The 56,467-nt window shown below is 66.4% G+C and carries 53 protein-coding genes and 2 tRNA genes (2 of these 55 cut by a window edge); 37 read left to right on the top strand and 18 right to left on the bottom strand.

Annotation, left to right across the window (positions count from 1 at the left end; translation table 11 throughout):
• The 4 genes from JF290_RS00255 to JF290_RS00270 all read right to left on the bottom strand — a co-directional run.
• Nucleotides 1–1,091 carry the 5' portion of an HlyD family type I secretion periplasmic adaptor subunit gene (locus tag JF290_RS00255; protein WP_199022712.1) on the bottom strand. It extends 286 nt beyond the left edge of the window, so only the first 1,091 of its 1,377 coding nucleotides appear in the window; its start codon is at nt 1,089–1,091; its stop codon lies beyond the left edge, outside the window.
• Nucleotides 1,088–2,839, bottom strand: a complete 1,752-nt coding sequence (locus JF290_RS00260; protein WP_199022713.1) for a type I secretion system permease/ATPase — start codon at nt 2,837–2,839, stop codon at nt 1,088–1,090. Before JF290_RS00260 ends, JF290_RS00255 begins: the two co-directional genes overlap by 4 nt.
• 70 nt (nt 2,840–2,909) lie before the next feature.
• On the bottom strand, nt 2,910–3,377 hold the full coding sequence (locus tag JF290_RS00265; protein ID WP_199022714.1) for a hypothetical protein: 468 nt from the start codon (nt 3,375–3,377) through the stop codon (nt 2,910–2,912).
• Nucleotides 3,374–4,405, bottom strand: coding sequence for a helix-turn-helix transcriptional regulator (locus JF290_RS00270; protein WP_199022715.1), 1,032 nt, complete (start codon nt 4,403–4,405; stop codon nt 3,374–3,376). Before JF290_RS00270 ends, JF290_RS00265 begins: the two co-directional genes overlap by 4 nt.
• Nucleotides 4,406–5,049: 644 nt before the next feature.
• Here JF290_RS00270 and JF290_RS00275 point away from each other — a divergent pair.
• Nucleotides 5,050–5,811: a helix-turn-helix transcriptional regulator gene (locus tag JF290_RS00275; protein ID WP_199022716.1), complete on the top strand. Its 762-nt coding sequence runs from the start codon at nt 5,050–5,052 to the stop codon at nt 5,809–5,811.
• Nucleotides 5,812–6,488: 677 nt separating this feature from the next.
• Here the strand turns inward: JF290_RS00275 and JF290_RS00280 are convergent.
• A tRNA-Tyr gene (locus JF290_RS00280) sits at nt 6,489–6,572 on the bottom strand.
• Nucleotides 6,573–6,694: 122 nt separating this feature from the next.
• Here JF290_RS00280 and rlmB point away from each other — a divergent pair.
• From rlmB to JF290_RS00300, 4 genes are all read left to right on the top strand, one after another.
• A complete protein-coding gene (rlmB, locus tag JF290_RS00285; RefSeq protein ID WP_199022717.1) occupies nt 6,695–7,477 on the top strand; it encodes a 23S rRNA (guanosine(2251)-2'-O)-methyltransferase RlmB in 783 nt (260 codons plus the stop codon).
• A gap of 75 nt (nt 7,478–7,552) precedes the next feature.
• On the top strand, nt 7,553–7,867 hold the full coding sequence (locus tag JF290_RS00290; protein WP_199022718.1) for a hypothetical protein: 315 nt from the start codon (nt 7,553–7,555) through the stop codon (nt 7,865–7,867).
• Nucleotides 7,868–7,911: 44 nt separating this feature from the next.
• The gene (locus JF290_RS00295; protein ID WP_233155073.1) at nt 7,912–8,451 is read left to right on the top strand and encodes a YHS domain-containing (seleno)protein; all 540 of its coding nucleotides are present in this window, start codon (nt 7,912–7,914) and stop codon (nt 8,449–8,451) included.
• A 185-nt stretch (nt 8,452–8,636) separates the two neighbouring features.
• A complete protein-coding gene (locus JF290_RS00300; RefSeq protein WP_199022719.1) occupies nt 8,637–9,107 on the top strand; it encodes a CoA-binding protein in 471 nt (156 codons plus the stop codon).
• Nucleotides 9,108–9,191: 84 nt separating this feature from the next.
• Here JF290_RS00300 and JF290_RS00305 read toward each other — a convergent pair whose 3' ends face one another.
• Nucleotides 9,192–9,509: a phosphoribosyl-ATP diphosphatase gene (locus JF290_RS00305; protein ID WP_199022720.1), complete on the bottom strand. Its 318-nt coding sequence runs from the start codon at nt 9,507–9,509 to the stop codon at nt 9,192–9,194.
• The gene (hisF, locus tag JF290_RS00310) at nt 9,506–10,267 is read right to left on the bottom strand and encodes an imidazole glycerol phosphate synthase subunit HisF (protein ID WP_199022721.1); all 762 of its coding nucleotides are present in this window, start codon (nt 10,265–10,267) and stop codon (nt 9,506–9,508) included. The genes JF290_RS00305 and hisF overlap by 4 nt, the downstream gene beginning before the upstream one ends.
• Nucleotides 10,268–10,345: 78 nt before the next feature.
• Here hisF and JF290_RS00315 point away from each other — a divergent pair, with 78 nt between their 5' ends.
• Entirely contained in the window at nt 10,346–10,837 is a 492-nt protein-coding gene (locus tag JF290_RS00315; protein WP_328701188.1) for a DUF302 domain-containing protein, read from the top strand.
• 1 nt (nt 10,838) lies between these two features.
• Here JF290_RS00315 and hisA read toward each other — a convergent pair whose 3' ends face one another.
• Nucleotides 10,839–11,561, bottom strand: coding sequence for a 1-(5-phosphoribosyl)-5-[(5-phosphoribosylamino)methylideneamino]imidazole-4-carboxamide isomerase (gene hisA, locus JF290_RS00320; protein ID WP_199022722.1), 723 nt, complete (start codon nt 11,559–11,561; stop codon nt 10,839–10,841).
• Between the two features lie 134 nt (nt 11,562–11,695).
• Here hisA and JF290_RS00325 point away from each other — a divergent pair, with 134 nt between their 5' ends.
• Nucleotides 11,696–12,088 carry a DUF2147 domain-containing protein gene (locus JF290_RS00325; RefSeq protein ID WP_199022723.1) on the top strand — a complete coding sequence of 131 codons (393 nt, stop codon included), beginning with the start codon at nt 11,696–11,698 and terminating at the stop codon, nt 12,086–12,088.
• Here the strand turns inward: JF290_RS00325 and hisH are convergent, their stop codons facing one another.
• Nucleotides 12,089–12,727 carry an imidazole glycerol phosphate synthase subunit HisH gene (gene hisH / locus JF290_RS00330; protein WP_199022724.1) on the bottom strand — a complete coding sequence of 213 codons (639 nt, stop codon included), beginning with the start codon at nt 12,725–12,727 and terminating at the stop codon, nt 12,089–12,091.
• Between the two features lie 5 nt (nt 12,728–12,732).
• Nucleotides 12,733–13,320 (bottom strand): imidazoleglycerol-phosphate dehydratase HisB, encoded by a 588-nt coding sequence (hisB, locus tag JF290_RS00335; RefSeq protein ID WP_199022725.1) that lies wholly within the window; start codon nt 13,318–13,320, stop codon nt 12,733–12,735.
• A 160-nt stretch (nt 13,321–13,480) separates the two neighbouring features.
• On the opposite strand from hisB, the gene JF290_RS00340 reads away from it, so the two are divergent.
• Nucleotides 13,481–13,720 (top strand): Lrp/AsnC family transcriptional regulator, encoded by a 240-nt coding sequence (locus JF290_RS00340; protein WP_199022726.1) that lies wholly within the window; start codon nt 13,481–13,483, stop codon nt 13,718–13,720.
• Between the two features lie 8 nt (nt 13,721–13,728).
• Here JF290_RS00340 and JF290_RS00345 read toward each other — a convergent pair whose 3' ends face one another.
• A complete protein-coding gene (locus tag JF290_RS00345) occupies nt 13,729–14,472 on the bottom strand; it encodes a vWA domain-containing protein (protein WP_227363999.1) in 744 nt (247 codons plus the stop codon).
• Between the two features lie 145 nt (nt 14,473–14,617).
• Nucleotides 14,618–14,692, bottom strand: a tRNA-Gly gene (locus JF290_RS00350).
• A gap of 401 nt (nt 14,693–15,093) precedes the next feature.
• Between JF290_RS00350 and JF290_RS00355 the strand changes: the two genes are divergently transcribed.
• On the top strand, nt 15,094–15,630 hold the full coding sequence (locus JF290_RS00355; RefSeq protein ID WP_199022727.1) for a peroxiredoxin-like family protein: 537 nt from the start codon (nt 15,094–15,096) through the stop codon (nt 15,628–15,630).
• Between the two features lie 16 nt (nt 15,631–15,646).
• Here JF290_RS00355 and JF290_RS00360 read toward each other — a convergent pair whose 3' ends face one another.
• Complete coding sequence (locus JF290_RS00360) at nt 15,647–15,943, bottom strand: SH3 domain-containing protein (protein WP_199022728.1); 297 nt, start codon at nt 15,941–15,943, stop codon at nt 15,647–15,649.
• A 168-nt stretch (nt 15,944–16,111) separates the two neighbouring features.
• Here JF290_RS00360 and JF290_RS00365 point away from each other — a divergent pair, with 168 nt between their 5' ends.
• Nucleotides 16,112–17,482 (top strand): GntP family permease, encoded by a 1,371-nt coding sequence (locus tag JF290_RS00365; RefSeq protein WP_199022729.1) that lies wholly within the window; start codon nt 16,112–16,114, stop codon nt 17,480–17,482.
• 92 nt (nt 17,483–17,574) lie between these two features.
• On the opposite strand, the gene JF290_RS00370 is transcribed toward JF290_RS00365, so the two are convergent.
• Nucleotides 17,575–21,015, bottom strand: a complete 3,441-nt coding sequence (locus JF290_RS00370) for a pyruvate carboxylase (protein ID WP_199022730.1) — start codon at nt 21,013–21,015, stop codon at nt 17,575–17,577.
• Between the two features lie 172 nt (nt 21,016–21,187).
• Between JF290_RS00370 and JF290_RS00375 the strand changes: the two genes are divergently transcribed.
• Entirely contained in the window at nt 21,188–21,676 is a 489-nt protein-coding gene (locus tag JF290_RS00375) for a hypothetical protein (RefSeq protein WP_199022731.1), read from the top strand.
• On the opposite strand, the gene JF290_RS00380 is transcribed toward JF290_RS00375, so the two are convergent.
• A complete protein-coding gene (locus JF290_RS00380) occupies nt 21,673–22,815 on the bottom strand; it encodes an alpha-hydroxy acid oxidase (protein WP_199022732.1) in 1,143 nt (380 codons plus the stop codon). The genes JF290_RS00375 and JF290_RS00380 overlap by 4 nt on opposite strands.
• Before the next feature lie 121 nt (nt 22,816–22,936).
• Between JF290_RS00380 and JF290_RS00385 the strand changes: the two genes are divergently transcribed.
• Entirely contained in the window at nt 22,937–23,737 is an 801-nt protein-coding gene (locus JF290_RS00385; protein WP_199022733.1) for a glycoside hydrolase family 19 protein, read from the top strand.
• 60 nt (nt 23,738–23,797) lie between these two features.
• The gene (locus tag JF290_RS00390) at nt 23,798–26,152 is read left to right on the top strand and encodes an ATP-dependent helicase (protein ID WP_199022734.1); all 2,355 of its coding nucleotides are present in this window, start codon (nt 23,798–23,800) and stop codon (nt 26,150–26,152) included.
• A 21-nt stretch (nt 26,153–26,173) separates the two neighbouring features.
• Here JF290_RS00390 and cls read toward each other — a convergent pair whose 3' ends face one another.
• Both cls and JF290_RS00400 read right to left on the bottom strand, forming a co-directional pair.
• Nucleotides 26,174–27,601, bottom strand: coding sequence for a cardiolipin synthase (gene cls / locus JF290_RS00395; RefSeq protein ID WP_199022735.1), 1,428 nt, complete (start codon nt 27,599–27,601; stop codon nt 26,174–26,176).
• Nucleotides 27,602–27,900: 299 nt separating this feature from the next.
• A complete protein-coding gene (locus tag JF290_RS00400) occupies nt 27,901–28,110 on the bottom strand; it encodes a DUF1127 domain-containing protein (protein ID WP_199022736.1) in 210 nt (69 codons plus the stop codon).
• 236 nt (nt 28,111–28,346) lie between these two features.
• Here JF290_RS00400 and JF290_RS00405 point away from each other — a divergent pair, with 236 nt between their 5' ends.
• The 9 genes from JF290_RS00405 (at nt 28,347) to murD (ending at nt 39,191) form a co-directional block, all read left to right on the top strand.
• Complete coding sequence (locus JF290_RS00405) at nt 28,347–29,417, top strand: Mrp/NBP35 family ATP-binding protein (RefSeq protein ID WP_199022737.1); 1,071 nt, start codon at nt 28,347–28,349, stop codon at nt 29,415–29,417.
• A gap of 607 nt (nt 29,418–30,024) precedes the next feature.
• Nucleotides 30,025–30,543, top strand: a complete 519-nt coding sequence (mraZ, locus tag JF290_RS00410; RefSeq protein WP_199022738.1) for a division/cell wall cluster transcriptional repressor MraZ — start codon at nt 30,025–30,027, stop codon at nt 30,541–30,543.
• A gap of 4 nt (nt 30,544–30,547) precedes the next feature.
• Nucleotides 30,548–31,543 carry a 16S rRNA (cytosine(1402)-N(4))-methyltransferase RsmH gene (gene rsmH / locus JF290_RS00415; RefSeq protein WP_199023212.1) on the top strand — a complete coding sequence of 332 codons (996 nt, stop codon included), beginning with the start codon at nt 30,548–30,550 and terminating at the stop codon, nt 31,541–31,543.
• Complete coding sequence (gene ftsL / locus JF290_RS00420) at nt 31,540–31,896, top strand: cell division protein FtsL (protein ID WP_199022739.1); 357 nt, start codon at nt 31,540–31,542, stop codon at nt 31,894–31,896. The genes rsmH and ftsL overlap by 4 nt, the downstream gene beginning before the upstream one ends.
• The gene (locus JF290_RS00425; protein WP_199022740.1) at nt 31,893–33,677 is read left to right on the top strand and encodes a peptidoglycan D,D-transpeptidase FtsI family protein; all 1,785 of its coding nucleotides are present in this window, start codon (nt 31,893–31,895) and stop codon (nt 33,675–33,677) included. Before ftsL ends, JF290_RS00425 begins: the two co-directional genes overlap by 4 nt.
• A 13-nt stretch (nt 33,678–33,690) precedes the next feature.
• Nucleotides 33,691–35,184 (top strand): UDP-N-acetylmuramoyl-L-alanyl-D-glutamate--2,6-diaminopimelate ligase, encoded by a 1,494-nt coding sequence (locus JF290_RS00430; protein WP_199022741.1) that lies wholly within the window; start codon nt 33,691–33,693, stop codon nt 35,182–35,184.
• The gene (locus tag JF290_RS00435) at nt 35,181–36,602 is read left to right on the top strand and encodes a UDP-N-acetylmuramoyl-tripeptide--D-alanyl-D-alanine ligase (RefSeq protein WP_199022742.1); all 1,422 of its coding nucleotides are present in this window, start codon (nt 35,181–35,183) and stop codon (nt 36,600–36,602) included. Before JF290_RS00430 ends, JF290_RS00435 begins: the two co-directional genes overlap by 4 nt.
• An 11-nt stretch (nt 36,603–36,613) precedes the next feature.
• Complete coding sequence (gene mraY / locus JF290_RS00440) at nt 36,614–37,696, top strand: phospho-N-acetylmuramoyl-pentapeptide-transferase (RefSeq protein WP_199022743.1); 1,083 nt, start codon at nt 36,614–36,616, stop codon at nt 37,694–37,696.
• A gap of 94 nt (nt 37,697–37,790) precedes the next feature.
• The gene (gene murD, locus JF290_RS00445; RefSeq protein ID WP_199022744.1) at nt 37,791–39,191 is read left to right on the top strand and encodes a UDP-N-acetylmuramoyl-L-alanine--D-glutamate ligase; all 1,401 of its coding nucleotides are present in this window, start codon (nt 37,791–37,793) and stop codon (nt 39,189–39,191) included.
• A gap of 82 nt (nt 39,192–39,273) precedes the next feature.
• On the opposite strand, the gene JF290_RS00450 is transcribed toward murD, so the two are convergent.
• Nucleotides 39,274–40,452: a BaiN/RdsA family NAD(P)/FAD-dependent oxidoreductase gene (locus JF290_RS00450; RefSeq protein ID WP_199022745.1), complete on the bottom strand. Its 1,179-nt coding sequence runs from the start codon at nt 40,450–40,452 to the stop codon at nt 39,274–39,276.
• Between the two features lie 126 nt (nt 40,453–40,578).
• Between JF290_RS00450 and ftsW the strand changes: the two genes are divergently transcribed.
• The 15 genes from ftsW to JF290_RS00525 all read left to right on the top strand — a co-directional run.
• Entirely contained in the window at nt 40,579–41,745 is a 1,167-nt protein-coding gene (gene ftsW, locus JF290_RS00455) for a putative lipid II flippase FtsW (protein WP_199022746.1), read from the top strand.
• Nucleotides 41,742–42,836: a UDP-N-acetylglucosamine--N-acetylmuramyl-(pentapeptide) pyrophosphoryl-undecaprenol N-acetylglucosamine transferase gene (locus tag JF290_RS00460; protein WP_199022747.1), complete on the top strand. Its 1,095-nt coding sequence runs from the start codon at nt 41,742–41,744 to the stop codon at nt 42,834–42,836. Before ftsW ends, JF290_RS00460 begins: the two co-directional genes overlap by 4 nt.
• 24 nt (nt 42,837–42,860) lie before the next feature.
• Nucleotides 42,861–44,258 (top strand): UDP-N-acetylmuramate--L-alanine ligase, encoded by a 1,398-nt coding sequence (gene murC, locus JF290_RS00465; RefSeq protein WP_199023213.1) that lies wholly within the window; start codon nt 42,861–42,863, stop codon nt 44,256–44,258.
• A 6-nt stretch (nt 44,259–44,264) separates the two neighbouring features.
• On the top strand, nt 44,265–45,452 hold the full coding sequence (locus tag JF290_RS00470; RefSeq protein WP_199022748.1) for an APC family permease: 1,188 nt from the start codon (nt 44,265–44,267) through the stop codon (nt 45,450–45,452).
• Between the two features lie 34 nt (nt 45,453–45,486).
• Nucleotides 45,487–45,753: a DUF2484 family protein gene (locus JF290_RS00475; protein ID WP_199022749.1), complete on the top strand. Its 267-nt coding sequence runs from the start codon at nt 45,487–45,489 to the stop codon at nt 45,751–45,753.
• Nucleotides 45,754–45,781: 28 nt separating this feature from the next.
• Nucleotides 45,782–46,078 carry a hypothetical protein gene (locus tag JF290_RS00480; RefSeq protein ID WP_199022750.1) on the top strand — a complete coding sequence of 99 codons (297 nt, stop codon included), beginning with the start codon at nt 45,782–45,784 and terminating at the stop codon, nt 46,076–46,078.
• Entirely contained in the window at nt 46,075–47,013 is a 939-nt protein-coding gene (gene murB / locus JF290_RS00485; protein WP_199022751.1) for a UDP-N-acetylmuramate dehydrogenase, read from the top strand. Before JF290_RS00480 ends, murB begins: the two co-directional genes overlap by 4 nt.
• A 108-nt stretch (nt 47,014–47,121) precedes the next feature.
• Nucleotides 47,122–48,042 (top strand): D-alanine--D-alanine ligase, encoded by a 921-nt coding sequence (locus JF290_RS00490; RefSeq protein ID WP_199022752.1) that lies wholly within the window; start codon nt 47,122–47,124, stop codon nt 48,040–48,042.
• Nucleotides 48,043–48,086: 44 nt separating this feature from the next.
• Nucleotides 48,087–48,902: a cell division protein FtsQ/DivIB gene (locus JF290_RS00495; RefSeq protein WP_199023214.1), complete on the top strand. Its 816-nt coding sequence runs from the start codon at nt 48,087–48,089 to the stop codon at nt 48,900–48,902.
• Nucleotide 48,903: 1 nt separating this feature from the next.
• Nucleotides 48,904–50,238 (top strand): cell division protein FtsA, encoded by a 1,335-nt coding sequence (ftsA, locus tag JF290_RS00500; protein WP_199022753.1) that lies wholly within the window; start codon nt 48,904–48,906, stop codon nt 50,236–50,238.
• Between the two features lie 365 nt (nt 50,239–50,603).
• On the top strand, nt 50,604–52,223 hold the full coding sequence (gene ftsZ / locus JF290_RS00505; RefSeq protein WP_199022754.1) for a cell division protein FtsZ: 1,620 nt from the start codon (nt 50,604–50,606) through the stop codon (nt 52,221–52,223).
• Between the two features lie 209 nt (nt 52,224–52,432).
• On the top strand, nt 52,433–53,353 hold the full coding sequence (lpxC, locus tag JF290_RS00510; RefSeq protein WP_199022755.1) for a UDP-3-O-acyl-N-acetylglucosamine deacetylase: 921 nt from the start codon (nt 52,433–52,435) through the stop codon (nt 53,351–53,353).
• Nucleotides 53,354–53,474: 121 nt separating this feature from the next.
• On the top strand, nt 53,475–54,317 hold the full coding sequence (locus tag JF290_RS00515) for an outer membrane protein assembly factor BamD (protein WP_199022756.1): 843 nt from the start codon (nt 53,475–53,477) through the stop codon (nt 54,315–54,317).
• Between the two features lie 39 nt (nt 54,318–54,356).
• On the top strand, nt 54,357–56,006 hold the full coding sequence (gene recN, locus JF290_RS00520; RefSeq protein ID WP_199022757.1) for a DNA repair protein RecN: 1,650 nt from the start codon (nt 54,357–54,359) through the stop codon (nt 56,004–56,006).
• Nucleotides 56,007–56,199: 193 nt separating this feature from the next.
• Nucleotides 56,200–56,467 carry the start of a chloride channel protein gene (locus tag JF290_RS00525; protein WP_199022758.1) on the top strand. Its footprint extends 1,421 nt past the window's final position, so only the first 268 of its 1,689 coding nucleotides appear in the window; the start codon lies at nt 56,200–56,202; its stop codon lies off the right edge, out of view.

A 56,467-nucleotide genomic window follows, 5' to 3' on the forward strand; every position in this document is an offset into this window, starting at 1 on the left:
TGCATGCCTTCGCTGACCTGGTCGACATCGGCCGGCCGAACCCGACCCTCGGCAATGATCACGGCATCGCTCGGCACGATCTGCATAAGCCGCTGACCTTCGCCAATGACCTCTCCCGGCGAGTTGACCTTGAGTCCGATCACCCGACCCGCGACTGGAGCTCGGACCAGAGCGCGCTCGCGCACGTCGTCATTCGCGATCAGTCGCTGGCGGATGTCGAATATCCCTTGTTTGATCGCCTGCCGTTCCGCGGAAATTCGCATGGCCCGTTCCCGGCGGACCTGGAGGATACGTTCACTGGTTTCGGAAATCCGTTGATGCACGGCCTCGATCTGGCTGTCGACCACGCTCAGGTCGCCCAGCAGCGCGACCTCGTTCTCGCGCCGCGCGGTATAGCGCGTCTTTGTGACCAAACCCTTGTCGAGAAGCCCCTTCAGGTCGTGCAAATCGGTCTGGACGATCTCCAGCCTTTGCTGCAGCGCATCGCGCCGGGCAATCTGCCCCTGAAGCTGTTGCTGAAGTTCGTTCCAACGCTCCTGCAGAATGGCGGCTTGCCCCTTCCACATCTCGGTGTTGGTAACAAACAGATCGCGTTGAGTTTCCGCGAGTTCTGCGAAGGGTGCGTAGTTGTCGACCAGCAATTGCAGCTCCGGACTGTACGTCATGGCTTCGTGATCGCGCATTTCCGCTTCCAGCCTGGCATCCACCGCCAGGCTGTTCACCAGTTCGTTCATCAGGATCCTGTCCTGAGCGGTGGATACCACGGTTTCCAGTTCCAAGAGCACCTGGCCCTTGTGTACATGATCGCCATCGGCGACGCGCAGTTTCCGGACCAGCCCGCCTTCCAGATGCTGTACCGCGGGCAGGTTGCCATCGACCTTGAAACTGCCAACCGCGATCACCGCGCTCTGCAGTGGCGCTGTCGCCGCCCAGATTCCAAGCCCGCCCCAAAGGCCCGAGCACAGGAGGATCAGGAGGAAGATCAGGAACCCTATCCGCGTCGGTGGCGCGGCAACTATGGCCTCGGTTTGCGGCAGTTTGTCGGGAAGCGCCGGATCGGTTGTGCGCCGGGGGATCAGTTCGTCGCTCATTGCGCCGTCTCCATAAGTTTCTTGGCCGCAGACTCTTCCTTGCGATTGAGAACATAGACATTCGGCTTTTCGTTCGCATCGCTGACCCGTGCAGCCATCGGCTTGGCCTCGTCGTTCAGAATGATGCTCGATTTGCCAAACCGCACCAGCCGTCCGTTTTCCATCAATCCGGCGTGGTTGACAGCCTTCAGCAGGCTCATCCGGTGGGTAATGACGACAACAACAGCGCCTGCATCCGTCGCGCTGCGGATACCTTCGGCCAGCGCCTCTTCACCCTCTGGATCGAGATTGGCATTGGGTTCATCGAGGACGATCAGTTTCGGATTGCCGAAAAACGCCCGCGCCAGGCCGATGCGCTGTCGCTGCCCAGCAGACAGAAGGTTGCCTTGCGGTCCGACTTGCGCATTGTAACCACCGGGCATCGACAAGATCAGGTGGTGCACGTTGGCGCGCTTTGCTGCCTCGACAATCCCGGACGGTTTCGCTTCCGGATCCATCAGCGCGATGTTCTCGGCAATCGTTCCGGCAAAGAGGTCGACCCGTTGCGGCAGGAACCCCACGTTGCGCCCGAGTTGCTCGGCGGGCCAGTCGGTCAGCGCTGCATCGTCAATTCGCACATAGCCGCGCGTCAGCGGCTGCAGTCCGACGAGTGCGCGTGCCAACGTGGTTTTTCCGGCGCCCGACGGACCGATCAGGCCGAGGCTGTCACCCGGTTTCAATTTGAAACTGACATCCATGACCAACGGATCCTGACGGTTGGGGGTGACGACCGTGGCGTTTTCGACCGACAGGAAGCCTTCGGGGTCCGGCAGTTCCATGCGGTCGGCCTCGACCTCGGTCTGCGCAAGCAGGTCGTTCAGGCGGTGCAGCGCCAGGCGTGCCGACAGAAGCGCCCGCCAGCCGGCGATGGATTGTTCGACCGGAGCCGCCGCGCGGGCCAGAAGGATGGAGGCGGCGATCATCATGCCCGGACCGAGCTGTCCCTGCAGAACCAGAACGACACCGGTGCCCATGATGCCGATCTGCAGCATCATACGGACCGTCTTGGCCAGCGAGGTCATCGTGGCGATCCGGTCGTTGGCACGGGTCCCGAACAGGATCGAGGCAAAGGACAGATTCTGCCAACGCCGCACCAACGTAGGGGTCTTGCCCATGGCGCGGACGATCTCGGAGTTCCGCAGGATTTCGTCGGCGTGGGTGTTGGCCTCCCGCACACTTCCCGAGGCAGCCTTGGCCGGATCGCGTCCGGTCAGTTCGCTGATGATCCCGAGCACCAGCAAGATCAGCAAGCCGATGGTTGCGACAATGCCCAACAAGGGGTGGAACACGTAGATCAAGGTTACGAACAGAATGGACCAAGGCGCATCCAGCAGGGCCGTGAAAGACGGCGACACCACGAAACCCCGCACTTCATGCAGATCGCGCACCGGCTGGGTGTCGGATACACCTCCGGTACCGCGCACGACTGCACCAAGGATCAGGGGGCCGAGGTCGGCCTCCAACCGATTTCCCAGCCGTGACACCAGACGCTGGCGCAGCGCATCAAACAGCGCGAAGAACAGCAAGGCGATACCGGCACCTATGGTCAGGAACAGCAGCGTCGAATAGCTGCCCGAGGACAGGACGCGGGTGAAGACCTGCAACATGTAAAGCGGCGCGGTCAGGACAAGCAGGTTCAGGCAGAGACTGGCAACAAAGATTGCCATGATCAGACTGCGCTGACCGTCGAAGACGCGTCTTCTTTTCATTGGATATTCCCCTAACAAACGGCCAGAGGCGAACCAGAGACTACGCGGGTTCGGCCCGGTGCCGAAAAACTCAGAACGACAGGTAGCCAGGTAGGCGGGTCAAAATTTCCATAATCGGCGCGTGATAGATCGCCCCCAAAATCAGCCCACCACCCGCGAACAGCAGCACAAGCAGAAACTTCAGAAAGACGCCGCGCCGCCGCGGAGCGGCCTGTTGCGTCGTTTCGGTGATGGTCCGCGTCAGCAGCGGCGGTAGTTCGATCCTCAGAGCCGCTTCGAGACTGTTCAGAGACGTCTCCAGTGCGTCGATCCGTGCGAGAACGGACTCGCGGTGATCCTGACCCAGCGCAAAAATTTCAGGCGGCAGTTTTTCAAATTTCTCGCCGATGCGCTTGTGCAGCTCGACGATATCGCCCTGTCGCGCAAATCCCGAGAGGCCCTGTCCGAGAGATTTGTGCATCAATGCGATATCCGCCTCGCTCAGGGTCGCGGGTCGCGGAGTGGAGGTGGGTTCGGTGTTTGAAACGTTCACGTTCATAACGGGCGCTCCAGAGTTGCTTGCCAGGTGAGCATCTGTGCCATTTCGGAGCGGCACTTGACGTTCATCTTGGACATGGCTCGCTTTGCATAAGTATTGAAGGTTTCAGTCTTGAGACCGGCGATTTCGGCGGCTTTCTTGTTGGAATGACCTTCGCGGATCAAGGCGGCGACGCGCGCCTCAGACGGCGTCAGTCCCATTCGACGCGCCAGCCCTTCGATCCGCTCGAGATTGGGGGGCCTTGGCAGCATCAGAAGGATCAGCTTCTGCCCGGTTTCCACCTGAACGTAGGTCGACAGAGACACCGGTATGTGGGCTGTCCCGGACCTGCTTCGCAACAGCAGGACGAACTCATGCTGGCCTGTGTTTCCGGATTCGAAGCTTTCTCGCACGGCGGCCCGCAATGCCTGTGTTGCCTGGCGATTGGCGCAGACAAGTCCGGCTGGCCCGATACGCAGCAACCTCCCCTCGGACAGGATTTCCTCGGCGGCTGCATTGGCTTTGAGAACCCGGCTGTGCTCATCGATCGCAAGGATGGCCGCATTCACTTTCTGATTGATGACCCAGAGCATCGCATCGTCCGAGAGATCCGACCCGCGATGGGAACCCGCATCCGAACAGGTTCGGCGCAACGCAGGCCAGACCGCCTTTAAGAGAGCCATGGCCTCGCCGGTGTTCGACACATCATGGAGCGCCAGAATATCCTTGGTGCCATTGGAAAACCTGCAGCAGAACGCTTGCCATCTTCCAGGATGTGCTGACTCCGCGCTGAACTCTAAAAGCGTGGATAGGTCAGATGCACCCAGCTCCACCTCGGTCACATTCAGCGACCCTTCCGTTATCGGACCAAGGCGCGAGCATGCGTTTTCTGCGATGCCCCAAGAAGGTTCTGACGTGTACACTTGGCGACCACCATCGCAGTCCATACTCGCAACCGCCCGATCCGCAACGGAAGCAAGAAAGTCAGACAGCAAGCCACTATAAATCATTTCTGCCGCGAAAAAATAGCGGCCTTCAATCGTACTCATAAACGTCCCCCCCGGAAGCTTCTTTAAAAAGGTACGTAGAAAAATCATATTAGCCCAAGGCTACGGCGTTTTCGCTCCTATTCAATATTCTTATTCGATGTTCCCGAAGTGCTTTAACCATACTAGTGCACAATATTCAAAAATAGTACTGCTTCGAAAGGTTAATAAAAATATCGACGCTGCTCTTGCAAGAAAGCGATGACTGCCAGATATCGAGTCAATCGGTTATAGACTTTCGAATATGGTGATGCGACTTTAGGGGTAGGTCATTCTGCCTTCGAAGTAAGTAGCCTGAAGGTCAAATACACCTTTTAGGTAGTCCGTACCGGCATTTCCTTTGGCGCCAACTGGTTATGTCCGAATTCTCTTCGGATAGCGGCGAATCGGCTTTTTCATACAAGCATAGTGATTCTGCAATCTATGGTTTGCTCGCATCTCGATTGGCTTTCGCGCTGGTTGCAGTGCAATCCGCTCACATGAATTTTTTTGCAATCCAATCAATGTCCTAAAGTTTTTTTCACCCTTTGAGGTAGCCAATAACAATTCCGTGTTATCGTTGTCTTGGGAGGAGTGTCTTGAAAGCAACGCGCTTGGGACGTTTCACGTAATTTATTGTTTCGAGGCTTTGCATTGACCATTTTTCAATGGGTATTTTTGTTGTTTCAAAATTGGATTTATATCGGGAATTGATCGCATCCCATTGTATGGGTGAGGGGATAGCTGTCATTGATCTCTACTCGTCACTGTCAGAGATACCGGGTGAATCGGCAGACGGTTCAGAGCATCCGATGAATATCGTGCTTTACGTCACAAGCGATTCAGATCCTGCATCGCTTGGTATCACGGCGTTCAAATCACGCTTTCCCGAGTCCAGCATTGTAGCTCTGGTTTCCTCGGTCTTGCCGGGTAGCATGATTTGCGAAATAGCCGCCTGCGTCGATGCGGCGATTCCGGATGATCGGTCCCTGAAAACGCTCTCAAGCTGTCTCATGGTTGTTCAGGAGGGCTTCCGCATTCACCCGGCCGATCGAGGGCCGGTGCCGATGGGTGACCGACTTGTGGCTGACCACAATCTACGTTCTGGTCCATCTGGACCGGCGAACGACATCACCGTGTCGACGCATTCGCCTGTCGCGAGTTCAAGTTTCGACAAGGCAATCCAGAGAGAATTGTCAATAAATCGCGGCGAGCACGCAATGGCCGAGACCGCGCGTGTCAAGCTCTCGGTGCGCGAACAGGAAGTCCTTCGCCTGGTTCGCGACGGCAAGTCCAACAAGGACATCGCCAAATGCCTGGACATAGTGGAAAGCACGGTGAAAGTTCATCTAAGGGGATGCCTTCGAAAAATAGGGCTTCAGAATCGAACGCAAGCCGCTGTCTGGGCTATGCAAAATCTATCCGAATGAGGGCATCACAACAGCTGCCGGATAAATTGACCTAAAGGTGGAAGTTTGATGCAAAGATCAGGTCTTATGGCCATTCGATGACGCTTGCGGCGGGCGAGATTTCGGATCGGTACACCTGCGAATCCAAATCATTGGATGTGACCACGCGTTGCCAGTCCGTCTATCTGCCGAACATGATCTCGGCGCGGTTGTGAGGCGTGTATCGGCACTTGTCATGATTGACGGTGTTTTCGCTTCTTTCGATCGGCGATGAAGGCGTTCAACGCCGTGTCTTACAAGGCGTTTCTGAACCAACTAGCGTCATGTCCGCGATCTGCCGGAAGCCACTCAACGTGCGGCAGGCTGCTCAGTAACGCTTCCGCGCTGATGTATCCACCGACCTGACGCGTGGCGACGAACAAACTGATTGGGCCAGCACGGCTGTTGCAGACGGCATGTAATTTGACCCCCATCGGTCCTTCTAGTTCAGAAATACTGTGTCGAGCGGTGGTACGTAGCCGCTTTCGGCGGGGCAATCAGGCGTCCGCGGCCTCTATTTGTCTTTTTCGTTGCCGCGGTGCGGTGCGCCCATAGATCTGTCGCGTCGATCATGACCGTGTTCTTTTCGCCGCTGAGTTTTTTGCTGTGAACGCTGCCTTTCGACTTAAATCGATAGGTCCATAGACCCGAGCGCGGAATGGTGGGCGACCCTGGAATCGAACCAGGCGTGCGTCTCCGCGAGGGAGTTACAGTCCCCTGCCACACCTTGCGGCCTGTCGCCCACTGTCCGGCGCGCATTGCGCCAGACGCGAAGGCGTGATTACAAGCGGGTCATTGGGGCGTCAACAGGAAAATCCGGGGAAGTCGCGTCCCCACAATCGATAGCAGAGCGGGGGTCTCACCGATGAAAAAACCCAAATGGGTGGTCGAGAAGGAGCAGGCCCGCAAGGCGGAGGCGGCTGAGACCGTCTGGCTGTTCGGCTTGCACGCGGTGCGGGACGCACTGCTCAATCCTAGGCGCGAGAAATTGCGCCTGATCACGACGCTCAATGCCCAGGCGAAGCTGGCTGATGCGATCGCGGAAGCCGGGATCGAGCCCGAAGTGGTGGATGCGCGCAAGTTCGTCGCGCCGATTGATCCGGGCTCGGTACACCAGGGCGCGGTACTGGAAGTCAAACCTCTGTCCTGGGGGAGTCTGGAGGAGGTGTGCATCGGGAAAGAGGCGCCGCGCGTCGTGATGCTGGACCGGGTGACGGACCCCCACAACGTGGGTGCAATCCTGCGTAGCGCCGAGGTTTTGGGCGCGTCTGCGGTGATCGGAACACGGCACCATTCCGCACCCGAAACCGGGGCGCTGGCGAAGACGGCGAGCGGAGCGCTCGAACGTCAGCCCTACCTGAGGGTGCGCAATCTTTCGGATACGATCGTCGCCTTGCAAGGCATGGGCTACATCGTACTCGGCCTAGACGGAGAGGCGCGTGAGACCATTGAGAGCAGTCTCGCCGGGCGGTTCGATCGGCCGGTGGCGCTGGTGCTTGGCGCCGAAGGCCCCGGCCTGCGCCAGAAGACGCGCGAAACCGTGGACATGCTGGTCAGGATACCTGCTGCGGGGGCCTTCGGATCGCTCAACGTATCCAACGCGGCGGCCGTGGCGCTTTATGCGTCGCGGGCGGATCGGTCGAACTGAGGCTGCCGGTCGGTTGCAAATTGGATCTTGCGACCCGATATCAGACGGCAGAATCATTTTGAAACCGGAAATGAAATGCCCCACGGAACCAAGATCGCCACATGTTGCTATTGCGGAACCCGGGCCGCTCTGGTGTTGAAAGGTTCGGTGCGGCATGAACTGGCCTGCTCGGCCTGCGGGGCGCCATTGCATCACCTCAAGATGCTGCGTAGCGATACGGTCGGAGAGCGGGAGTTGCGGCCACGTCCCAAGCCCGCACGCCCGATGCAGGCGGCCTATTCGGACAGGCCGGTGAAACCGAAAAAAAACAAACCGCGCAAGCGCCGAAAGGGTCTTGTCGCGAAGATCTTCGAAGAGGCGTTCGACGTGATCGAGGATATCTTCGACTGACTCCGGGACCGGCGGGATTGAAGCACCGTTCACGGGCGGGAAGCGTGGATTTCACAAAGACGTATGAGTGGTTTTCAAGTCGCCACCAAAGCGCCATTCTTCCCCGCATGGCCAAGACTCACCTCATCGCGTTCCTGCATCGTGTGATCGTTCTTTCGGTCCTCGCACTTGGTGTGGGGCTTGCCCAAACGGTGCGGGCGGATGCGCCGATGTTCCAGTCCAGCGGCGGGATCGCGCTCGGTGGGGTCGACGCAGTCAGCTATTTCACGGAGGGTGCCCCCCGGTTGGGGTCGCCGGCCCACTCGGTGATGTGGAAAGGCGCAGTTTGGCAATTTGCCTCGCGCTCCAACCGGGAGCGGTTCGAGGCGAATCCCTGGGCCTATGCGCCGCAATATGGTGGCTATTGCGCCTACGGCGTTTCACGCGGCAAGACCGTCAAGGCCGACCCGACAGTTTGGGAGTTGCGTGACGGCAAGCTCTATCTGATCCGCGACCGGACTGTCCGGGTGCTTTGGGAGAACGAACTTCCCGAAAACATCAGGGCTGCCGACGCGGCCTGGCCTGCTGTCCTGATTAACGAGTGAACGGCAGCACCAGCAATCACGGAATTGCGAGCCGGTCTTTTCAACATCGCATTCGATCTTATCTGAATGGTGTCCACGAACCGGAACTTCGTGGTTCATTTTACTGTCCCTCGTTCCGTACTTTGCGCTCACGGTTCTTGCCGTGGGCGCTTTTTTCTTTTTCCGGCGCGGGCTAGGGTGGCGATATGACACTGTATTCCGACGACCTTCTGAAAACGGTACTGAAGAGAACCAAGGTGATCGCCGTGGTCGGGGTGTCGATGAATCCGGTCCGACCCAGCTATTACGTCGCGCGTTATCTCGGGCTCAAGGGCTTCACCGTGATCCCGGTCAATCCGCTGCACGCGGGGGAGATCCTGTTCGGGCGCAAGGTCGTCGAGTCGCTGTCGGCGATCGAAGAGCCGGTGGACATGGTCGACATCTTTCGCCGCTCGGAGGCGGTCCCGCCGATCGTCGAGGAGGCGCTGGAGCGGCTTCCGGACCTGCGGACGATCTGGATGCAGATCGGGGTTCAGCACGCGGAGGCCGCGGCAATGGCCGAGGCCCGTGGTGTAACGGTGATCCAGAACCGCTGCCCGAAGATCGAGTATCAACGTCTGTTCGGCGAGTTGCGAATGGGGGGCTTCGCGACCGGGATCATCTCTTCGAAGCTCTGAAAGACGCGTAGGCGGTCAACCCCTGAGGGGGTGCAGCGGTATCATCTCTCAAAATGGTTCGAAGCAAGAAACACTCGGTCAGGCTCAGGCGGGCGGGCGCGCCGCCTTTTCGGCGAGGCCGCTGGTGCCGTCGCGGCGTTGCAATTCTTCAAGAACATCAGCGAGCGTCACGTCGCGTGCGGCGAGCATGACGAGGAGGTGATAAACTACGTCCGCGGCTTCGCGGGTGAGGGCGTCGCGGTCGTTCTGCGCCGCCGCAATGATGGCCTCGATCGCTTCTTCACCGAATTTCTCGGCACATTTCTCGGGGCCCTTGGCGAGCAGTTGCGCTGTCCAGCTGCTGTCGGGATCAGCGGACTTCCTTGCCATGATGGTGGCGGCGAGCGTTTCGAGCGTGGTCATGTGAGCCTCATCGGAATGCCTGCGGCGGCCATGTGCGCCTTGGCCTCGCGGATGGTGAAATCGCCGAAATGGAAGATCGAGGCGGCGAGCACGGCACTGGCGCCGCCCAGGGTCACGCCTTCGACCAGGTGATCGAGCGTGCCGACACCTCCGCTGGCGATCACCGGTACGTCCACTGCATCGGAGATCGCGCGGGTGAGTGGCAGGTTGAAGCCGGCGCGGGTGCCGTCGCGGTCCATGCTGGTCAGAAGAATCTCGCCCGCACCCCTTTCGGTCACGAGGCGGGCGAACTCGACCGCGTCGATGCCGGTTGGCTTGCGGCCTCCGTGGGTGAAGATCTCCCACTTCCCAGGGCTGACGGTCTTGGCATCGATGGCCACGACGATGCACTGGCTGCCGAACTGGTCGGCGGCTTCGGCCACCACGTCGGGGCGGGCGACGGCGGCCGAGTTGAAGCTGACCTTGTCGGCGCCGGCCAGCAGCAGGTCGCGCACGTCTTCGCGGCTGCGCACACCGCCGCCGACGGTGAGTGGAATATAGCATTGCTCGGCGGTGCGCTGCACCACGTCGAACATGGTGCCGCGGTTCTCGTGGGTGGCATGGATGTCGAGGAAACAGAGCTCATCGGCACCGGCCTCGTCATAGGCCTTGGCGCTTTCGACGGGATCGCCGGCATCGACCAGGTCGACGAAATTGACGCCCTTGACCACGCGGCCATCGGCCACGTCGAGGCAGGGGATGATGCGGGTCTTGAGCATGGCGGATCCTTTCCGCCCACCTCCTAATGGCAAAACCGTGCCGATACCAGAGATGTGACTGGACGGTTGCTTCGGACCATGACGACACTCGGACACATGCAGAAATGGAAAGGTATCGACATGCGCAAACACATCATTCTGGCCGCGGCACTTGCAGTGGTGGGCGCGGGACAGGCACTGGCGGACGACCTGATGCGGGTCAAGACCGACAAGTCGGTCGGCGCGGCGATGGACGCGCTGCAGGCGGCGGTCGAGGGTGCCGGGGCGACCGTGTTCGCGCGTATCGATCACGGGGCCGGGGCGAAAACGGTCGACATGGATATTGGCGACATGCAGCTGCTGATCTTCGGCAACCCGCAGATGGGCTCACCGATCATGAGCGCCGATCCGCTGGCCGGGCTGTTCCTGCCGCTCAAGGTTCTGGCCTATGCGGATGCGGACGGGCAGGTCTGGCTGGTCTATGAGGACCCGGACGAGACATTGGACGACCTGAAGGTCGATGACGATCATCCGGTGATCGGCAAGATGCAAGGGGCGTTGAAAAACCTGACCGCAGCAGCGGCCGAATAGCCTAGCCGCGCAGGGCTGCCAACGCCTGTTTCAGGTCGAGCGCACCGTCATAGAGCGCCCGGCCTGAAATCGCGCCATCCAGTGGGGCGCCGCAATCGCGCAGGGCGATGAGATCCGCCAGGGAAGAGACGCCGCCCGAGGCGATGACCGGGATCGACACCGCGCGTGCCAGCGCCGCGGTGGCGGAGATGTTGGGGCCCTGCATCGCGCCGTCGCGGTCGATGTCGGTATAGATGATCGCGGCGACTCCCGCGTCCTGGAAGGACCGGGCGAGATCGGTTGCGTCGACATCGGTGGTTTCGGCCCAGCCCTTGGTGGCGACCCGACCGTCACGGGCGTCGATGCCGACCGCGACCTGGCCGGGGAAGGCGCGGGCGGCCTCGCGCACCAGCGTCGGGTTCTCGACCGCGACCGTGCCGAGGATCACCCGCGCAAGGCCGGCGTCGAGCCAGCGTTCGATCGTCGCCATGTCGCGGATGCCACCGCCAAGCTGGGCCGGTACCGGGCAGGCCGCAAGAATTGCGCGGACCGGGTCGGCGTTGACCGGCTTGCCGGCGAAGGCGCCGTTCAGATCGACCAGGTGCAGCCATTCGCAACCCGCATCGACGAAGGCGCGGGCCTGGGCGGCGGGGTCGTCGTTGAAGACGGTGGCTTTCTCCATCTCGCCGCGCAGCAGGCGCACGGCCTGACCGTCCTTGAGGTCGATGGCGGGGTAGAGGATCATGGGCGGCCCTTTCCGACTGGCTGACGGGTGCGATATGGCACAGGGCGCCGAGGGATTGCAACGCGCCGCGAGGTCACGCTTGCCAGATCGTCCGCGGCCGGGCCAGATGGGCGGAGACAGGGGGAGACACCATCATGAACACACGCATACTCGGCATTCTCGCCGCCTTGGTTGTGGCCGGTGCGGCGCAGGCCGATCCGGTTCACGGCGATTGGCGCACCACCGCTGACGACAACGGAAACACCGGGATCATCCGGGTCGCGGCCTGTGGCGACAAGATCTGCGGTACGCTGGTCAAGGCGCTGGACGGATCGGGGCAGGAGATCGCGTCCGACAACGTCGGCAAGCGGATCATCTGGGACATGGAGGCGCAGGGCGGCGGGGCCTATGCAAAGGGCAAGGTCTGGTCGCCCGACCGCGACAAGACCTACAACTCCAAGATGCAGCTGACCGGCGACAAGCTGGCGATCTCGGGCTGCGTCCTGGTGGTTTGCCGGGATGGCGGCACCTGGACGCGGGTCAACTGATCACGGCGTCCAGCGCAGGAAATTGGCGATCAGGCGCAGCCCGGTCGCCTGGCTTTTCTCGGGGTGAAACTGCATGCCCAGCATGGTGCCGCGCCCGATCACGGCGGTGACATCGCCGCCGTAGTCCACATGCGCCAGCCGGTCGCCAGGATCAGCCGTGTGAAACTGGTAGGAATGCACGAAATAGGCGTGATCCCCAGAGGTTATGCCGTCGAAAACCGGGTGCGGCTGGTCCAGGACCAGGTCGTTCCAACCCATGTGCGGCACTTTCAGCGCCGGATCGTTCGGGGTGATCCGCACTACTTCTCCGTCGACCCAGCCCAGCCCTGGGGTGTCCTCGTATTCGCGGCCCCAACTCGCCATCAGCTGCATGCCGACGCAGATGCCGAGGAAGGGGCGACCACGGGTCTCGACCGCCTCGCGCAGGGCGTCGAACAGGCCCGAGTGACCCCGCAGGGCTGCGGCACAGGCCGGAAACGCCCCGTCGCCGGGCAGCACCACCCGGTCGGCCCGCGCGACCACGTCGGCGTCCCCGGTCACGACCACGCTGCCGGCATCGACCTCGCGCGCCATGCGTTGGAACGCCTTTTCGGCGGAGTGGAGGTTCCCGCTCTCGTAGTCGATGATCGCGGTCAGCATGGCGCTCACAGCGCGCCCTTGGTCGAGGGCACGGCGTCGGACTTGCGCGGGTCGGTCTCGACGGCGTCGCGCAGGGCGCGGGCAACGGATTTGAAGGCGGCCTCGGAGATGTGATGACTGTTCAGCCCGTGCAGACGGTCGACATGCAGCGTGATCCCGCCATTGGTCGCGAAGGCCTGGAAGAATTCGCGCACCAGTTCGGTGTCGAACGTGCCGATCTTGGCGGTCGGCATCTCGACATTCCAGACCAGGAAGGGCCGGGCCGACAGGTCGAGCGCGGCGCGCACCAGCGCGTCGTCCATCGGCAGCAGGCAGGCGCCATAGCGGCGGATTCCGCGTTTGTCGCCAAGGGCCTGGGTCAGGGCCTGTCCCAGCGCGATGCCCACGTCCTCGACCGTGTGATGATCGTCGATATGCAGATCTCCCGTGGCACGGATCGTCATGTCGATCAGCGAGTGGCGGGCCAGCTGGTCGAGCATGTGATCGAAGAATCCGACGCCCGTCAGGTTGTCATAGGCACCGCTGCCGTCGAGATTGATCTGCACCGAGATGTCGGTCTCGGCGGTCTTGCGAGAGATGGTCGCGCTGCGCATGTCGGTTGTCCTGTCTGATCGGCCCGCTTATAGGCGCAGCGGTCCGCACTTCCAAGCCATCCCGGCATCGCGCGGGTGCGGTTGTGTCCGTCGCGCCGCGGGGGATTGCACCCTTGCTTCCGCCGTGCCAGCGTGTCGCAACCCTGAGACGAGGCCCGCCATGACCACCTGCGTATACATCCAGATCCGCTGCAAGCCCGGCACGACCTACAAGGTCGCCGAGGACATCGCGCTGCGCGAGATCCATTCCGAGCTTTACTCGACCAGCGGCGAATACGACCTGCTGATGAAGCTCTACGTGCCGGCGGAGGCGGATGTGGGCAAGTATATCAACGAGAATCTGCTGGTGATCGACGGGATCGAACGGTCTTTGACCACGATCACCTTCAAGGCGTTCTGAGGCGCTGTTCAGCCGAAGCGGCGCCACCACGGGGCCGCGCCGAAGAGCGGGCAGCCCAGCGTGTCCTGCAGTGCCTTGACCAGGTCTTCGGTGGTCTCCGTCGACACGTATTGACCCCCGGTCCGGTCGGCGAGGCAGCGGGCGACGGTGCGCCCGTCGTCCATCCCGGCGGTGGGCGAATCCTTCCAGGCGAAGAAGCTGCCGCGGACGCGGAAGCCGATGACGTGGACGGTGAGGCCGGGGCCGGTGGCGGCGAGGTCGGCGGCGAGCTGGCAGGGGGCGCCGCCGCAGGTTTCCTTGCCGTCGGTCACGAGGACGATGGCACCGCTGCGATGGCGGTAGTCGAGCGCCACGGCGGCATCGTGCACCGCTTGCGTCAGGGGCGTGTCGCCGTCGGGGCTGAGCGCATCGACGGCGGTGAGGATCGGACCGGTGGCATCGGGGCGGGGCAGGAAGCGCAGATCGACGTTGCTGCAGGCGTCGCGCGGGCCCGGACCATAGACCAGAAGGCCGAGGCGGCGGTGCGGGGTGATGCCGGGCAGGGCGTCGCGCAGGGCCGCGCGGGCGTCCACGATCCGTGGGGCGTCGAGCCCGTTATAGCCCATTTCCGCCATCGAGCCCGAGGCGTCGAAAACCAGCATCGCGTCGTCGGTGCAGTCGCCGCCGTCCTGGGCGGTGCCGCCGGAAGCCCATGAAAACAAGGCACATGCGAGCAGAGCCGCGCCTGTCCGTGCTGCTCTCGCTGGGGCCATGATGAGGTCCAAAACCGGTTGCGGGACGCGCCCTGCATGGGGTGCGGGCGCGCGGCCAGTCTGGCATCGCGAAACGCGCCTGTCCATCGCGGCGGGAGCGGCGGCGCTCCACCTTCGCTGGTCTGTCGAGTGTCCGGCTGAAAAATGGAGCGGGCGATGAGATTCGAACTCACGACCCTAACCTTGGCAAGGTTATGCTCTACCCCTGAGCTACGCCCGCGTCCTTGGGTGAGGCGTGAGATATAAACAACCGTCCGGCGCTGCAAGGGGAAAAATGGACCGGATGGCAAAAATTCTCGCCCGTCGGCGCGGCTTTGCGCAACACTCGGGAGCGGAAATGGCGCGGATCGCGCCAAACCGGGTTAACGCCCTTGTTTTGCGGGCCATGGCGGGTGTGCAGCCCGTGCAGACCGCGTGCATACCGCGTGCATACGCGATGTGCCTTTCCGGCGTCCCGGCCCGGGTTAACGCGGCGTGCGGGCGAAAGGGTGAAGAAACCGTGACCGCGCGCGGCGGGATCGCCGGGTCTGACCATTTCGTGAGGCGTCTCGAAACCGGGTGCGGCGTGCGGGCAAGCTGCTAGGGATCGCCGCATCGTTTCATGATCACGAAAGGCCCGACATGCTGAGTCCCCGCAAGAAAACCCCCGACCTGAACCTGCCGACGCTGGATCACGGTGCGTTCGACCTGTCCGCGGACGGATCGGAGCGCGGCACCGTGATCTGTTTCTATCGCGGCCTGCATTGCCCGATCTGCGCCACCTACCTGACCGAGTTCCAGAAGCATGTGGCCGATTTCGCCGACCGCGGGGTCAAGGCCGTGGCGGTCAGTTCGGACGGGGAGGACCGCGCCCGGCAGATGGCCGAGAAGATCGGCGCCGACACCTTGCGGATCGCCTATGACCTGCCGCTGAGCGTGGCGCGGGACTGGGGGCTCTACATCTCGACCTCGCGGGGCAAGACGTCGCTGGGGATCGAGGAACCGGCGCTGTTCTCGGAGCCGGGCCTGTTCATGGTGACGCCGGAACAGACGCTGTATTACGGATCGGTGCAGACCATGCCCTTCGTGCGGCCGCATTTCTCGGAGCTGGTCGGCGCGCTGGATTTCGCCATCGCCAAGGACTATCCGGCGCGCGGCGAATACACCGGCGCGGTGTAGGTCTGCGCAGCCGGGGTCACTTGCGGCGCAGGTAGCCTGCCGAGACGTAGCCCTTGACCGCGCGGGATTCGCGCAGCGACACGAGGCACCAGCGGGTGCCGCCGGTCTGCTGGCAATCGTGCAGGCGCAGTTCGGTGCCATTGGGCAGGCCGAGCAGGATGCGGTAGCCGGTGCCCGGACCGGCCCGCATCTTGAGCATGTCGTCGGTATCGACCCCGGCCACCTCGTGCAGGCCGGCGGCCTGCGCCCCGGCGGGGGCCAGCATGGTGGCCGCAATGAGCGCGGCCAGCGCGGCGGGTAACGCTCGGCGCATGGTGTTCTCCTGTTGTCTGCCTCGCGCGCAGTCTAGGGCAAGGTGGCACGGGCGGGCAATCGCCGAAGTTCATCCGACCCCGGCGCGGATCGGCGCCCGTGGTCGCCATGCTGCGCCGCGGCATTGTGTGCCGTTCTCGCCGGGCGGGGACGGGGATAGGTTGCGGGAATGGTCGCGACGTTCACCCTTCTCTTGCCGCTCGGTCTGCTCATCTGGTCGGTCTATCGCGGCTGGCCGGTTCTGGTGGCCGCGCCGGTGATGGCGCTGTTTGCCGCGGCGCTTGCCGCGGACCCGCTGCTGGCGACGCTGACCCAGCGCTTCATGCCGGCCACGGGCGGCTTCGTCGTGTCCTTTTTCCCGCTGTTCCTGCTGGGGGCGGTGTTCGGGAAACTGATGGAAACCTCGGGTGCGGCGTTGGCCCTGGCCCGGGCGATCGTCGGGCGCATGGGCACAAGGCACGCGATGTCCGCGGTGGTGCTGTCCTGTGCCGCGCTGACCTATGGCGGGGTGTCGCTGTTCGTCGTGGCCTTCGCCATCTATCCCCTGGCGATCGCGCTGTTCACGGCCGCCGGGCTGCCCCATCGCCTGATCCCGGCCGCGATCGCTCTGGGCGCCTTCACCTTTACCATGAGCGCCCTGCCGGGGTCGCCGTCGATCCAGAACGCGATCCCGATGCCGTATTTCGGCACGACCATCTTCGCCGCGCCGGGGCTGGGCCTGATCGCGGGGGCCATCATGGCGTTCGGCGGGCTGTTCTATCTGTCGCGGGTCGCCGGGCCGGTCATGGAGTCCGCAGCGCCGGGGCCCATGCCCGACGCGGAGGTCGACGCCGCCGATCTGCCATCGGTCTGGTTGGCGCTGGCGCCGATCCTGACGGTCTTCGTGTCGAACCTGGTTCTTGCGGAGCTTGCGCTGCCGCGTCTCGATCTGGGCTTTCTCGCCGACCCCGCGTGGGGGGGCGTGATGCCGTCGCAGGTGATCGGGGTCTGGGCGCTGATCGGTGCGCTGACGATGGCGATCCTTCTTCTGCTGGTGCTGAGCTGGCGGCGATTGCAGGCCCCGCGCCGGACGCTGGCCGAGGGGGCGGAGGCCGCGCTGGTTCCCCTGTTCAACACCGCGACGCTGGTCGGGTTCGGCGCGGTCGTGGCGGCCCTGCCGGCCTTTTCGGCGCTGAGCGCGATGCTGGAAGACATCCCCGGTGGCGCGCTGACGGGGCTTGCGGCCTCGGCGAGCCTGTTGGCGGGGATCACGGGGTCGGCCTCGGGCGGGATGTCGATCGCGTTGGACGCGATGGGGGCGCATTACCTGGACATGGCCGTGGCGGACGGCACGGACCCGGAGGCGTTGCATCGGATCGTGGTGCTGGCGACAGGGGGGCTGGATGCCTTGCCGCATAACGGGGCGGTGGTGACGCTTCTGGGGATCGCCGGGCTGAGCCATCGCGAGGCCTATGGCCCGATCTTCGTCGTCGCGGTGGCCATTCCGGTCGCGGCCCTGGCGGCGGCGCTGGTGCTGGCGTCGTGGGGCGGCGGCTTCTAGCCGCCGCGACGGCGCCCGCATTGGCCGCCGGGCCCGGGACGGCCCGGCACCCGACCCGCCGATCGCCGGGCAGATCGCCGGTCAGGCCCGCATCACTCCAGTTCGATCAACAGGTCCTTGGCGTCGATCTGGCCGCCGGGCTGGACGTGGACGGCCTTGACCGTCGCGTCGTGGTCGGCGTGCAGGCCGGTTTCCATCTTCATCGCCTCGATGGTGAGCAAGAGGTCGCCCTGCTTGACGGCGGCGCCGGGCTGGACCGCGACCGAGGCGACCACGCCCGGCATCGGCGCGCCGACATGGTGGCTGTTGGTCGGGTCGGCCTTGGGGCGCTGGGCGGTCGAGGCCTTGACCTTGCGGTCGGGCACGCGGATCACGCGGGGCTGGCCGTTGAGTTCGAAGAACACCTTGACCTCGCCGTCCTCGCTGGTTTCGCTGATCGCCTGCATGCGGATTTCCAGCGTCTTGCCGGGGTCGATCTCGGCGCTGATCTCGTCGCCGGGCTGCATGCCGTAGAAGAAGGTCGTCGTGGGCAGGGTGCGCACGGGCCCGTATTGGCGGTGGCGGCCCATGTAGTCGAGGAACACCTTGGGATACATGAGGTAGCCGTTCAGGTCCTCGTCATCGACCTCCTTGCCCTCCATCTCGGCGCTGACCGCGGCGCGGGTCGCTTCGAGGTCGACGGGGGGCAGGTGTTTGCCGGGACGTTCCATGTTGGGGCTTTCGCCCTTGAGCACCTTGGCGACGATCGCCTCGGGGAAGCCGCCGGGCGGGTGGCCCATGTCGCCGCGCATCAGCGCGATGACGCTGTCGGGGAAGGAAACCTCGACATCGGGGTCCTCGACCTCGGCGCGGGTCAGGCCCTGGGAGACCATCATCAGGGCCATGTCGCCGACCACCTTTGACGATGGCGTGACCTTGGGGATGTCGCCGAACATCTGGTTCACGTCAGCATAGGTCTGGGCGACCTCGTGCCAGCGGTCTTCCAGCCCGAGGCTGCGGGCCTGGGCCTTGAGGTTGGTGAACTGCCCGCCGGGCATCTCGTGCAGGTAGACCTCGGAATTGGGCGCCTGCAGGCCCGACTCAAAAGCGGTGTATTGCGCGCGCACCTGTTCCCAGTAGTCGCTGATCTCGCGGATCGCGCTGATATCCAGCCCGGTGTCCCGGTCGGTGCGGCGCAGCGCCTCGACCACCGAGCCGAGCGTCGGTTGCGAGGTGTTGCCCGAGAGCGCGTCCATCGCGCAGTCGACCGCGTCCACCCCGGCCTCGCTCGCGGCGAGGATGGTGGCGCAGCCGACGCCGGCGGTGTCATGGGTGTGGAAGTGGATCGGCAGGCCGACCTCTTCCTTCAGCGCCTTGACGAGCGCCTTGGCGGCGGTGGGTTTCAGAAGGCCGCCCATGTCCTTGAGGCCGAGGATGTGGGCGCCGGCGTCGCGCAGCTCCTTGCCGGCCTTGACGTAGTATTTCAGGTCGTACTTGGCGCGGTCGGGATCGTTGATGTCGCCGGTATAGCAGACCGAGCCCTCGCAGAGCTTGCCCGCCTCGAGCACGGCGTCCATCGCCACGCGCATGTTCTCGACCCAGTTCAGCGCATCGAAGACGCGGAACAGGTCGACGCCGGTTTCGGCCGCCTGGCGGACGAATTCCTGCACAACGTTGTCGGGATAGTTGGTGTAGCCGACGCCGTTGCTGCCGCGCAGCAGCATCTGGGTCATCACGTTGGGCATCGCGGCGCGCAGGTCGCGCAGGCGTTGCCAGGGGCATTCCTGCAGGAAGCGATAGGCCACGTCGAACGTCGCCCCGCCCCAGCATTCGACCGAGAAGAGGCCGGGCAGGTTGGTGGCGTAGGCGGGCGCGACGCGGATCATGTCGATGCTGCGCATCCGGGTGGCCAGGAGGCTCTGGTGGCTGTCGCGCATGGTGGTGTCGGTGATCAGCAGCTGGCGCTGTGCCTTCATCCAGTCGGCAACGGCCTGCGGGCCTTGCTGTTCGAGCAGGTTGCGTGTGCCCATCATCGGTTCGGCGTGTTGCCGGGGCGGTTTGGGCAGGCGCAGGTCGAGCGGCGGGCGCGGGCGGTCCTTGACGTCGGGATGCCCGTTCACGGTGATGTCGGCGATGTAGGTCAGGACCTTGGTGCCGCGATCGCGCCGCTTGGTGAACTGGAACAGCTCGGGCGTCTCGTCGATGAAGCGGGTGGTGTAGGTGTTGTTCAGGAAGGTCGGGTGCTTGAGCAGGTTCTCGACGAAGGCGATGTTGGTGGACACGCCGCGCACGCGGAATTCGCGCAGGGCGCGGTCCATACGGGCGATCGCCATCTCGGGCGTCGGGGCCTTGGCGGTGACCTTGGTCAGCAGGCTGTCATAGAACCGGGTGATCACCCCGCCGGCATAGGCGGTGCCGCCGTCGAGCCGGATACCGAGGCCGGTGGCGCTGCGATAGGCGGTGATGCGGCCATAGTCCGGGATGAAGTTGTTCTGCGGGTCCTCGGTGGTCACCCGCGTCTGCAGGGCGTGGCCGTTCAGCGTCACGTCGGCCTGGGTCGGCTTGCCGGTCGCTTCGGCGATGGTCTTGCCCTCGGCGATCAGGATCTGGGCGCGGACGATGTCGATGCCGGTGACCTCCTCGGTCACGGTGTGTTCGACCTGAACGCGGGGATTGACCTCGATGAAGTAGAACTGGCCGTCATCCATATCCATCAGGAATTCGACGGTGCCGGCGCATTCGTAGTTCACGTGCTTGCAGATCTTGTAGCCCAGCTCGCAGAGCTCGGCGCGCTGGGCGTCGTCGAGATAGGGGGCGGGCGCGCGTTCCACGACCTTCTGGTTGCGGCGCTGCACCGAGCAGTCGCGCTCGAACAGGTGATACATGCCGCCATGCTTGTCGCCGAGGATCTGAACCTCGACATGGCGGGCGCGCTGGATCATCTTTTCCAGGTAGCCCTCGCCGTTGCCGAAGGCGGCCTCGGCCTCGCGCCGGCCCTCGCGGACCTTCTCGGCCAGGTCTTCGGGGCCCTGGATCGGGCGCATGCCGCGCCCGCCGCCGCCCCAGGACGCCTTGAGCATCAGCGGGTAGCCGATCTTGTCGGCGTCGGCGCGGATCGTGTCCATGTCGTCACCGAGCACCTCGGTGGCGGGAATCACCGGCACGCCGGCCTCGATCGCCACCCGGCGGGCGCTGGCCTTGTCGCCGAGCGCGCGCATGGTTTCGGCGCGCGGACCGATGAAGGTGATGCCGGCAGCGTCGCAGGCCTCGACGAAATCGGGGTTTTCCGACAGCAGGCCGTAGCCCGGGTGGATCGCGTCGGCGCCGCTCTGCTTGGCGACGCGGATCATCTCGTCGATGGAGAGATAGGCCGCGACCGGCCCCAGGTCTTCGCCGATGCGATAGGCTTCGTCGGCCTTGAAGCGGTGCAGGCCGAGCTTGTCCTCCTCGGCGTAGACGGCGACGGTCTTCTTGCCCATCTCGTTGGCGGCACGCATCACCCGGATGGCGATCTCGCCACGGTTCGCGATCAGGATCTTGGAGAAATCGGTCATTGCTGGTCCTCGGAGCAGACGGTTGGCCAAGGTCTATTCAGTTTGACGCCGTGTCACAACCGAAGACAGCGGCCGCGGCGTCACGGCCGCCCAAAAGCGGGGTTTAATCAAATTTTAACGGCATCGTCGCTAGCTTGGCAGGCACTTTGGATGCAGGACAGGGGGATACGTCATGCAGGCTCTCATTCTGGACGACCGGTACGAACGGCAGGCCCGCCTGACGGCGGCGCTGAGGAAGACCGGTATCCGCACCTTCGCGACCAGCATCGCGCAGGTTGCGGAGACCGCGATCCGCGGCGCCCTGTTCGATTTCATGATCGCGCCGGAACGGGTCAACGGCAAGCTGACCCATTCGCTGTTCCTGCTGGCGGAGTATCGCAACCCGGTGGTGTCCTCGATCATGCTGACCGACCGGTCGGACCCGGACACCGAGGAACTGTTCCTTTTGATCCCGTCGCTGCATTGCCTGCTGGCGCCGGACAGTTCTCCCGAGTTGATCCGCAAGCTGGCCGTGGCGTCGATGGCGGGCGTGACCGACGGGCGGGGGGCGATGGTGCTGCGCCCGTCGATGCGGATCACCGGGGGCGAGACGGCCCGGCCGCGATTCGCGACGCGCCGAGCGGTTGCGCCGGTGCGCGCGGCCTGTCCGGCGGTCGCCTAGGGCGCGAGCGTCACCGGCGCGGGCAGCTGCGCCAGGTCATGGGCGCCGAGCTGGCCCATGTTGGCCTGCATGTCCTTTTTCAGAACGTCGATCACATGCGCCGGGCCGCGCGCGCCGAGGGCGGCGAGCGCGAAGTGGAAGGCGCGGCCGAGCATGACGAAATCGGCGCCCGAGGCGAGGGCGCGCAGGATGTCGAGGCCGCTTTCCACGCCGCTGTCGAAGATCAGCGGCAGTGTCGTGGCGGCGCGCAGGGCGGGCAGGGTCTCGATCGTGGCGGGGCTGCCGTCGAACTGCCGCCCGGCGTGGTTGGAGATCCAGAGCGCATCGACGCCGATCCGTTCCAGCGCCTCGGTATCTTCGGGGCGCATCACGCCCTTGACCAGGAATGGCCCGTCCCAGTGGTCGCGCAGCCATTGCACGTAGCCGAGGTCGGGCGACGTGCGCAGGATATAGCCGATATGGGCGGTCGGGGGCAGGTTGGCCTGCGCGCCCTCGATATACTTGTCGAGGGTGCGCATCCGGGGCATTCCGCCCGTCGCCATGCCCATCGCCCAGGCCGGACGCAGGGCGATCTGCGCCAGCAGGCGCGGCGTCAGGCGCGGCGGCTGGGTGAGGCCCGAGCGGGTCTGCCGCTCGCGGCGGGACGCCATCGGCACGTCGACCGTCAGCACGAGGGTGGAGAACCCGGCGGCGCGGGCGCGCTCGAGCAGGTCGCGGCGGATCTCCTCCTTCTTGGGCGGATACATCTGGAACCAGGCGTGCGGGCCGAGCCACGGGGCCATGTCCTCGGGGCTCTGGCTGGCGACGGTGGAGAGGGTGTAGGGCATCCCCGCCTTGCCCGCCGCCTTGGCCAGCAGCTTTTCGGCATCGGGCCAGATCAGGCCCGACATGCCGATCGGCGCGATGCCGAAGGGCTGCGCGTAGGACTGTCCGAGAAAGGTGGTGGTGAGGTCCGGGTCGATCGCGCCGTGCAGGATCGAGGGCATGAACCCGATCCGGTCCAGCGCCGCGCGGTTGCGCGCCTTGGTGGCCTCGACCCCGGTGCCGCTGTCGAGATACTCCCACACGAATGTCGGCAGGCGCCGTTTGGCGCGCCATTTCAGGTCCATGACGCCGGGGTATGTGCTGTGCAGATCCATGCGTCTTTTGTGGGTCGGGACCGCGCGCGACGCAAGCGCGATTCGGACGGTGCTTTGACGGGTGCCGTGCGCGTGCTAGGCTCGTCGTCATTGCAGACAGATCATTCCCGGGAGTGTTTTCATGAGCATCCAGTCCGCCATTCTCGCCTGTGCGTCCTCGTCGGTGACGGCCAGCGCCGCCTTCGCCGCCTGGCAATCGGTCGCCGACCGGCTGGAGGCGATCGGCATCGACAACGACCTGCGCCGCGCCGCGCTGATCGGGCAATGCGCGCATGAGAGCGCCAGGTTCCGCACCCGGTTCGAGAACCTGAACTATTCCGCCGCCGGCCTCTGGAAGATCTTTCGCAGCCATTTCGCCAACGAGGCCGAGACCCGCCAGTTCGCCGGCCAGCCCGAGAAGATCGCCAACCGGGTCTATGCCGATCGCATGGACAATGGCGGCCCGGCCTCGGGCGATGGCTGGCGCTATCGCGGGCGGGGCTACATCCAGCTGACCGGCAAGTACAACTACCGGATCTATGGCGATTTGCTGGGCGAGGACCTGCTGAACAATCCGGACCGCGCCGCCGACCCGGACATGTGCTGGCTGATCGCCGCGAGCTACATGGCGCGCACGCGGCGGTCGGGCAGGACGCTGCTGGAATGGGCCGATGCCGACGATATCGTGATGGTGACCAAGGGCATCAACGGCGGCATCCACGGGTTGGCCGATCGCGAGTTGCAGACCGGCAAGGCGCTGTCGGCGCTGACCGGCACCGCGAGCACGGCCGAGTGGCAGGCGCTGTTGCTGAACGCGGGGTTCAACCCGGGGCCGATCGACGGGCTGATGGGCGCCAAGACCCGCGCCGCGCAGGAGGCCGCCGCCGCGCATTTCGGCGTGCAGGGCGAGGCCTTGCTGCAGGTTCTGCGCGACGTCGAGTGACTCCGGAACAAGCGGCGAACATCCCTTTTCCTGCGGCGCGGTCTGGTCTAGATTGCGCCCATGAGCAGTTTTGACGAGATGGACGCCTTCGAGGGCGCATCGCTGTCGGCGCGCGCGATGCAGGCGCGGCCGCAGCCCTATCTGGATGGCCTGAACCCGGCGCAGCGCGAGGCGGTCGAGCAGTTGAACGGCCCGGTGCTGATGCTGGCCGGGGCGGGCACCGGCAAGACCCGCGCCCTGACCGCACGCATCGTGCATCTGTTGAACACCGGCACCGCGCGCCCGAACGAGATCCTGGCCGTGACCTTCACCAACAAGGCCGCGCGCGAGATGAAGAACCGCGTCGGCGGGATGCTGGGGCAGGCGATCGAGGGGATGCCGTGGCTGGGCACGTTCCATTCGATCTGCGTCAAGCTGCTGCGCCGCCACGCCGAACTGGCCGGGCTGAAGAGCAATTTCACGATTCTGGACACCGATGACCAGCTGCGCCTGCTCAAACAGCTGGTGGCGGCGGCGGGGATCGACGACAAGCGCTGGCCGGCACGGCAACTGGCGGGGGTCATCGACAACTGGAAGAACCGCGCCCTGACGCCCGACAAGGTGCCCGCCGCCGATGCGGGGGCCTACAACCACAAGGGTGTCGAGCTGTATGCGCAGTACCAGACCCGCCTGCGCGAGCTGAACGCGGTCGATTTCGGCGACCTGCTGCTGCACGTTGTGACGATCTTCCAGCAGCACGAGGACGTTCTGGCGCAATACCGGCGCTGGTTCCGCTATATCCTGGTGGACGAATACCAGGACACCAACGTGGCCCAGTACCTGTGGCTGCGCCTGCTGGCGGGCGGGCACAAGAACATCTGCTGCGTCGGCGATGACGACCAGTCGATCTATGGCTGGCGCGGCGCCGAGGTGGGCAACATCCTGCGCTTCGAGAAGGATTTTCCCGGCGCGCACGTGGTGCGGCTGGAGCAGAACTATCGCAGCACGCCGCATATCCTGTCGGCTGCCTCGAACGTGATCCGCGGCAACGAGAGCCGGCTGGGCAAGGAGCTGTGGACCGAGGCCGAAGACGGCGAGAAGGTGCGCCTGATCGGCCATTGGGACGGCGAGGAGGAGGCGCGCTGGATCGGCGAGGAGATCGAATCGATGCAGCGCGGCACCCGCGGCCTGCGGCCCTTCGATCTGGACGAGATGGCGATCCTTGTCCGCGCATCCCACCAGATGCGTGCCTTCGAGGACCGGTTCCTGACCATCGGGCTGCCCTACCGGGTGATCGGCGGACCGCGCTTTTACGAGCGCATGGAGATCCGCGACGCGATGGCCTATTTCCGCCTCGTCGTCAGCCCCGAGGACGACCTGGCCTTCGAGCGCATCGTCAACACGCCCAAGCGCGGGCTGGGCGACAAGGCGCAGCAGACGATCCAGCAGACCGCCCGCGCCAACGGGGTGAGCCTCCTGGAGGGCGCGCGGCTGGCGGTGCAGGGCGGGCTGATCAAGGGCAAGGGCGGCGCGGCGCTGGGCGAACTGGTGTCGGGGCTGGCGCGCTGGGGCCGGATGACCGGCGATGCCGACATGACCCACATGGAACTGGCCGAGGTGATCCTCGACGAGAGCGGCTATACCGCGATGTGGCAGAACGACAAGACGCCCGAGGCGCCGGGACGGCTGGAGAACCTCAAGGAACTGGTCAAGGCGCTGGAGGGGTTCGAGAACCTGCAGGGGTTCCTCGAGCATGTCAGCCTGATCATGGACAACGAGCAGGAGGGCGACGGCGCGAAGGTCAGCATCATGACGCTGCACGCCGCCAAGGGGCTGGAGTTTCCTGCCGTGTTCCTGCCGGGCTGGGAGGACGGGCTGTTCCCGTCCCAGCGCAGCATGGACGAGAGCGGGATCAAGGGCTTGGAGGAAGAGCGGCGGCTGGCCTATGTCGGCATCACCCGCGCCGAGGAAGTGTGCACGATCTCCTTTGCCGGCAACCGGCGGGTGTTCGGCCAGTGGCAGTCGCAGATGCCGTCGCGCTTTGTCGATGAACTGCCCGAGGCGCATGTGGAGGTGCTGACGCCGCCAGGGCTCTATGGCGGCGGGTATGGCGCGGCGGCGCCCGCGACCGGGGTGCGGTCGGACCTGGCGGAGAAGGCCGCGCGGGCGGATGGCTACAATTCGCCGGGCTGGAAGCGGCTGCAGGCGCGGGCCGGGCAGCGCGGGTTGTCCCAACCCGCCGAGTCGCGCCACACGGTGATCGACATGAACGCGGTCAGCAGTTTCACGTTGGGCGAGCGGGTGTTTCACCAGAAATTCGGCTATGGCGCGATTATCGGCATCGAGGGCGACAAGCTGGAGATCGCTTTCGAAAAGGCCGGGACCAAGAAGGTGGTCGCGCGTTTCGTGTCGGCCAGCGACGACATTCCGTTCTAGCGGGTCCCGGCGCGTGGCGCGTCAGAGCACCGGGCCGATCGTGGCGACCGCGTTGTTCCACATCCGCTGGTAGAGCGGCCAGGCGTGCACGTCGGCGATCTTCACCGGGTCGGACTGGGCGATGTAGTCTTCCTGCCGCGCGATGATCTGGCCGGTCAGGTCATGGTCGTGCAGCAGCAGGTTGCTTTCGTAGTTCAGGTCGAAGCTGCGCAGGTCGAGATTGGACGAGCCGAGGAAGCTGACCTGGCCGTCGATCGTGACGGTTTTCGCATGGAGCAGCCCGCCCTTGAATTCGTGGATCCGGACCCCGGCTTCGAGCAGGCGGCGATAGTTCGAGCGGCTGGCGGCGGCGACGATCTTGGAATCGTTGACCTTGGGCAGGATCAGCCGCACCGCGACGCCCCGGAAGGCGGCGGCGCAGAGCGCCTCGGCGACGATGGAATCGGGCACGAAATAGGGAGTCGTGATCGTCACGCTGTGTTCGGCGGTGGCCATCAGGATCGAGAACAGGTGCGGCGTGGCCTGGCGTCGCTCGGTCGGCCCGTCGCCCATGATCTGCGCCACGAAGCCCGGATCGTGCACCTCCGGCGCCACCCGGAAATCCTCGAGCGTGCCGCCGCAATGGGCGATCCAGTCGCTGGCGAAGAGCAGCTGGTTCTGCGCCACGACGGGGCCCGAGACGCGCAGCATGATGTCGACCCAGGGGGCGTACCTGGCCTTGACCCGGAACTCGGGGTCGGCGCAGTTCTGGCTGCCGCAATAGGTGATGCGTCCGTCGATGATGGTGATCTTGCGGTGGTTGCGCAGGTCGAGCCGGCTTTTCAGCACCGTCATCACCGGGTTGCCGATGGGCAGGGCGATGGCGACCTGCACCCCGGCGTCGCGCATCTCGTTCCAGAGCGGCGAGCCGACGAAGGCGCGCGAGCCCAGCCCGTCGGCCATCACCCGGCAGGTGACGCCGCGCTGCGCCGCGCGCATCAGGGCGCGGGCGGTGTTGGTGCCGGTCTCGTCGTCCAGCCAGATGTAGTAGAGGACGTGGACGTGATGCTCGGCGGCGTCGATATCTTCGATAATCCGCGCCCGCGCGGTGGCCGCGTCGGGCATCAGTTCGGCGGCGTTGCCGGAGAGGGCGGCGAAACCGTTGATCGAGCTGCTGTAGGTGAAGGCCTGGCGATAGCGGTGCGGCACCGCGTGCAACCCGTCGCTGACCTCGCGCATCAGCGCGTCCCGGTGCGCCTGGATGCGCCTCGAGACGGCCGCGATCCGGTCGCTGGCGGTCTCGCCGATGTTGATCTCGCCGAAGAGGAAATAGATCAGCACGCCGGCGAAGGGCAGAACCGCGATCACCAGGAGCCAGGCCAGGCGCGTCGGCGCGGCGAGATCGTCGCGCAGCAGGACACGCACCATCAGGGCGAAGACGATGAGGATATGCAGGGAGAGTGTGAGCATCGGGTCGGTCGGGTGTCCTTGGCCGGGAGCCTGTCCGGGCAGAAAAGATCATTTTCGGATCGGGGACAACCGCAAGCGTACGGGATGCGGAATTCGAAAACGGCGACACCCGGGAGGAGGATAGGTGCCGCCGTTCTCTTCAAACACCGGAACGCAGGGAGGAGGAGAGCGCCCGGTGCATCTTGTCCGGCTTGGGGACCGGTGAAAAAGGCGGCGACATCAGGGAGGAGGAAGATGCCGCCGCGAGCAACAGATCGCCAGGGAGGAGGAGAGGCGACCTGATCTCTGTTGTTCGTTCGTCAGGCCGCGTCGTAGGCGGCCTGGTAGGCGACGCGCTTCAGCATGGACCGGGTCAGGCCCAGGTCGTCGAGCTGCCGTGCGTCCAGTGCCGACAGCTCGTTGTAGGTCTGCCGGTAGAGCCGGTAGCGGTTGAACCGCGTCATGATGTCGGTCAGCCAGGGCGCGGAATGGTGCGCCGTGGCCGGGTTGGTCAGGGTAAACGTTCCCATGATCATATGCCTTCTTTGTCACGCAGCGCCTGTTAGCGCCTCAACTTGAGACTGAAGATAGGCCATTGCTGCAGATGCACAATAGCCCGTGTCTTCAATGCTGCTATGCAGCAATTGCATGGGTGAAGTGGCGCGTTATCAGGCACTTGCCGGTATATTGAACATTTGGGAGTCGCATTTCCGGGCAGTCTGAAATAGGACGCTACGTAATGTGCAAGGCTGCGGGAGAGAACGGCATGGCTGTGACACGGGACCAGATCGAGAGCTGCCTTTCGCGGCTCGTTTTGCCGGATGGCGGCGACCTCGTGGGGCGCGACATGATTCGTGCCCTGACGATCGAGAACGGCGCTGTCCGCTTCGTGATCGAGGCGCCATCGCCCGCGATCGCGCAGCAGATGGAGCCCTTGCGCCGCGCCGCCGAGGCGGCCGTGGCGGCGCTGGACGGGGTGACGTCGGTCAGCGTGGCGTTGACGGCCCATGGCCCGGCGGCGAAACCGGCCGCGCCCAGCCTGAAGATCGGCGGCCACCCGAAGCCGCAGGACGGTCCGACGCGCCCCAGTGGGGTGGATCGCATCCTCGCCATCGGCTCGGGCAAGGGCGGTGTCGGAAAATCGACCGTGTCGGCGAACCTGGCGGTGGCGCTGGCGCGGGCCGGGCGCAAGGTCGGGCTGCTGGACGCGGATATATATGGTCCGAGCCAGCCGCGCATGATGGGCGCGTCCGGGCGTCCGGCCTCTCCGGACGGCAAGACGATCATTCCGCTCAAGGCGCATGGGGTCACGCTGATGTCGATCGGCTTCATGATCGAGGAGGGCAAGGCGGTGGTCTGGCGCGGCCCGATGCTGATGGGTGCGTTGCAGCAGATGCTGGGACAGGTCGAATGGGGCGAACTGGACGTTCTGATCGTCGATCTGCCGCCCGGAACCGGCGACGTGCAACTGACGCTCTGCACCAAGTCGCAGCTCACTGGCGCGATCGTGGTCAGCACGCCGCAGGACGTCGCCTTGATCGATGCCCGCAAGGCGCTGGACATGTTCAAGACGCTGAAGACGCCGGTTCTGGGGTTGATCGAGAACATGTCGATGTTCGTCTGCCCCGATTGCGGCGCGCAGCACGCGATCTTCGGGCAGGGCGGGGTCGCGGCCGAAGCCGAGGCGCTGGGCGTGCCGCTGCTGGGGGCGTTGCCGATCGATCTGGAGACCCGGCTGTCGGGAGACAGCGGGATGCCGGTCGCCCTGGGCGGTGGCGCGATGTCCGAGGCCTATGCCCGGATCGCCGAGCGGCTGATCAAGGGCGGCATGGCCTGAGGGCCACCCACGGGAAATGATGGGACGGGTTGGGCGCCACGGGGTCCTCGAATCGGGATTCCCCGTGATTCCCGGCTGCTTGCAGGGTCTGGGTGCGGAACAAATCAGAAACATATTGACAGCCCGCGCGCCAGAGGCAATAAAATCGGGAAATCGTGGGAAAATTCGGCTTCCCTCTAATCCTACCATATCTAGTGTTGTATGGTGTTGATGTCCGCTAATTATTCCGCTTCTGACCGCTGAATCGTCCCCAGATCTTGTTTTCTTAACGCATCAGAAGCAAGATTTAGGGAGTCGTTAACTAAAAATCCCTTGCCAGACCATGAATTCCCACGGTATCCCTATATCCATCGGATGAGGAAGACAGCAGGGGCAGCAAACGACCCCAAGCCAACGATAAGCAGGTTTCATACAGGCTTCGACTTCATCAGACCAAGAGATCCGGCGCGCGAGCGAGCAGACATCCCCCCAGGTGGCGCGCGCGACTGGACACCCCGCACAGCGGGACGAGGGCGGCGGGTTGATCGGTGGCAGCGGATCAACCCGCCGTTTCCACATCCGGGGGACGGAAAAACGAACGCGGAGCGCGTAATAAGGGGCGAGGCAGTTGGGCCGCAGGTTCAGAGGCGAAAGCCACCACAAGGTGGATGCGAAGGGCAGGGTGTCTATCCCGGCCTCTTTCCGCCGCGTGCTGGAAGCCGGCGACCCGAACTGGCAATCCGGCCTGAACCCCGAACTGGTCATCGTCTATGGCGATCACCGCCGCAAGTTCCTGGAATGCTACACGATGGAGGCGATCGACGAGGTCGATAGCAAGATCGATGCGCTGCCGCGCGGCTCGATGCAGCGCAAGGCGCTTCAGCGCATGTTCCATGGCCAGTCCTTTCCCACCACGGTGGATGAAACCGGGCGGCTGGTGCTGCCCGCCAAGCTGCGCGCCAAGATCGGGCTGGAGGGCGAGGCCTTCTTCATCGCGGCCGGCGACACGTTCCAGATCTGGAAACCCGAGACCTACGAAACCGAAGAATTGGCCAAGGCCGAGGCCTGGTTGGATGAGCAGCCCGATGACTTTGATCCGATGGAATTTCTGGACGACGCCGGAACCGGTGCCGCGTCCGGTGCGTGAGCCGATGGCCGGCGGGGTCAAGCCCGAGGACGCCGGCCCCCATGTTCCCGTTCTGCTGCGCCCCCTGCTGGAGGCGGTCGCGCCGGTCACCGGGACCTGGCTGGACGGCACGTTCGGTGCGGGCGGCTACACGCGCGGCCTGCTCGCGGCGGGCGCGGAGCGGGTGATCGCGGTTGACCGCGATCCTCTGGCCTTCGAGATGGCGGCCGACTGGGCCGAAGCGTTCGGCGACCGGATCGTGATGCAGCAGGGCGTGTTTTCGCAGATGGACGCCTATGCGCAGGATCTCGACGGGGTCGTGCTCGACCTTGGCGTGTCGTCGATGCAGCTGGACCGGGCCGAGCGCGGTTTTTCCTTCATGAAGGACGGTCCTCTGGACATGCGGATGTCCCAGAGCGGGCCGTCGGCGGCGGACCTGGTCAACGAGGCGGACGAGGCGGCGCTGGCCGACATCCTGTTTCACTATGGCGAGGAACGCGCCAGCCGCCGCATCGCCCGTGCCATCGTGCGCGAGCGGACCGTGGCGCCGATCACCTCGACGCTGCAGTTGGTCGGGATCATCGAAACCTGCCTGCCGCGCCCCAAGCCGGGCCAGAGCCACCCGGCGACGCGCAGTTTCCAAGCGCTGCGGATCGCGGTGAACGCCGAGTATGACGAGCTGTTCCGCGGGCTGATGGCGGCGGAGCGCGCCCTGCGTCCGGGCGGCAAGCTGGCGGTCGTGACCTTTCATTCGGTCGAGGACCGCATGGTCAAGCGTTTCCTGACGGCGCGGGCCGGGCAGGGCGGCCGCGCCAACCGCTATGCGCCCGATATCGCGCAGGACGCGCCGCAATTCGCGGTGGCGAGCCGCAAGGCGATCGGGCCGGATGCCGAGGAACTGGCCGTGAACCCGCGCGCGCGCTCGGCCAAGCTGCGCGTGGCGGTGCGCACCGACGCGCCCGCCGGCGAGATCGATGCCCGCAGCATCGGGATGCCGCAGCTGAAGGAGGCGCGCCCATGAGGAGCCTCGCCTTCGTTCTCGCGGCGCTCGCGGTGTTCGGCCTCGCCTTCTGGGCCTATCGGGAAAACTATGCCACGCAGCGCGCGCTGTCGGAGGCCCGCAACCTGCAGCGGCAGATCGGCGAGGCGCAGGAGCGGCTGAGCGTGCTGCGCGCGGAATGGGCCTATCTGAACCGGCCCGACCGCCTGTCGGAACTGGCCGAGATCAATTTCGACCGGCTGGGTCTGCTGCCGCTGCGGCCCGACCAGTTCGGCCGCGTCGACGAGGTGAGCTTTCCGAACCTCTTGCTGTTGCCGCTGATCGGTCCGGTCGACGTGTCCTCGGCCGCCGCCGGTGAGGAGGAGCCGCTGTGATCCGCACGCCGCTGCGCCCGCTGGCCCGCATCCTGTCCGCCCGCGCCAAGGGCGAGAACCCCGACAGCATCGAACGCGAGAACATCCGCCGCCGTCACGAGGACATGCAGGACCGCTCGCGCGCGCGCGCGGAGGGGCGACTGCTGGTGCTGGGGCTGTTCTTCTTCTGCGCCTTCGCGGTGGTCGGCGCGCGGATGGGGCTGCTGGCCACCTCCGAGGCGGTCGAACCGCAGGCCAGCGCCGGGGGCACCGCCATCGCCACCCAGCGGGCGGATATCGTGGACCGGGACGGGCGCATCCTCGCGACGAATTTCGAAACCCACTCTCTCTATGCCCAGCCGCCGCTGATGGTCGATCCGGTCGCCGCGGCCAAGGGGCTGGCCGAGATCTTTCCGGATCTGGACGAAGAGCGGCTGGTGCGCGATTTCACCGGCAAGCGGAAATTTATCTGGATCAAGCGCAAGATCAGCCCCGAGCAGAAACAGGCGGTGCATGACCTGGGCGATCCGGGCCTGCTGTTCGGTCCGCGCGAGATGCGGCTTTACCCGAATGGCCGGCTGGCGGCCCACGTTCTGGGCGGTGCGAGTTTCGGCAAGGAGGGCGTGAGCGCCGCCGAGGTGATCGGTGTCGCCGGTGTCGAAAAGCAGTTCGACACCTATCTGCGCGACCCGGCCAACGGCGCCAAGCCGCTGCAGCTGTCGCTGGACCTGACCGTGCAGGCCGCCGCCGAGGAGGTGCTTCACGGCGGCATGCGGCTGATGAACGCCAAGGGGGCGACCTCGATCCTGATGGATGTGCATACCGGCGAGGTCGTGTCGGTGGTGTCGCTGCCGGATTTCGACCCGAACGACCGCCCGCGCCCGCCGGCGAGCGGCGACGACCCCTCGGTCAGCCCGCTGTTCAACCGGGCGGTCCAGGGGGTCTATGAGCTTGGCTCGACCTTCAAGATCTTTGCCACCGCGCAGGCGATCGACCTGGGGCTGGTCAGCCCGGAAACGGTGGTCGACATCCGCGGCCCGCTGCGCTGGGGAAAATTCCGCATCCGGGATTTCCGTAATTACGGCAACGAGTTGTCGGTGACCAAGATCATCGTCAAGTCCTCCAACATCGGCACCGCGCGGCTGGCCCAGCAGATCGGCGTCAAGCGCCAGAAGGAGTTCATGGCCGCGCTCGGGATGCTCGAAGCGACGCCGTTCGAGATCGTCGAGGCCGCGGGCGGGGCCCCGCTGCTGCCGGCCAACTGGTCCGAGCTGAGCGCGATGACGATTTCCTATGGCCACGGGCTGTCGACCAGCCCGATGCACCTGGCCGCGGGCTATGCGGCGATCGCCAATGGCGGCCACTATGTCGCGCCGACGATTCTCAAGAAGGACGGGCCGCAGTACGGGCCGCGCGTGATGTCCTCGCAGGCGGCGGCGGCCTCGCGGCGGATGCTGCGCCAGGTGGTGACCGACGGCACGGCGAGCCTGGGCGAGGTGCCCGGCTATGCGGTGGGCGGCAAGACCGGCACCGCCGACAAGCCGCGTCCGCGCGGCGGCTACTACGAGAACAAGGTGATCGCCACCTTCGCCACCATGTTCCCGGCACATGATCCGAAATACGTGCTGGTGGTGACGCTGGACGAACCGTCGGAAAACTCCGGCACCGAGCCGCGCCGCACCGCCGGCTGGACCGCCGTGCCGGTCGCCGCCGAGATGATCGGGCGCGTCGCACCGCTGCTGGGACTGAGACCGGATGTTGAACCCGCGACACTGGCTGGTATAACCCTGACCTCGAATTGACGGGGATGGTCACATGAGCAGCGCTGATTCTCCGGTGGCCAAGTCACTCAGCCAGCTTGCATTGACCGCGCGTGGCGGTGCCGACCCGGTGATCACCGGGATCGCGGTGGACAGCCGCGACGTGCGCGAGGGATTTCTCTTCGCCGCGCTGCCGGGCAGCAAGGTACACGGCGGCGAGTTCATCCAGTACGCCCTGCGCATGGGCGCGGCCGCGATCCTGACCGACGAGGAAGGCGCCGCCTTGGCGGAAGCCGAACTGGTGGCCTCGGACGCGGCTCTGGTCGTGAGCGAGACGCCGCGCCAGGCGCTGGCCTTCACCGCGGCGCTGTGGTTCGGCGCGCAGCCCGCCATCATGGCGGCGGTCACCGGCACCAACGGCAAGACCTCGATCGCCAGTTTCCTGCGCCAGATCTGGATCGAACTGGGCCATGCGGCGGTCAATCTGGGCACCACCGGGGTCGAGGGTGCCTGGGCCGCACCGCTGGCCCATACCACGCCCGAGCCGATCACCCTGCATCGCACCCTGGCGCGGGCGGCGGCGCATGGCATCACCCACGCGGCGATGGAAGCGTCGAGCCATGGGCTCGACCAGTGCCGCCTCGACGGTGTCCACCTGACCGCGGCCGGCTTCAGCAATTTCTCGCAGGATCACCTCGACTATCACGACACGTTCGAAGCCTATTTCGCGGCCAAGGCCGGGCTGTTCCGCCGCGTGCTCCCGCCGGAGGGCACCGCGGTCATCAACCTCGACGATGCGCGCGGCCCCGAGATGCGCGCTATCGCCGCCGCACGCGGCCAGCGGGTGATCACCATCGGGCGCGGGCTTGGCGACATCAGCCTGATGGCGCAGCGCTTCGATGCCACGGGACAGGATCTGCGCTTCGTGCATGACGAGCGCGCCTACCAGGCGCGGTTGAACCTGATCGGGGGCTTTCAGGCCGAGAACGTGCTGTTGGCCTGCGGCCTCGCCATTGCCTGCGGCGACGCGCCCGAGGCGGTGTTCGAGACCCTGCCCGATCTCGTCACCGTGCGCGGGCGGATGCAGCTGGCGGCCACGCGCGCCAATGGCGCGGCGGTCTTCGTCGATTTCGCCCACACGCCCGACGCCATTGCCACCGCGCTGGCCGCTTTGCGCCCGCATGTGATGGGCCGCCTGATCGCGGTGATCGGCGCCGGGGGCGACCGGGATGCGAAAAAGCGCCCGCTGATGGGGCGGGCCGCGGCCGAGAACGCCGACCTGGTGATTGTGACCGACGACAACCCGCGCAGCGAGAACCCGGCCCTGATCCGCGCCGCCGTGCGCGAGGGCGCACCGGACGCGACCGAAGTCGGCGACCGGGCCGAGGCGATCCTGCGCGGCGTCGATGCGCTCGGCCCCGGAGACGCGCTGCTGATCGCGGGCAAGGGACACGAGACCGGCCAGATCGTCGGCGACGACATCCTGCCGTTCGACGATGTGGAACAGGCCAGCGTGGCCGTCGCCGCGCTCGACGGGAGGTTCGCATGACGCTCTGGACCGCGGCCGAGGCCGAAAAGGCCACCGGCGGGCGCAGCACGGGCGACTGGAGTGCGACCGGCGTGTCGATCGACACCCGCACCCTGCAGCCCGGCGACCTGTTCGTGGCGCTGACGGCCGCGCGCGATGGTCATGAGTTCGTCGCCGGCGCGCTTCGGACGGGTGCGGCGGCCGCGCTCGTCAGCCGCGTCCCCGAGGGCCTGCCGGCCGATGCGCCGCTGCTGCTGGTGCCCGACGTGCAGGCCGCGCTCGAAGCGCTCGGCCGGGCCGGACGCGCCCGCACCGGCGCCCGCGTGGTCGCCGTCACCGGCAGTGTCGGCAAGACCTCGACCAAGGAAATGCTGGCCCGGATGCTGGGCGATCAGGGCAGCGCCCATGCCAGTGTCGCCAGTTACAACAACCATTGGGGCGTGCCGCTGACGCTGGCCCGGATGCCGCAGGAGACCGATTTCGCGGTGATCGAGATCGGCATGAACCACCCGGGCGAGATCGCGCCGCTGGCCCGGATGGCGCGCCCGCACGTGGCGATGATCACCACCGTCGCCGCCGCCCATCTCGAGGCCTTCGAGTCGATCGAGGGAATCGCCGTCGAAAAGGCGTCGATCCTGGACGGTCTGGAAGCCGGCGGCACCGCGATCCTCAACGCCGATATCGCGCAAAGCACGATCCTGTTCGACAAGGCCCGCGCGGTCGGCGCCAAAGCCATCGGCTTCGGACGCAAGGCGCGCGACTACCGGCTGCGCGACGTGACCGTCCGGGGCGACGCCACCGTCGCCCGCGCCGAGGTCGACGGGCAGGAGGTGATCTTCAAGATCGCGACCGCCGGGCAGCATTTCGCGATGAACGGGCTCGGCGCGCTGGCCGCCTGTGCGGCGCTGGGCGCAGACCCGGCGCTGGCCGCGATCAGCCTCGGGCGCTGGTCGCCCTACAAGGGGCGCGGGGTGCGCGAGCGAATCGTGCTCGATCCCGTCGTCGGCCTCGCGCTGACGCTGCTGGATGATTCCTACAACGCCAACCCGACCTCGATGTCCGCCGCGCTCGACGTGCTGGCCGCGACCCCGGTCGAGTCCGGCCGCCGGATTGCGATCCTCGGCGACATGAAGGAACTGGGCCCCGATGCCGAAGCGCTGCACGCCGCCCTGGCCGAACTGCCGGCGATGGACGCGATAGACCGCGTCTATTGTGTCGGGCCGCTGATGCGGGCGCTTCACGCGGCCCTGCCGGCGGACAAGCGCGCCGGCTGGCACGCCCAAAGCGACGATGTGCCGGCCGCGCTGCGCGGCCGCCTGCATGGCGGCGACGCGGTTCTGGTCAAGGCCTCGCTCAGCATGAACCTCGGCCCGGTCGTTGACGCGATCCGCAAAATGGGCCATGCCGAACACGAACCCGTGACACAAGATGATGAGTAGGACCCGCTGACATGCTCTACTGGTTGACGGCGCTGTCGGACGGGGGGGATGTGTTCAACCTCTTCCGCTATATCACCTTCCGCGCCGGGGGCGCCTTCCTGACCGCCCTGATCTTCGGCTTCCTGTTCGGCAAGCCGCTGATCGAGGTGCTGCGCCGGCGGCAGGGAAAAGGCCAGCCGATCCGCGACGACGGGCCCGAGGGGCACTTCGTCAAGGCCGGAACGCCGACGATGGGCGGATTGCTGATCGTCGGGGCGCTGGTCACCGCGACCCTGCTCTGGGCGCGACTCGACAATCCCTTCGTCTGGCTGGTGCTGTTCGTCACGCTCAGCTTCGCGATCATCGGCTTCGCCGACGATTACGCCAAGGTCAGCAAGCAGAACACGTCGGGCGTGCCCGGCAAGCTGCGCCTGGCGCTCGGGATCCTGATCGCCGTGATCGCGGCCTACTGGGCGGCGGAGTTTCACCCGCCGGAGCTGCAGGGCCAACTCGCGCTGCCGGTGTTCAAGGACACGCTGATCAATCTCGGCTATTTCTACATCCCGTTCTCGGTCTGCGTGATCGTCGGCGCCGCCAACGCGGTGAACCTCACGGACGGGCTCGACGGGCTGGCGATCATGCCGGTGATGATCGCGGCGTCCACCCTCGGTGTCATCGCCTACGCGGTCGGGCGGGTCGACTTCACCGAATATCTCGACGTCCACTACGTGCCGGGAACCGGGGAAATCCTGATCTTCACCGCCGCGCTGTTCGGCGGCGGCCTCGGGTTTCTCTGGTACAATGCGCCGCCCGCGGCCGTCTTCATGGGCGACACCGGCAGCCTCGCGCTCGGCGGCGCGCTCGGGGCCATCGCCATCGTCACCAAGCACGAACTGGTGCTGGCCATCGTCGGGGGACTCTTCGTCGTCGAAGCCCTCAGCGTGATCGTCCAGGTGCTCTATTTCAAATCGACGGGAAAACGCGTCTTCCTGATGGCCCCGATCCACCACCACTACGAAAAGAAGGGCTGGGCCGAGCCGACCATCGTCATCCGCTTCTGGATCATCTCGCTGATCCTCGCGATGATCGGTCTGGCGACGCTCAAGGTGCGCTGATGGCGCCGGCGCTCCCGCCGTTTCATCTTCGGAGAAATACTCCGGGGGAGTCCGCCGTAGGCGGACGGGGGCAGCGCCCCCGCCGGGTCCGGCCATGATTCCGGCGCGCGGGGTCGACGGCGCCCGCGTCGCCCTGCTGGGTCTGGGCCGCTCGGGCCTCGCCGCGGCGCGCAGCCTGCGCGCGGGCGGGGCGGACCCGCTCTGCTGGGACGACAACCCCGACGCCCGCACCCGCGCCGAGGCCGAGGGCTTCGCCTGCACCGACCTGCGCCGCGATGGCGCCTTTGACGAGGTCGCCTTCCTGCTGCTGTCGCCGGGGATCCCGCACCTCTATCCCGCGCCCAACCCGGTGGTTACGGCGGCCCTGGCCGCCGGGGTGCCCGTCGACAACGATATCGGGCTCTTCTTCCGCTCCTTCGCGACGGCCGATTGGGACGGGTTCGACACGACGCCCCGGATCGTCGCGGTGACCGGGTCCAACGGCAAGTCCACGACCTCGGCCTTGATTCATCACATCCTCACCTGCGCGCATCGCCCGGCGCAACTGGCGGGCAATATCGGGCGCGGGGTGCTGGATATCGAGCCGGCCGTCGACGGCGAGGTGGTGGTGCTGGAGCTCAGCAGCTACCAGACCGAACTGGCCCGAGCGTTGACTCCGGACATCGCGGTCTTCACCAACCTGTCGCCCGACCACCTGGACCGGCATGGCGGCATGGGCGGTTATTTCGCGGCCAAGCGGCGTCTCTTCTCCGAGGGCGGTCCCGACCGCGCGGTGATCGGGGTGGACGAACCCGAGGGCCGCTTCCTGGCCGGTCAGATGGCCGAGGGGCCGGCCGACGACCGGGTGATCCGGGTCTCGGTCGCGGGCAAGCTCACCGGCCCGGGCTGGTCGGTGGTCGCGCGCAAGGGGTTTCTCGTCGAGATGCGCAAGGGGCGGCAGGCGGCGTCGATCGATCTGCGCCCGATCACCGGGTTGCCCGGCGTGCACAATCACCAGAACGCCTGCTGCGCCTATGCGACCTGCCGCGCGCTCGGCCTCGCGCCCCGCGTGATCGAGGCGGGGTTCAGGAGCTATCCCGGGCTGCCGCATCGCAGCCAGATCGTCGCGCAGGCGGGCGGGGTGCTCTACGTCAACGACAGCAAGGCGACAAATGTCGACAGTGCCGCCAAGGCGCTGAGCGCTTTTCCGAACATCCGCTGGATCTGCGGCGGGTTGGAAAAGGAGGGCGGGCTGGCCGGGCTCGCGGCGGCGACAGGATCGGTTCTGAAAGCCTATGTGATCGGGCGCGAGGCAGCCGGCTTCGCGGTCCAGCTGAACGTACCGACAGAGATCTGCGGCACGATGGACGAAGCCGTGGCCCGGGCGATGAGCGAGGCCGCGCCGGGCGACACGGTGCTGCTGGCTCCGGCGGCGGCGAGTTTCGACCAGTATGACAATTTCGAGCAGCGCGGCGACGATTTCACCGCGCGGGTCAGGCAGCGGCTGGACAGATAGGGGGCGCTGCCCCCGTCCGCCTGCGGCGGACTCCCCCGGAGTATTGTGGCGAAGATGAAGCGGTGGTGGTCTCGGCGCGGAGTCATCGGCTGGCGAGTTCGGTGCCCGCGGCGTGGCCCGAGGACCAGGCCCATTGGAAGTTGTAGCCGCCGAGCCAGCCGGTCACGTCGACGGCTTCGCCGATCGCGAAGAGGCCGGGGATCTGGCGTGCCTCCATCGAGCGCGAGGAGAGGGCGGCGGTGTCGATGCCGCCGAGGGTGACTTCGGCGGTGCGGTAGCCCTCGCTGCCCGAGGGGGTGAGGGACCAGGCCGAGAGCGTCTCGGCCAGTGCTTCGAGGACCGCGTCGGGTTGATCGGCGAGGCGGCCGGAGAGATCGAGCGTGTCCGAGAGGTGATCGACCAGGCGGGCAGGCAGGTGGCGGGCGAGTTCGGTCGAAAGCCGGCGGCGGCCTTCGCGCTGGCGTTGCGCGCGCAAGGACCGGGCCAGCGGCAAGCCGGGCGTCAGGTCGACCGTGATGTCCTCGCCTTCGCGCCAGTAGGAGGAAAGCTGCAGCACCGCGGGACCGGAGAGGCCGCGATGGGTGAACAGCAGCGCCTCCTCGAAGCTTGCGCGGGTGTTGGACAGGCGGACCGGAAGCGACAGGCCGGAGAGCGCGGCGAAGCGGCCTTCGGGGAAGGTGAGGGGCACCAGCGCCGGGCGGGTTTCGGTGAGCGCGAGGCCGAAGCGTTCCGCGATCTCGTAGGCGAGGCCGGTGGCGCCCATCTTCGGGATCGACTTGCCGCCGGTGGCGAGCACGAGATTGCGGCAGCTTGCGGTCACACGCCGGCCTTCGCGGTCGAGTTCGAGCGAGAAGCCGCTGTCGGTCTTGCGAAAATCGCGCAGCGTCGTCTGCAGCCACAGGTCGGCGCCGGCGCGGTCGATCTCGGCCAACAGCATAGAGACGACCTGTTTCGCCGAGCCGTCGCAGAACAGCTGCCCCAGGGTCTTTTCGTGCCAGGCGATGCGGTGGCGGTCGACGAGGTCGATGAAATCCCATTGCGTATAGCGGGCGAGCGCCGATTTCGCGAAATGCGGGTTTCCCGAGAGAAAATTCTCGGGCCCCGCGTGAAGGTTGGTGAAGTTGCAGCGCCCGCCGCCCGAGATGCGGATCTTTTCGCCCGGGGCGCGGGCATGGTCGATCACCAGCGTGCCCGGCCCGGCATGGGCGGCGCACATCAGGCCGGCGGCCCCGGCACCGAGGATGATCGTGCGATACTCCATTGCGTCCGGGTGGCGCGGATTGCGGCCGAACGCAAGTCAAAGACGCTGGCCTGAGCGCGGTTTTTGCTGTAGCCTCGCATCACAGACCCCGCAAAGGGGCGAGCAGAGGCAAAACGGCGGTAAACCATGACTGAAATGGTGTATGGCGCGGTCCCGGAACGGGGCGGCGAACCTATTCTTCCCAAATGGTGGCGCACGCTCGACAAGTGGTCGATGTCCTGCGTTCTGATGCTCTTCGTCATCGGCCTCCTGCTGGGGTTGGCGGCGAGCCCGCCGCTGGCGGCGCGCAACGGGCTGGAACCGTTCCACTACGTCACGCGGCAGGCGGTTTTCGGCACCGCGGCGCTGATGGCCATGCTGGTGACCTCGATGATGTCGCCGACGCTGGTGCGCCGCCTGTCGGTGCTGGGCTTTCTGGGCGCGTTCGTCGCGATGGCCTTTCTGCCGGTCTTCGGGACCGATTTCGGCAAGGGCGCCGTGCGCTGGTATTCGCTGGGCTTCGCCTCGGTGCAGCCGTCGGAATTCCTCAAGCCCGGCTTCATCGTGGTCTCGGCTTGGCTGATGGCCGCGAGCCAGGAGATCAACGGTCCGCCGGGGCGGACCTGGTCATTCGCGCTGTGCATGGCGATCGTGGCGATGCTGGTGCTGCAGCCGGATTTCGGGCAGGCCTGCCTGATCCTGTTCGGCTGGGGCGTGATGTATTTCGTCGCGGGCGCGCCGATGGTGCTGCTGGTCGGAATGGCCGGGCTGGTGGTGCTGGGCGGCACGCTGGCCTATTCCAACTCGGAGCATTTCGCGCGCCGCATCGACGGGTTCCTGTCGCCGGATGTCGATCCGACGACGCAGCTTGGCTATGCCACCAACGCGATCCGCGAGGGTGGGCTGTTCGGCGTCGGTGTCGGCGAGGGGCAGGTCAAGTGGTCGCTGCCCGATGCGCACACGGATTTCATCGTCGCCGTGGCGGCCGAGGAATACGGGCTGGTCCTCGTTCTCATCATCATCGCGCTTTATGCGAGCATCGTGGTGCGGTCGCTGTTCCGTCTTATGCGCGAGCGAGATCCGTTCATCCGTCTTGCGGGCACCGGGCTGGCCTGCATCTTCGGGGTCCAGGCGATGATCAACATGGGCGTCGCCGTGCGGCTGTTGCCGGCCAAGGGCATGACCTTGCCGTTCGTCAGCTATGGCGGCTCGTCCCTCATCGCCGGGGGCATCGCGGTCGGGATGCTGCTGGCGATGACCCGCAGCCGCCCGCAGGGTGAATTCGCCGACCTGTTGAGGGGCCGCGGGCGATGAACCAGCCGCTGTTGCTGATGGCCGCGGGCGGCACCGGGGGGCACATGTTCCCGGCCCAGGCGCTGGCCGAGGCGATGCTGCACGAGGGCTGGCGGGTGCGCCTCTCGACGGATGCGCGCGGGGCGCGCTATACCGGTGGCTTTCCCCATTCGACCGAGATCACCGAGGTGTCGAGCGCGACATTCGCGCGCGGCGGGCTGGTGTCCAAGGCGATGGTCGCCCCGCGCATCGCCGCGGGCGTTCTGGGAATGGCGCGCCAGATGCGGCGCGACCGGCCCGCGGTGGTTGTTGGATTCGGGGGCTATCCGTCGATTCCGGCGCTTGGCGCGGCGGTGTTGCTGAAACACCCGCGGATGATCCACGAACAGAACGGCGTGTTGGGCCGGGTCAACCAGCTGTTCGCGCCGCGCGTCGCCTGCGTCGCCTGCGGCGTCTGGCCCACCGATCTGCCCGAGGACGCCAATGGCATCCACGTCGGAAACCCGGTGCGCGCCGCGGTTCTGGACCGGGCCGGGGCCTCGTACATTCCGCCGGGCGACTACCCGATGTCGCTGCTGGTGATGGGCGGCAGCCAGGGCGCGCGCATCCTGTCGGACGTGGTGCCGGCCGCCGTCGCGGCCTTGCCCGACGCGATCCGCATCCACCTGCGGGTCAGCCACCAGGCCCGCCCCGAGGACATGGACCGCGTCTCCGAGTCCTATGCCGCGGCGGGCATCTCGGCGGAGGTTCAACCCTTCTTTCACGACGTGCCGCGCCGGATGAGCGAAGCGCAGCTGGTCATCAGCCGCGCCGGCGCCAGTTCGATCGCCGATCTCACCGTGATCGGGCGTCCGTCGATCCTGATCCCCTATGCCGCCGCCGCCGGCGATCACCAGACCGCCAATGCGCGCGGTCTGGTCGAGGCCGGCGCGGCGATCCTCGTTCCGGAAAAAGCGCTTGACGTGTCCGCCCTCGCGGCGCAAATGGCCGCCGTCCTCGGCAATCCGGACGCGGCCCAGCAGATGAGCGCCGCCGCGCTGTCCGCGGGTATCCCCGACGCGACACAGCGTCTTGTTGCCCTTGTCAAGGAATTGGCCGAAAGGACCGACTGACCCATGATGGATGGAAGCCCCCTTATGAATGCCGCGACAAAACTGCCCCTGGATGTGGGCCCGATCCATTTCGTCGGAATCGGCGGCATCGGCATGTCGGGCATCGCCGAAGTGCTGATCAACCACGGCTATACCGTGCAGGGCAGCGACCTGAAGGCCAGCAAGATCACCGAGCGCCTGGCCCATCTGGGGGCCGAGATCTTCGTCGGGCAGGCCGCCGAAAACCTGGGCGCGGCCGAGGTCGTGGTGATTTCCTCGGCCATCAAGTGCGGCAACCCGGAGCTGGACGAGGCGCGCAAGCGTGGCCTGCCGGTCGTGCGCCGGGCCGAGATGCTGGCCGAGCTGATGCGGCTGAAGTCCAACATCGCGGTGGCGGGAACCCACGGCAAGACCACGACGACGACGATGATGGCGGAGTTGATGGTGGCGGGGCATTTCGACCCGACCGTGATCAACGGCGGCATCATCCATGCCTACGGCTCGAACGCGCGCATGGGGCAGGGCGAATGGATGGTGGTCGAGGCGGACGAGAGCGACGGCACCTTCAACCGGCTGCCCGCGACCATCGCCATCGTGACCAATATCGACCCCGAGCACATGGAACATTGGGGCGATTTCGAGAAACTGCGCGCGGGCTTCCACGATTTCGTCAGCAACATCCCGTTCTACGGGCTGGCCGTCTGCTGCACCGATCACCCCGAGGTGCAGGCGCTGGTCGGGCGCATCACCGACCGCCGCGTCGTCACCTACGGCTTCAACGCCCAGGCCGATGTGCGCGCGGTGAACCTGACCTACAGCAAGGGGGTCGCGCATTTCGACATCCAGTTGCAGGCCGAGGACAAGGTGATCGAGGGCTGCAGCCTGCCGATGCCCGGCGATCACAACGTCTCCAACGCCCTGTCGGCCGTCGCGGTGGCGCGGCACCTGGGCATGAAGACCGACGAGATCCGCACCGCGCTGGCCAATTTCGGTGGCGTCAACCGGCGCTTCACCAAGGTGGGCGAGGTCGATGGCGTCACCATCATCGACGATTACGGCCACCACCCCGTGGAAATCGCCGCCGTGCTCAAGGCGGCGCGGCAGGCCTCCGAGGGCCGCGTGATCGCGGTGCACCAGCCGCATCGCTACACCCGCCTGCACAGCCTGTTCGATGATTTCTGCGCCTGCTTCAACGATGCCGACGTGGTCGCCATCGCCGAGGTCTTCTCTGCCGGCGAGGACCCGATCGAGGGGGCCACGCGCGACGACCTGGTGGCAGGGCTGATCCGCCACGGTCACCGCCATGCCCGCGCCATCATGTCCGAGGACGATCTCGAACGGCTGGTGCGCGAACAGGCCAAGCCCGGCGACATGGTGGTCTGCCTCGGCGCCGGCACCATCAGCGCCTGGGCGAACGCCCTGCCGGAGCGGCTGAGGGGCTGATACCTGATGGCAGAGCGGCTCAAGCGACGCATCGGCCCGGCTCTGCTCACCGCGTATGGGGTCGGTGTCATGGTCGGGGCCGGCATCTACGTGCTGGTCGGGGCCGTGGTCGGCGATGCGGGGGTCCATGCCCCGCTGTCCTTCCTGCTGGCGGGTCTGATCGCCGCGCCGACCGCGCTGAGCTATGCCGAATATTCGACACGCCTGCCCGAAGCGGCGGGCGAGGCCGCCTTTGTGGGGCAGGGCCTGAACAGCCAGGCCATGGCGCTGATCGTCGGGCTCGCCATCGTCGCCGCCGGCACGCTGTCGGCGGGCGCGGTGCTGCGCGGCGGGGTCGGCTATCTGACCCATGCCATCGCGATCGATCCGACGCTGGCGATCCTTGTCCTCGGCGCCGCGTTGACGGCGGTCGCGGTGTTCGGCGTTCTCGAAAGCCTCGCCCTGGTCGCGGTGTTCACCGTGATCGAACTCTCGGGCCTCGTGCTGGTGATCTGGGCGGGCCTGGGGGCCGCGCCGAGTCCCGACTGGGCCGCCCCGACCGGGATCGTGTGGAGCGGTGTCACGCTCGGCGCCGTGCTGGCCTTCTTCGCCTTCATCGGGTTCGAGGACATCGTCAACATGGCCGAGGAGACCAGCCGCCCGTCCCGCACCCTGCCGCTGGCCATCCTGCTCTCGCTGGCGATCACCACGGTGATCTATGCGCTGGTCGCGCTGGCGGCGGTGCGCGCCGTGCCGCTGGGCCAGCTCGTGGCGAGCGAAAGCCCCCTGGCGCTGGTCTGGAGCACCGCGCGCGGCGGCAACGGGGCCTTCCTGTCGGCCATCGCGGTCTTCGCCGCGCTGAACGGGGTTCTGGCACAGATCGTCATGGCCAGCCGGGTTCTCTTCGGCCTCGGCCGCCGCACCCCCGCGCTGGCGGTGTTTCACCACGCCAGCCCGCGGTTCGGAACCCCGGTGCTGGCCACGCTGCTGCTGGGGGCCGCGGTGGTGCTGGGCGCGCTCTTCGTGCCTTTCGCGACGCTGGCCGAGACCACGTCCTCGATCCTGCTCGGCGTGTTCGTGCTGGTGAACCTCGCGTTGATCCTGCAGAAACGGCGCGCGCCCGATGCCCCTTTCCGGGTGCCCATGAGCGTGCCGGTCGCCGGGCTGGTGCTGTCCCTGGCGGCCCTGTCCGTCGCGTTGGCGGGGCTGGCCTGATGCGGTGCGCCCCCGTTGCTTCCAAGGAGACTCCATGTCGCTGTCGCTGATCCTCGCCGCGCTCTGGGCGCTGATCGCCAACCTGCTCGCGATGCTGCCCAGCCGGGACAACCACTGGCGCCGCGCCTATGCGCTGATCGTCGTCGGTATTCCAATTCTGGGCTATGTCACCTATGAGAACGGACCGTGGATCGGGCTGGCGGCCCTGCTGGCCGGAATGTCGGTGCTGCGCTGGCCGCTGATCTACCTCGGCCGCTGGACAAAGCGCCAGTTGCAGGACAAGACCACGGCGCGGGACTGATCCCCGCCATCAGACATTGGAGACCCGAATGGACGTCGCCGGAACCATCGCCTACCTGCCTCTCACCGCCATGATCCTGGGCGCCATTGCCGGCCTTCTGGCCGGGCGGTTCCTGACCGGTCGCTGGCTCTGGGCACTGCCGATCCTGCTGTGCCTGGCCGCGCTGGTGCTGATCGTGCGCCTTGCCGCGATTCCCGAGGCCGAGGCCGAATCGGCCTTCGGTCCCTTTGTCTGGCTGACGGGCGGCATCTTCCCGGCGCTCTTCACCGTTGTCATGGGCACGCTGGGCGGGCGCGCCCTGCGCGGCCGGGCGCAGCGGCCGTGAGCGGTGCGCCCGGAACGCTTGCCGTGCGCGGCCGGCTGAGCCCGGGCAAGCCCTTGTCGGAACTGACCTGGCTGCGCGTCGGCGGACCGGCGGACTGGCTCTTTCAGCCCGCCGATGCCGAGGACCTGGCGCAGGCGCTGGTCGCGCTTTCCCCGGAGGTCGCGGTCTTTCCGATCGGCGTGGGGTCCAACCTGATCGTCCGCGACGGGGGGCTGCGCGGTGTCGTGATCCGTCTGGGGCGCGGGTTCAACGCGATCGACATCGCGGGCGATACCGTCACCGCCGGCGCCGCCGCGCTGGATGCCCATGTGGCGCGCAAGGCAGCCGATGCGGGGATCGACCTGACCTTTCTGCGCACCATTCCCGGCAGCATCGGCGGCGCGGTGCGGATGAACGCGGGCTGCTACGGCACCTATCTCGCCGATGTGCTGGTCTCGGCCCGCGCGGTCACGCGGCGGGGCGAGATCGTGACCCTGACACCGGCTGATCTGAACCTGCGCTATCGCCAGTCCGACCTGCCCGAGGGCGCGGTGCTGATCGAGGCGACGCTGCGCGGCCCGGCGGGCGATCCGGCGGAGCTGCACGCCCGGATGGACGCGCAACTGCGCCGCCGCGACGAGACCCAGCCGACCAGGGACCGCAGCGCCGGATCGACCTTCCGCAACCCGGCCGGGTTTTCCAGCACCGGGCGGGCCGATGACGTGCACGATCTCAAGGCCTGGAAACTGATCGACGAGGCCGGCCTGCGCGGGGCGCGCCGGGGTGGCGCGCAGATGAGCGAGAAGCACAGCAACTTCCTCATCAACGCGGGCGGCGCGACGGCCGCCGATCTCGAAGGTCTGGGCGAAGAGGTGCGAAAAAAGGTTTACGATTCCAGTGGGATCACGCTAGAGTGGGAAATCATGCGGGTGGGCGAACCCGCGGATGAACGTTAACCCTTTACCGCGACCCGAACAGGCAAAAAACACGGGCGTGGTGCGCAAAAGGGACCATGAATGACACGGACCAATCAATAAGGTCCGGAAAACATCGAGGCACATGTCGTGGGTCAGTCGAGCAGGACCCCCCGGACAGTGGCGGTATTGATGGGCGGGCCCTCGGCCGAGCGCGAGGTCTCCCTGTCCAGCGGACGCGAATGCGCCGCTGCACTGCGGGGCGAAGGATTTGAAGTCACCGAACTGGACGCGGGCGCGGACCTTTGCGACCGCCTGCGCGCGCTGGCGCCCGACGTGGTCTTCAACGCGTTGCATGGCCGCTGGGGCGAGGATGGCTGCGTGCAGGGCCTGCTGGAATGGCTGCGCATCCCCTATACCCACTCGGGCGTTCTGTCCTCGGCGCTGGCGATGGACAAGCAGCGCAGCAAGGCCGCGTTCCGCGCCGCGGGGCTGCCGGTGGTCGACAGCGTGATCCGTCCCAGGGAAGAGGTCATGGCCGCGCATGTGCTGCCGCCGCCCTACGTGGTCAAGCCGAACAACGAAGGTTCGAGCGTCGGCGTGTACCTCGTGAACGAGGCCGCCAACGGGCCGCCGAAGCTCTCGGAGGACATGCCCGCCGAGGTGATGGTCGAGACCTTCGCGCCGGGGCGCGAGATGACCACGACGGTGATGCGGGACCGCGCCTTGACCGTGACCGACATCCTGACCGACGGCTGGTATGACTACGACGCCAAGTACAAGCCCGGCGGCTCGCGCCATGTCGTTCCCGCCGACATCCCGGACGAGATTTTCGACCTCTGCATGGACTATGCCCTGCGCGCCCACGCGGCGCTGGGATGCCGGGGCGTCAGCCGCACCGATTTCCGCTGGGACGAAAGCCGCGGCGCCGCGGGGCTGATCCTGCTTGAAACCAACACCCAGCCGGGCATGACTCCGACCTCGCTCTCGCCCGAGCAGGCCGAGGCGGTCGGAATCGGCTTCGGGGCGCTCTGCCGCTGGATGGTGGAGGACGCCTCGTGCAATCGGTGAACCCCGTGTCCCGCGACCCCGCCCCCTCGCGCCTGCGCTACCGGATGCAGCGCTGGATGCTGACGCCGGGCATCCGGCTGGGGCTGCGGGTCGGGATGCCGCTGGCGCTGGTCGTCGCCGCCGCCGGCAGCTACCTCGCCGATGCGGACCGCCGCGGCGCGCTTGTGCAGCAGGCCGTCGATCTGCGCGAGAGCCTTGAGCAGCGGCCCGAGTTCCTGGTCGGCGTCATGGCCATCGACGGCGCCAGCGCCGACCTGTCGGACGCGATCCGCGCCGCCGTGCCGCTGGACTTCCCGATCAGTTCCTTCGATCTCGACCTCGAGTCCATCCGGTCCGCCATCGCCGTGCTCGACCCGGTGAAGTCGGTCTCGGTGCGGATCCGTCCGGGCGGCGTGTTGCAGGTCGACGTGGCCGAACGCCAGCCGGTCGTGGTCTGGCGCACCCGCGACGGCATCCGCATTCTCGATGAATCCGGCGCCCGGATCTACCAGATCGAGGACCGCAAGAGCCGCCCGGACCTGCCGCTGATCGCGGGCGACGGCGCCCAGTTCGCGGTGGCGGAGGCGCTTGAGCTCTTCGCCGCGGCCGCGCCGTTGAAAGAGCGGCTGCGCGGCTTGGTGCGGATCGGCGAACGCCGCTGGGACGTGGTGCTGACCCGCGATCAGCGCATCCTGCTGCCGCCGGACGATCCGGTGCGCGCGCTGGAACGCGTGATCGCGCTGAGCGAGGCGCAGGACATGCTGGAACGTGACGTGGCCGTGGTCGACATGCGGCTGGCCGAGCGGCCGACCCTCAGAATGACACCGGATGCCGTGCAGAACTGGTGGCGCATCCGGGACATCAAAGAAAGCGGGCAATGAAATGGCGGATTTCTACCACACACAACGGGCGATGCGGCAGATGCGGCAGCAGGCGATGCAAAGGGGCGTCGTCGCGATCCTCGATGTGGGCAGCTCCAAGACAGCCTGCCTGGTGCTGCGTTTCGACGGCATCGGGCGGCTGAGCGAGGACAACTCGATCGGATCGCTGGCGGGGCAATCGGGCTTTCGCGTCATCGGCGCCGCCACCACCCGCTCGCGCGGGGTGCAATTCGGCGAGATCACCGCGATGCAGGAGACCGAACGCGCCATCCGCACCGCGGTGCAGGCGGCGCAGAAGATGGCCGACATCCGCGTCGATCACGTCATCGCCTGTTTTTCGGGCGCCAATCCGCGCAGCTACGGGCTCGACGCGCAGATCGAGCTCGAAGGGCAGGTGGTCACCGAACACGAGGTCGCCCGCGTGCTGGCCTCCTGCGATGTGCCCGACTACGGCGCGGGCCGCGAGGTGCTGCATGCCCAACCTGTGAATTTCGCGCTCGACAACCGGTCCGGCCTGTCCGACCCGCGCGGCCAGCTCGGCCAGGACCTGTCGGTGGACATGCACATGCTGACGGTGGACGCGGTCGCGGTGCAGAACCTCGTGCATTGCGTCAAGCGCTGCGACCTGGAACTGGCCGGCATCGCCAGTTCCTCCTATGCCTCGGGCATCTCGGCGCTGGTCGAGGACGAACAGGAACTGGGCGCGGCCTGTGTCGATCTTGGCGGCGGCTCGACCGGCGTGTCGATCTTCATGAAGAAGCACATGATCTTTGCCGATTGCGTGCGCATGGGCGGCGACCACGTCACGGCGGACATTTCCATGGGGCTGGCGATTCCGACCGCCAACGCCGAACGGATCAAGACTTTCTATGGCGGGGTGCACGCCACCGGCATGGACGATCGCGAGATGATCGAGATCGGCGGCGACACCGGCGACTATGAACATGATCGCCGCAGGGTCAGCCGGGCCGAGCTGATCGGCATCATGCGCCCGCGCGTCGAGGAGATCCTCGAGGAGGTGCGCGCGCGGCTCGACGCGGCCGGGTTCGAACACCTGCCCAGCCAGCAGATCGTGCTGACCGGCGGCGGCAGCCAGATCCCGGGACTGGACGGGTTGGCCAGCCGTATCCTCGGGCAGCAGGTGCGGCTCGGCCGGCCGCTGCGCGTGCATGGCCTGCCCCAGGCCGCGACCGGTCCCGGCTTTGCCAGCGCTGTGGGCCTGTCGCTGTTCGCGGCGCATCCGCAGGATGAATGGTGGGATTTCGAAATCCCGGTCGATCGCTACCCGGCGCGGTCGTTCAAGCGCGCGGTCAAGTGGTTCCGGGACAATTGGTGACGGGCGCGCCATGGGCTGGTGACAGCCCGCGCGCGTCATGCTAGGCAACGCTCAAAGCTCCCGCAAGAAAGGGGCGCAAAAGGGGATCGAGCAGACCCCCGGACATCAGGATCAAGCCGGTCGAACCGGTGCGCCGCGCGCCCGTTTCACGGCGTGCGACCGGGTGCGTCTTGTGTCTGCCCTTTCGAATCCCGCTATATAAGGGGAGTTTGGCGAAATCCTGCCGGCTGAAGCCGATTTTTCGCCATATTTTGTGGTAATTTGCCGTTTTTTTGATGACGCCCGCAGTCAGCGCCGTTACTATTGAAGCAATTGAGTGACAAGAACGCCCGGAAACGCGGGCAGGCAGCACAGGCGGACATTCCATGACTCTGAACCTTTCGATTCCCGGACAGGACGACTTGAAACCTCGGATCACCGTGTTCGGTGTCGGGGGCGCGGGCGGCAACGCGGTCAACAACATGATCGAAAAGCAGCTCGACGGGGTCGAGTTCGTGGTCGCCAACACCGATGCACAGGCACTGCAGCAAAGCGCCTCGGCCAACCGGGTGCAGCTGGGCGTCAAGGTCACCGAAGGGCTCGGCGCGGGCGCGCGGGCCAGTGTCGGCGCGGCGGCGGCCGAGGAAAGCATCGAGGAGATCGTCGATCACCTCGCCGGCGCGCATATGTGCTTCATCACCGCTGGCATGGGCGGCGGCACCGGCACCGGGGCCGCCCCGATCATCGCGCAGGCCGCGCGTGAACTGGGCGTGCTGACCGTGGGCGTCGTGACCAAGCCGTTCCAGTTCGAGGGCGCCAAGCGGATGCGTCAGGCCGAAGACGGGGTCGACGCGCTGCAGAAGGTCGTCGACACGCTCATCATCATCCCGAACCAGAACCTGTTCCGCCTCGCCAACGAGAAGACCACCTTCACCGAAGCGTTCTCGATGGCCGATGACGTGCTCTACCAGGGCGTGAAGGGCGTGACCGACCTCATGGTGCGTCCGGGCCTCATCAACCTCGACTTCGCCGACGTGCGCGCGGTGATGGACGAGATGGGCAAGGCGATGATGGGCACCGGCGAGGCCGAGGGCGAGGATCGCGCCAAGCAGGCCGCCGAGAAGGCCATTGCCAACCCGCTGCTGGACGAAATCAGCCTCAACGGCGCCAAGGGCGTCCTGATCAACATCACCGGCGGACACGATCTGACCCTGTTCGAACTGGACGAAGCCGCCAACGTGATCCGCGAGAAGGTGGACCCCGAAGCCAACATCATCGTCGGCTCGACGCTCGACACCGATATGGCCGGCTTCATGCGCGTCAGCGTCGTCGCCACCGGCATCGACGCGGTCGATGTCAACGCCGACATCCCGGTGCCGCGCCGTTCGATGTCCGCTCCGCTGCGCCAGACCGTTTCGGTCGAGGACGCACGCGAGGAAGACCAGCAGCGCCAGCCCGAGCCCGCCGTGGCCGAGGTCGCCATGACCGCGGAGGAGCCGACGCTCTTCCCGGGGATGCAGGACGCGGCGTTCGCGCAGTCCGACACCGCGCGCGAGCCCGAGTACGAAACCCGCGACGAGGATGACGGCCTGCCGCCGCCGGCCTACCAGCCCGAGATGCCGCATTTCGAACCGCAGCCCGAAGAGACGCTCGAGGCCGAGCCCGAGCAGTTCGTCGCACCGCGCGCGCCCGCACCGGGCACGCCGTCGCCCGAAACGCTGGTTCGTCTGCAGCATGCGGTGCGCAACGTGCCCAACGCCGGCGGCGCCCGCGCACCCCAGGGCCACGCCCACGCCGGGGGCGAGAAACCCCGCTTCAGCGTGAACTCCCTGATCAACCGGATGACCGGCCATGCGGCTGACACGCCCTCCGAACGCGGCGCACAAACCGTTCGCCAGCAGCCGCCGATGCGTCACAGTGACGTAGCGGAACATCGCGACAGCGAGGCCCAGGGCGATCAGGACCGCATCGAAATCCCCGCGTTTTTGCGCCGCCAGGCCAACTGAAGCGGTCACAATCTGACTGGAAGGGGTCGCCCATGGGCGGCCCCTTTTCATTTGAAAACAATGCCTTGAGCTTTCCGCGGCGGGGTTTCGCCGATCTGTTACATCCATGTTTCAAACGGTTGCAAAGATTGAGTTGAGACATTGCCGGACGCCGCTTAACTGAATTCACGCCAGCCCGGACGAGGTTGGAATGGCAGTAGAGGCATGTTGTGCAAAATACGCTCAAAGCTCCCGTGACGTTCGTTGGCGTCGGTCTGCACAGCGGTGCGCCGGCGACGATGGTCCTGCGCCCGGCGCGCACCGGCTTCGGAATCCAGTTCCGCCGCACGGACATCGAATTGGGCAACGCGCTGATCCCGGCCCGTTGGGACAATGTCGACCGTACCCCGCTCTGCACCCGGCTCGAGAATTCCGCCGGCGCGACCGTCTCGACGGTCGAGCACGTGATGGCCGCACTCGCCGGATGTGGCGTCACCAACGCTCTGGTCGACATCGACGGTCCCGAGGTTCCGATCCTCGACGGCTCTTCCGCCCCCTTCGTGCGCGGCATCATGGCACGCGGCGTGCAGCCCCAGGCCGCGCCGGCCGTCGCGATCGAGATCCTGAAGCCGGTGACCGTCGAAAAGGACGGCGCGCGGGCCAGCCTTCTGCCGTCCGACAGCTTCGAGATCGAATTCCATATCGATTTCGAGGATGCCGCGATCGGCCGACAGTCCAAGCGGCTCGACCTGCGCAACGGCGCTTTCGCGCGCGAACTCTGTGACAGCCGCACCTTCTGCCGCCAGGCGGATGTGGACGCGATGCATGAACACGGGCTCGCGCTCGGCGGCACACTCGACAACGCGGTCGTCGTCGATGGCGCAAAGGTGCTCAGCCCGGGCGGGTTCCGCCACGCGGACGAGGCCGTGCGCCACAAGATGCTCGACGCGCTCGGCGACCTCGCGCTGGCCGGTGGGCCGATTCTGGGCCGCTATGTCGGCGAACGCGCCGGCCACTCGCTGACCAACACGCTGCTGCGCGCCCTCTTCGCCACCCCCGGCGCGTTCCGGTTCGTGACCTGCGACGGCGAAAAGGCCGCCCGCCTTCCGGGGCAGGGCCTTGTCTGGTCCGAAATCCCGCAGGTGGCATGACTGGGTCTGCCGCACACCCTGTGTCGCAGCGGGCTTAAAGGCGTTTTGCACCCGAAACTATTGTGCTAGACCGACCATCAAAGCGGGGGCCACCCCACACAGGCGACGAGGTTAGTCAAACATGATCGGCGGCAAGTCCCGGGCCAGAGTCATCGGTACCGTTCTTCTCCTGTCCGTTCTGGCGGCGTGTGGAGGCACCGGCGCCGACCGGACCGAGTCGCTCGAAGCCTATACCCCCGAGCAGATCTTCGAGCGCGGCGAGTACGATCTCGCCAATGGCAACGAGGACGACGCGGCCTGGTATTTCTCCGAGATCGAACGGCTCTATCCCTATTCGTCCTGGGCCAAGCGGGCGCTCATCATGCAGGCCTTCGCCCATCACCAGGACAAGGACTATCCCAACAGCCGCGCCGCCGCGCAGCGGTTCATCGATTTCTACCCGGCCGACCAGGACGCCGCCTATGCGCAATACCTGCTCGCGCTGTCCTATTACGACCAGATCGACGAGGTCGGCCGCGACCAGGGCCTGACCTTCCAGGCGCTGCAGGCGCTGCGCACGGTGATCGAGGTCTATCCCGACAGCGAATACGCCACCTCGGCGATCCTCAAGTTCGACCTCGCCTTCGACCATCTGGCAGGCAAGGAGATGGAGATCGGGCGCTACTATCTCAAGCGTCAGCACTACACCGCCGCGATCAACCGCTTCCGCGTCGTGGTCGAGGATTTCCAGACCACCAGCCACACCGCCGAGGCGCTTTATCGCCTGATCGAGGCGTACCTGTCGCTGGGCCTGACCGACGATGCGCAGACCGCCGGTGCGATCCTGGGCTACAACTACCGCTCCTCGGAATGGTACGAGGACGCCTATCGCCTGCTGACCAACCAGGGGCTCGAACCCGGGGCGCGTGGCGACAACTGGCTCAGCAGCATCTACCGTCAATCGATCCAGGGCCGGTGGCTCTAACCCGCTCCGGCGGGGCCTCCCGCTTACCGGATGGCATTCATGCTGCGCGCTCTTGATATTCGCGACGTTCTCATCATCGACCGACTCGACCTGGCGTTTCAGCCGGGCCTGAACGTGCTGACCGGCGAGACCGGTGCCGGCAAGTCGATCCTGCTCGAATCGCTGGGGTTCGTACTGGGATGGCGCGGGCGTGCCGACCTGGTGCGGCAGGGGGCAGAGCAGGGCGAGGTCGTGGCCGTGTTCGACCTGCCCGAAGGCCACCCGGCGCACGCGGTTCTGGAGGAGGCCGGTTTGCCGGGCGGGTCCGAACTGATCCTGCGGCGCGTCAATTCCGTCGACGGGCGCAAGACCGCCTGGGTCAATGACCGGCGTTGTTCGGGCGAAGTGTTGCGGTCGCTGTCCGACACGCTCGTGGAACTGCACGGACAGCACGACGATCGCGGCCTGCTCGACCCGCGCGGTCACCGGGCGCTGCTCGACGCCTATGGCGACCTCGACCCGCTGCGCAGCGCGACCCGCGCGGCGTGGTCCGGGCTCAATGCCGCGCGAAAGGCCGTCGCGGCGACCGAGGCCGCGCTGTCCGCCCTGCGTCAGGAGGAGGACTTCCTGCGCCATGCCGTCGCCGAACTTGACGCGCTCGACCCGCAACCGGGCGAAGATGCCGAACTGGATGCCCGCCGCCGCAGCATGCAGGGGGCGGCGCGGATCCGCGACGACGTGGTGCGCGCCTTCCAGCTGCTGGGCAGCGACGGGGCCGAGGGCGCGATGGGCGATGCGCTGCGCTGGCTCGACGGAGTCGCCGACCGGGCCGATGGCACGCTCGATGCCCCCCTCGCCGCGCTCAATCGGGCGCTGATCGAACTGGGAGAAGCGCAGTCCGGCGTCGAAGCCAGCCTGGAGGCGCTCGATTTCGATCCGTCCGACCTCGAGGCGACCGAGGAACGGCTGTTCGCCATCCGCGCCCAGGCGCGCAAGCACGACACGGCGCCGGACGATCTCGCCGGTTTCGCGGACGGCCTGCGCGACCGCCTCGCGGCCCTCGATGGCGGCGATGCCGATCTGGCGCAGCAGCAGGTCGCGCTGCGCACCGCGCAGGCGACCTATGACAGCGCCGCCGACGCGCTGTCGGCGGCCCGGGCCCGGGCCGCTACCGCGCTCGATGCCGCCGTGACGGCCGAACTCGCTCCGCTCAGAATGGAACGCGCGGTGTTCCAGACCGTGCTCAGCCCGGCGGATCCCGGTCCGGACGGGCGCGATACCGCGACCTTCACCGTCGCCACCAACCCGGGCGCGCCGTCGGGCCCGCTCAACAAGATCGCCTCCGGCGGCGAACTCAGCCGCTTTCTGCTGGCGCTCAAGGTCTGCCTCACCGGGGAGGACAGCGGTCTCACCATGATCTTCGACGAGATCGACCGAGGCGTCGGAGGCGCCACCGCCGACGCGGTCGGGCGTCGGCTGGCCGATCTTGCGCGGAACGGCCAGGTGCTGGTCGTCACCCACTCGCCGCAGGTGGCCGCCCGTGGCGCGCATCACTGGCGGGTTCAGAAACAGGTGACCGGGGGGGCGACCCTGACCGATGTGGTGCCGCTGGACGCGGCCGACCGTGTCGACGAAATCGCCCGCATGCTCGCCGGCGACACCCTCACGGACGAGGCCCGCGCCGCCGCGCGCAAACTCCTGACGGGCTGATCGACACGCGCGGGCCACACCCTTCGCCCAATCGCGCGTCTCTCCCAGCCCATTTCGCCGCGCCGCGAAACGAGGCCGCAGATTTGCACCACTCCGGCGTCCAGGCGCGACCGATATGGGCCCTGCGCGGCAAAGAGGGTTCCGGGACGCCCGTGGCTGTCCTAGACAGGGTCCAAAGCTTCACGAGATCCAGATGGACCAGCCCGATCGCCCCTTCCTGTCCCGCTACCTGACGCATGCCGTCACGCGCAGCCGCGACGGCCTGCGCGTTCTGCGTCACCGCGGGCCGAGCCAGATCCAGTTCTGGTTCCTCGCACTCGCCATCGGCATCGGCGCGGGCTTCGCCGCGCTCGGCTTCAGGCTGGGCATCAACGCGCTGCAGGCGGCGCTCTACGGCACCGAGGACGTGCAGAACCTGCACAGTTTCGCCGAGTCCCTGCCGTGGTACCTGATCCTCCTGA

The sequence above is a fragment of the Sedimentitalea arenosa genome (assembly GCF_016428585.1).
Taxonomy (GTDB): domain Bacteria; phylum Pseudomonadota; class Alphaproteobacteria; order Rhodobacterales; family Rhodobacteraceae; genus Sedimentitalea; species Sedimentitalea arenosa.

Coding starts and splice junctions, on each gene's coding strand:
- JF290_RS00435 (WP_199022742.1), top strand. CDS start 35,181: ATGACGCTCTGGACCGCGGCCGAGGCCGAAAAGGCCACCGGCGGGCGC.
- JF290_RS00365 (WP_199022729.1), top strand. CDS start 16,112: ATGGTCGCGACGTTCACCCTTCTCTTGCCGCTCGGTCTGCTCATCTGG.
- JF290_RS00340 (WP_199022726.1), top strand. CDS start 13,481: ATGACCACCTGCGTATACATCCAGATCCGCTGCAAGCCCGGCACGACC.
- JF290_RS00470 (WP_199022748.1), top strand. CDS start 44,265: ATGGCAGAGCGGCTCAAGCGACGCATCGGCCCGGCTCTGCTCACCGCG.
- JF290_RS00360 (WP_199022728.1), bottom strand. CDS start 15,943: ATGCGCCGAGCGTTACCCGCCGCGCTGGCCGCGCTCATTGCGGCCACC.
- JF290_RS00315 (WP_328701188.1), top strand. CDS start 10,346: ATGACGACACTCGGACACATGCAGAAATGGAAAGGTATCGACATGCGC.
- recN (WP_199022757.1), top strand. CDS start 54,357: ATGCTGCGCGCTCTTGATATTCGCGACGTTCTCATCATCGACCGACTC.
- cls (WP_199022735.1), bottom strand. CDS start 27,601: ATGCTCACACTCTCCCTGCATATCCTCATCGTCTTCGCCCTGATGGTG.
- JF290_RS00370 (WP_199022730.1), bottom strand. CDS start 21,015: ATGACCGATTTCTCCAAGATCCTGATCGCGAACCGTGGCGAGATCGCC.
- JF290_RS00430 (WP_199022741.1), top strand. CDS start 33,691: ATGAGCAGCGCTGATTCTCCGGTGGCCAAGTCACTCAGCCAGCTTGCA.
- rlmB (WP_199022717.1), top strand. CDS start 6,695: ATGAAAAAACCCAAATGGGTGGTCGAGAAGGAGCAGGCCCGCAAGGCG.
- hisH (WP_199022724.1), bottom strand. CDS start 12,727: ATGCTGACCGCGATCATCGACTACGAGAGCGGGAACCTCCACTCCGCC.
- JF290_RS00375 (WP_199022731.1), top strand. CDS start 21,188: ATGCAGGCTCTCATTCTGGACGACCGGTACGAACGGCAGGCCCGCCTG.
- murD (WP_199022744.1), top strand. CDS start 37,791: ATGATTCCGGCGCGCGGGGTCGACGGCGCCCGCGTCGCCCTGCTGGGT.
- JF290_RS00355 (WP_199022727.1), top strand. CDS start 15,094: ATGCTGAGTCCCCGCAAGAAAACCCCCGACCTGAACCTGCCGACGCTG.
- murC (WP_199023213.1), top strand. CDS start 42,861: ATGAATGCCGCGACAAAACTGCCCCTGGATGTGGGCCCGATCCATTTC.
- hisA (WP_199022722.1), bottom strand. CDS start 11,561: ATGATCCTCTACCCCGCCATCGACCTCAAGGACGGTCAGGCCGTGCGC.
- ftsW (WP_199022746.1), top strand. CDS start 40,579: ATGACTGAAATGGTGTATGGCGCGGTCCCGGAACGGGGCGGCGAACCT.
- JF290_RS00495 (WP_199023214.1), top strand. CDS start 48,087: ATGCAGCGCTGGATGCTGACGCCGGGCATCCGGCTGGGGCTGCGGGTC.
- JF290_RS00405 (WP_199022737.1), top strand. CDS start 28,347: ATGGCTGTGACACGGGACCAGATCGAGAGCTGCCTTTCGCGGCTCGTT.
- JF290_RS00300 (WP_199022719.1), top strand. CDS start 8,637: ATGACACTGTATTCCGACGACCTTCTGAAAACGGTACTGAAGAGAACC.
- JF290_RS00275 (WP_199022716.1), top strand. CDS start 5,050: ATGGGTATTTTTGTTGTTTCAAAATTGGATTTATATCGGGAATTGATC.
- ftsZ (WP_199022754.1), top strand. CDS start 50,604: ATGACTCTGAACCTTTCGATTCCCGGACAGGACGACTTGAAACCTCGG.
- JF290_RS00385 (WP_199022733.1), top strand. CDS start 22,937: ATGAGCATCCAGTCCGCCATTCTCGCCTGTGCGTCCTCGTCGGTGACG.
- JF290_RS00380 (WP_199022732.1), bottom strand. CDS start 22,815: ATGGATCTGCACAGCACATACCCCGGCGTCATGGACCTGAAATGGCGC.
- rsmH (WP_199023212.1), top strand. CDS start 30,548: ATGGCCGGCGGGGTCAAGCCCGAGGACGCCGGCCCCCATGTTCCCGTT.
- JF290_RS00265 (WP_199022714.1), bottom strand. CDS start 3,377: ATGAACGTGAACGTTTCAAACACCGAACCCACCTCCACTCCGCGACCC.
- JF290_RS00270 (WP_199022715.1), bottom strand. CDS start 4,405: ATGAGTACGATTGAAGGCCGCTATTTTTTCGCGGCAGAAATGATTTAT.
- JF290_RS00475 (WP_199022749.1), top strand. CDS start 45,487: ATGTCGCTGTCGCTGATCCTCGCCGCGCTCTGGGCGCTGATCGCCAAC.
- JF290_RS00460 (WP_199022747.1), top strand. CDS start 41,742: ATGAACCAGCCGCTGTTGCTGATGGCCGCGGGCGGCACCGGGGGGCAC.
- ftsL (WP_199022739.1), top strand. CDS start 31,540: ATGAGGAGCCTCGCCTTCGTTCTCGCGGCGCTCGCGGTGTTCGGCCTC.
- JF290_RS00400 (WP_199022736.1), bottom strand. CDS start 28,110: ATGGGAACGTTTACCCTGACCAACCCGGCCACGGCGCACCATTCCGCG.
- JF290_RS00290 (WP_199022718.1), top strand. CDS start 7,553: ATGCCCCACGGAACCAAGATCGCCACATGTTGCTATTGCGGAACCCGG.
- JF290_RS00325 (WP_199022723.1), top strand. CDS start 11,696: ATGAACACACGCATACTCGGCATTCTCGCCGCCTTGGTTGTGGCCGGT.
- hisB (WP_199022725.1), bottom strand. CDS start 13,320: ATGCGCAGCGCGACCATCTCTCGCAAGACCGCCGAGACCGACATCTCG.
- mraY (WP_199022743.1), top strand. CDS start 36,614: ATGCTCTACTGGTTGACGGCGCTGTCGGACGGGGGGGATGTGTTCAAC.
- JF290_RS00345 (WP_227363999.1), bottom strand. CDS start 14,472: ATGGCCCCAGCGAGAGCAGCACGGACAGGCGCGGCTCTGCTCGCATGT.
- JF290_RS00515 (WP_199022756.1), top strand. CDS start 53,475: ATGATCGGCGGCAAGTCCCGGGCCAGAGTCATCGGTACCGTTCTTCTC.
- JF290_RS00260 (WP_199022713.1), bottom strand. CDS start 2,839: ATGAAAAGAAGACGCGTCTTCGACGGTCAGCGCAGTCTGATCATGGCA.
- hisF (WP_199022721.1), bottom strand. CDS start 10,267: ATGCTCAAGACCCGCATCATCCCCTGCCTCGACGTGGCCGATGGCCGC.
- JF290_RS00305 (WP_199022720.1), bottom strand. CDS start 9,509: ATGACCACGCTCGAAACGCTCGCCGCCACCATCATGGCAAGGAAGTCC.
- ftsA (WP_199022753.1), top strand. CDS start 48,904: ATGGCGGATTTCTACCACACACAACGGGCGATGCGGCAGATGCGGCAG.
- JF290_RS00390 (WP_199022734.1), top strand. CDS start 23,798: ATGAGCAGTTTTGACGAGATGGACGCCTTCGAGGGCGCATCGCTGTCG.
- JF290_RS00450 (WP_199022745.1), bottom strand. CDS start 40,452: ATGGAGTATCGCACGATCATCCTCGGTGCCGGGGCCGCCGGCCTGATG.
- JF290_RS00480 (WP_199022750.1), top strand. CDS start 45,782: ATGGACGTCGCCGGAACCATCGCCTACCTGCCTCTCACCGCCATGATC.